The organism is Terrilactibacillus laevilacticus, assembly GCF_006517395.1.
GTDB lineage: Bacteria > Bacillota > Bacilli > Bacillales > Sporolactobacillaceae > Terrilactibacillus > Terrilactibacillus laevilacticus.
Map to the genome: position 1 here is coordinate 1 of NZ_VDCY01000003.1, position 57,671 is coordinate 57,671.

Annotated in this window: 55 protein-coding genes and 6 tRNA genes (1 of these 61 running past the window's edge); 10 read left to right on the top strand and 51 right to left on the bottom strand. The window is 36.5% G+C overall.

Translation table 11 applies throughout. The features are described from left to right. Positions 1-218: 218 nt before the first annotated feature. Positions 219-1,085: a hypothetical protein gene (locus FG390_RS04880; RefSeq protein WP_141189930.1), complete on the top strand. Its 867-nt coding sequence runs from the start codon at positions 219-221 to the stop codon at positions 1,083-1,085. A 284-nt stretch (positions 1,086-1,369) separates the two neighbouring features. On the opposite strand, the gene FG390_RS04885 is transcribed toward FG390_RS04880, so the two are convergent. Next, positions 1,370-1,951, bottom strand: coding sequence for a 5-formyltetrahydrofolate cyclo-ligase (locus FG390_RS04885; protein WP_141189931.1), 582 nt, complete (start codon positions 1,949-1,951; stop codon positions 1,370-1,372). A gap of 168 nt (positions 1,952-2,119) precedes the next feature. Continuing rightward, positions 2,120-2,269 (bottom strand): 50S ribosomal protein L33, encoded by a 150-nt coding sequence (rpmG, locus tag FG390_RS04890; RefSeq protein WP_141189932.1) that lies wholly within the window; start codon positions 2,267-2,269, stop codon positions 2,120-2,122. Between the two features lie 329 nt (positions 2,270-2,598). On the opposite strand from rpmG, the gene FG390_RS04895 reads away from it, so the two are divergent. Further along, positions 2,599-2,796: a hypothetical protein gene (locus tag FG390_RS04895; protein ID WP_141189933.1), complete on the top strand. Its 198-nt coding sequence runs from the start codon at positions 2,599-2,601 to the stop codon at positions 2,794-2,796. 16 nt (positions 2,797-2,812) lie between these two features. Then, the gene (locus FG390_RS04900; RefSeq protein ID WP_141189934.1) at positions 2,813-3,325 is read left to right on the top strand and encodes an endolytic transglycosylase MltG; all 513 of its coding nucleotides are present in this window, start codon (positions 2,813-2,815) and stop codon (positions 3,323-3,325) included. A gap of 270 nt (positions 3,326-3,595) precedes the next feature. Here FG390_RS04900 and FG390_RS04905 read toward each other — a convergent pair whose 3' ends face one another. The 10 genes from FG390_RS04905 to FG390_RS04950 form a co-directional block, all read right to left on the bottom strand. Beyond that, a complete protein-coding gene (locus tag FG390_RS04905; RefSeq protein ID WP_141189935.1) occupies positions 3,596-5,638 on the bottom strand; it encodes a penicillin-binding transpeptidase domain-containing protein in 2,043 nt (680 codons plus the stop codon). Between the two features lie 251 nt (positions 5,639-5,889). Further along, positions 5,890-7,152: an MFS transporter gene (locus FG390_RS04910; protein ID WP_141189936.1), complete on the bottom strand. Its 1,263-nt coding sequence runs from the start codon at positions 7,150-7,152 to the stop codon at positions 5,890-5,892. 142 nt (positions 7,153-7,294) lie between these two features. After that, positions 7,295-7,918 (bottom strand): superoxide dismutase, encoded by a 624-nt coding sequence (locus FG390_RS04915; RefSeq protein WP_141189937.1) that lies wholly within the window; start codon positions 7,916-7,918, stop codon positions 7,295-7,297. A gap of 164 nt (positions 7,919-8,082) precedes the next feature. Beyond that, positions 8,083-8,159, bottom strand: a tRNA-Met gene (locus tag FG390_RS04920). 346 nt (positions 8,160-8,505) lie between these two features. Continuing rightward, positions 8,506-8,598 (bottom strand) — tRNA-Ser (locus FG390_RS04925). Between the two features lie 19 nt (positions 8,599-8,617). Continuing rightward, positions 8,618-8,694 (bottom strand) — tRNA-Ile (locus tag FG390_RS04930). A 1-nt stretch (position 8,695) separates the two neighbouring features. Further along, positions 8,696-8,771: transfer RNA gene (locus tag FG390_RS04935), tRNA-His, on the bottom strand. Between the two features lie 20 nt (positions 8,772-8,791). Then, positions 8,792-8,868 (bottom strand) — tRNA-Met (locus FG390_RS04940). A gap of 4 nt (positions 8,869-8,872) precedes the next feature. Next, positions 8,873-8,947 (bottom strand) — tRNA-Asn (locus FG390_RS04945). A gap of 479 nt (positions 8,948-9,426) precedes the next feature. Further along, positions 9,427-10,053, bottom strand: coding sequence for an NfeD family protein (locus tag FG390_RS04950; protein ID WP_141189938.1), 627 nt, complete (start codon positions 10,051-10,053; stop codon positions 9,427-9,429). Positions 10,054-10,403: 350 nt separating this feature from the next. Here FG390_RS04950 and yqfZ point away from each other — a divergent pair, with 350 nt between their 5' ends. Both yqfZ and ispG read left to right on the top strand, forming a co-directional pair. Beyond that, positions 10,404-10,736, top strand: a complete 333-nt coding sequence (gene yqfZ / locus FG390_RS04955; protein ID WP_141189939.1) for a protein YqfZ — start codon at positions 10,404-10,406, stop codon at positions 10,734-10,736. Between the two features lie 101 nt (positions 10,737-10,837). Further along, positions 10,838-11,959 carry a flavodoxin-dependent (E)-4-hydroxy-3-methylbut-2-enyl-diphosphate synthase gene (ispG, locus tag FG390_RS04960; protein WP_141189940.1) on the top strand — a complete coding sequence of 374 codons (1,122 nt, stop codon included), beginning with the start codon at positions 10,838-10,840 and terminating at the stop codon, positions 11,957-11,959. Between the two features lie 54 nt (positions 11,960-12,013). Here the strand turns inward: ispG and FG390_RS04965 are convergent, their stop codons facing one another. The 3 genes from FG390_RS04965 to FG390_RS04975 form a co-directional block, all read right to left on the bottom strand. Further along, on the bottom strand, positions 12,014-12,598 hold the full coding sequence (locus FG390_RS04965; RefSeq protein WP_141189941.1) for a nitroreductase family protein: 585 nt from the start codon (positions 12,596-12,598) through the stop codon (positions 12,014-12,016). A 145-nt stretch (positions 12,599-12,743) separates the two neighbouring features. Further along, positions 12,744-13,058, bottom strand: a complete 315-nt coding sequence (locus tag FG390_RS04970) for a hypothetical protein (RefSeq protein ID WP_141189942.1) — start codon at positions 13,056-13,058, stop codon at positions 12,744-12,746. A gap of 221 nt (positions 13,059-13,279) precedes the next feature. Continuing rightward, entirely contained in the window at positions 13,280-14,623 is a 1,344-nt protein-coding gene (locus tag FG390_RS04975) for a two-component system sensor histidine kinase NtrB (RefSeq protein WP_141189943.1), read from the bottom strand. Between the two features lie 324 nt (positions 14,624-14,947). Between FG390_RS04975 and FG390_RS04980 the strand changes: the two genes are divergently transcribed. After that, complete coding sequence (locus FG390_RS04980; RefSeq protein ID WP_141189944.1) at positions 14,948-15,211, top strand: DUF2624 domain-containing protein; 264 nt, start codon at positions 14,948-14,950, stop codon at positions 15,209-15,211. 95 nt (positions 15,212-15,306) lie between these two features. Here the strand turns inward: FG390_RS04980 and FG390_RS04985 are convergent, their stop codons facing one another. Further along, complete coding sequence (locus FG390_RS04985; RefSeq protein ID WP_141189945.1) at positions 15,307-16,200, bottom strand: deoxyribonuclease IV; 894 nt, start codon at positions 16,198-16,200, stop codon at positions 15,307-15,309. Positions 16,201-16,660: 460 nt separating this feature from the next. Between FG390_RS04985 and vrrA the strand changes: the two genes are divergently transcribed. Both vrrA and FG390_RS04995 read left to right on the top strand, forming a co-directional pair. Beyond that, positions 16,661-17,239: a VrrA/YqfQ family protein gene (vrrA, locus tag FG390_RS04990; protein WP_246092777.1), complete on the top strand. Its 579-nt coding sequence runs from the start codon at positions 16,661-16,663 to the stop codon at positions 17,237-17,239. Positions 17,240-17,335: 96 nt separating this feature from the next. Then, positions 17,336-18,325 carry a 4-hydroxy-3-methylbut-2-enyl diphosphate reductase gene (locus FG390_RS04995; protein WP_141189946.1) on the top strand — a complete coding sequence of 330 codons (990 nt, stop codon included), beginning with the start codon at positions 17,336-17,338 and terminating at the stop codon, positions 18,323-18,325. Positions 18,326-18,566: 241 nt separating this feature from the next. Here the strand turns inward: FG390_RS04995 and FG390_RS05000 are convergent, their stop codons facing one another. The 20 genes from FG390_RS05000 to rpsU all read right to left on the bottom strand — a co-directional run bounded on the left by FG390_RS05000 (position 18,567) and on the right by rpsU (position 37,090). Then, the gene (locus FG390_RS05000; RefSeq protein ID WP_141189947.1) at positions 18,567-19,688 is read right to left on the bottom strand and encodes a Nif3-like dinuclear metal center hexameric protein; all 1,122 of its coding nucleotides are present in this window, start codon (positions 19,686-19,688) and stop codon (positions 18,567-18,569) included. Then, positions 19,685-20,386, bottom strand: coding sequence for a tRNA (adenine(22)-N(1))-methyltransferase (locus FG390_RS05005; RefSeq protein WP_141189948.1), 702 nt, complete (start codon positions 20,384-20,386; stop codon positions 19,685-19,687). The genes FG390_RS05000 and FG390_RS05005 overlap by 4 nt, the downstream gene beginning before the upstream one ends. 363 nt (positions 20,387-20,749) lie before the next feature. Further along, positions 20,750-21,862: an RNA polymerase sigma factor RpoD gene (rpoD, locus tag FG390_RS05010; RefSeq protein ID WP_141189949.1), complete on the bottom strand. Its 1,113-nt coding sequence runs from the start codon at positions 21,860-21,862 to the stop codon at positions 20,750-20,752. 42 nt (positions 21,863-21,904) lie between these two features. After that, complete coding sequence (dnaG, locus tag FG390_RS05015; RefSeq protein ID WP_141189950.1) at positions 21,905-23,719, bottom strand: DNA primase; 1,815 nt, start codon at positions 23,717-23,719, stop codon at positions 21,905-21,907. 37 nt (positions 23,720-23,756) lie between these two features. Then, positions 23,757-24,197, bottom strand: a complete 441-nt coding sequence (locus FG390_RS05020) for a YaiI/YqxD family protein (protein ID WP_141189951.1) — start codon at positions 24,195-24,197, stop codon at positions 23,757-23,759. Positions 24,198-24,540: 343 nt separating this feature from the next. Continuing rightward, on the bottom strand, positions 24,541-25,281 hold the full coding sequence (gene recO / locus FG390_RS05025; protein ID WP_141190206.1) for a DNA repair protein RecO: 741 nt from the start codon (positions 25,279-25,281) through the stop codon (positions 24,541-24,543). Positions 25,282-25,331: 50 nt separating this feature from the next. Beyond that, a complete protein-coding gene (locus FG390_RS05030; RefSeq protein WP_141189952.1) occupies positions 25,332-25,472 on the bottom strand; it encodes a YqzL family protein in 141 nt (46 codons plus the stop codon). A gap of 310 nt (positions 25,473-25,782) precedes the next feature. After that, a complete protein-coding gene (gene era / locus FG390_RS05035; protein WP_141189953.1) occupies positions 25,783-26,688 on the bottom strand; it encodes a GTPase Era in 906 nt (301 codons plus the stop codon). Beyond that, complete coding sequence (locus tag FG390_RS05040; protein WP_141189954.1) at positions 26,689-27,084, bottom strand: cytidine deaminase; 396 nt, start codon at positions 27,082-27,084, stop codon at positions 26,689-26,691. It lies immediately after the preceding gene. A 12-nt stretch (positions 27,085-27,096) separates the two neighbouring features. Next, positions 27,097-27,465 carry a diacylglycerol kinase family protein gene (locus FG390_RS05045; protein ID WP_141189955.1) on the bottom strand — a complete coding sequence of 123 codons (369 nt, stop codon included), beginning with the start codon at positions 27,463-27,465 and terminating at the stop codon, positions 27,097-27,099. Positions 27,466-27,468: 3 nt separating this feature from the next. Continuing rightward, positions 27,469-27,948 (bottom strand): rRNA maturation RNase YbeY, encoded by a 480-nt coding sequence (gene ybeY / locus FG390_RS05050; protein WP_141189956.1) that lies wholly within the window; start codon positions 27,946-27,948, stop codon positions 27,469-27,471. After that, positions 27,945-30,068, bottom strand: coding sequence for an HD family phosphohydrolase (locus FG390_RS05055; protein ID WP_141189957.1), 2,124 nt, complete (start codon positions 30,066-30,068; stop codon positions 27,945-27,947). Before FG390_RS05055 ends, ybeY begins: the two co-directional genes overlap by 4 nt. Positions 30,069-30,100: 32 nt before the next feature. After that, a complete protein-coding gene (locus FG390_RS05060) occupies positions 30,101-31,057 on the bottom strand; it encodes a PhoH family protein (protein ID WP_141189958.1) in 957 nt (318 codons plus the stop codon). Between the two features lie 159 nt (positions 31,058-31,216). Further along, complete coding sequence (yqfD, locus tag FG390_RS05065; RefSeq protein ID WP_181406381.1) at positions 31,217-32,455, bottom strand: sporulation protein YqfD; 1,239 nt, start codon at positions 32,453-32,455, stop codon at positions 31,217-31,219. Positions 32,456-32,474: 19 nt separating this feature from the next. After that, entirely contained in the window at positions 32,475-32,756 is a 282-nt protein-coding gene (gene yqfC, locus FG390_RS05070; protein ID WP_141189960.1) for a sporulation protein YqfC, read from the bottom strand. 426 nt (positions 32,757-33,182) lie between these two features. Continuing rightward, complete coding sequence (gene murB / locus FG390_RS05075) at positions 33,183-34,097, bottom strand: UDP-N-acetylmuramate dehydrogenase (RefSeq protein ID WP_141189961.1); 915 nt, start codon at positions 34,095-34,097, stop codon at positions 33,183-33,185. Positions 34,098-34,470: 373 nt separating this feature from the next. Further along, entirely contained in the window at positions 34,471-34,968 is a 498-nt protein-coding gene (locus tag FG390_RS05080) for a hypothetical protein (protein ID WP_141189962.1), read from the bottom strand. Positions 34,969-35,192: 224 nt separating this feature from the next. After that, positions 35,193-36,185 carry a flotillin-like protein FloA gene (gene floA, locus FG390_RS05085; protein ID WP_141189963.1) on the bottom strand — a complete coding sequence of 331 codons (993 nt, stop codon included), beginning with the start codon at positions 36,183-36,185 and terminating at the stop codon, positions 35,193-35,195. Positions 36,186-36,457: 272 nt separating this feature from the next. Beyond that, entirely contained in the window at positions 36,458-36,898 is a 441-nt protein-coding gene (locus tag FG390_RS05090) for a GatB/YqeY domain-containing protein (RefSeq protein WP_141189964.1), read from the bottom strand. A gap of 15 nt (positions 36,899-36,913) precedes the next feature. Beyond that, a complete protein-coding gene (rpsU, locus tag FG390_RS05095; protein WP_132742901.1) occupies positions 36,914-37,090 on the bottom strand; it encodes a 30S ribosomal protein S21 in 177 nt (58 codons plus the stop codon). A gap of 433 nt (positions 37,091-37,523) precedes the next feature. Here rpsU and FG390_RS05100 point away from each other — a divergent pair, with 433 nt between their 5' ends. After that, positions 37,524-38,501, top strand: coding sequence for a Na/Pi symporter (locus FG390_RS05100; protein WP_246092775.1), 978 nt, complete (start codon positions 37,524-37,526; stop codon positions 38,499-38,501). 93 nt (positions 38,502-38,594) lie between these two features. On the opposite strand, the gene deoC is transcribed toward FG390_RS05100, so the two are convergent. The 12 genes from deoC to gpr form a co-directional block, all read right to left on the bottom strand. After that, positions 38,595-39,239 carry a deoxyribose-phosphate aldolase gene (deoC, locus tag FG390_RS05105; RefSeq protein WP_141189965.1) on the bottom strand — a complete coding sequence of 215 codons (645 nt, stop codon included), beginning with the start codon at positions 39,237-39,239 and terminating at the stop codon, positions 38,595-38,597. Positions 39,240-39,369: 130 nt separating this feature from the next. Continuing rightward, complete coding sequence (mtaB, locus tag FG390_RS05110) at positions 39,370-40,731, bottom strand: tRNA (N(6)-L-threonylcarbamoyladenosine(37)-C(2))-methylthiotransferase MtaB (RefSeq protein ID WP_141189966.1); 1,362 nt, start codon at positions 40,729-40,731, stop codon at positions 39,370-39,372. Next, the gene (locus FG390_RS05115) at positions 40,732-41,502 is read right to left on the bottom strand and encodes a 16S rRNA (uracil(1498)-N(3))-methyltransferase (protein WP_141189967.1); all 771 of its coding nucleotides are present in this window, start codon (positions 41,500-41,502) and stop codon (positions 40,732-40,734) included. It lies immediately after the preceding gene. After that, positions 41,502-42,446 (bottom strand): 50S ribosomal protein L11 methyltransferase, encoded by a 945-nt coding sequence (prmA, locus tag FG390_RS05120; RefSeq protein WP_141189968.1) that lies wholly within the window; start codon positions 42,444-42,446, stop codon positions 41,502-41,504. Before prmA ends, FG390_RS05115 begins: the two co-directional genes overlap by 1 nt. Before the next feature lie 15 nt (positions 42,447-42,461). After that, positions 42,462-43,589: a molecular chaperone DnaJ gene (gene dnaJ, locus FG390_RS05125; RefSeq protein WP_141189969.1), complete on the bottom strand. Its 1,128-nt coding sequence runs from the start codon at positions 43,587-43,589 to the stop codon at positions 42,462-42,464. Between the two features lie 155 nt (positions 43,590-43,744). Next, the gene (gene dnaK, locus FG390_RS05130) at positions 43,745-45,580 is read right to left on the bottom strand and encodes a molecular chaperone DnaK (RefSeq protein WP_141189970.1); all 1,836 of its coding nucleotides are present in this window, start codon (positions 45,578-45,580) and stop codon (positions 43,745-43,747) included. Positions 45,581-45,941: 361 nt separating this feature from the next. After that, positions 45,942-46,535, bottom strand: a complete 594-nt coding sequence (gene grpE, locus FG390_RS05135; protein WP_141189971.1) for a nucleotide exchange factor GrpE — start codon at positions 46,533-46,535, stop codon at positions 45,942-45,944. A gap of 53 nt (positions 46,536-46,588) precedes the next feature. Continuing rightward, on the bottom strand, positions 46,589-47,611 hold the full coding sequence (gene hrcA / locus FG390_RS05140; protein WP_141189972.1) for a heat-inducible transcriptional repressor HrcA: 1,023 nt from the start codon (positions 47,609-47,611) through the stop codon (positions 46,589-46,591). An 86-nt stretch (positions 47,612-47,697) separates the two neighbouring features. Then, entirely contained in the window at positions 47,698-48,822 is a 1,125-nt protein-coding gene (hemW, locus tag FG390_RS05145) for a radical SAM family heme chaperone HemW (RefSeq protein WP_141190208.1), read from the bottom strand. Between the two features lie 131 nt (positions 48,823-48,953). Continuing rightward, positions 48,954-50,774 (bottom strand): translation elongation factor 4, encoded by a 1,821-nt coding sequence (lepA, locus tag FG390_RS05150; protein WP_141189973.1) that lies wholly within the window; start codon positions 50,772-50,774, stop codon positions 48,954-48,956. A 429-nt stretch (positions 50,775-51,203) separates the two neighbouring features. After that, positions 51,204-51,548, bottom strand: coding sequence for a DUF3679 domain-containing protein (locus tag FG390_RS05155; RefSeq protein ID WP_141189974.1), 345 nt, complete (start codon positions 51,546-51,548; stop codon positions 51,204-51,206). A 223-nt stretch (positions 51,549-51,771) separates the two neighbouring features. Next, positions 51,772-52,869 (bottom strand): GPR endopeptidase, encoded by a 1,098-nt coding sequence (gpr, locus tag FG390_RS05160; RefSeq protein WP_141189975.1) that lies wholly within the window; start codon positions 52,867-52,869, stop codon positions 51,772-51,774. Between the two features lie 224 nt (positions 52,870-53,093). Between gpr and rpsT the strand changes: the two genes are divergently transcribed. Further along, positions 53,094-53,360: a 30S ribosomal protein S20 gene (gene rpsT, locus FG390_RS05165; protein WP_141189976.1), complete on the top strand. Its 267-nt coding sequence runs from the start codon at positions 53,094-53,096 to the stop codon at positions 53,358-53,360. 161 nt (positions 53,361-53,521) lie between these two features. Here rpsT and holA read toward each other — a convergent pair whose 3' ends face one another. The 3 genes from holA to FG390_RS05180 all read right to left on the bottom strand — a co-directional run. Continuing rightward, entirely contained in the window at positions 53,522-54,547 is a 1,026-nt protein-coding gene (holA, locus tag FG390_RS05170; protein WP_141189977.1) for a DNA polymerase III subunit delta, read from the bottom strand. Between the two features lie 307 nt (positions 54,548-54,854). Further along, positions 54,855-57,161 (bottom strand): DNA internalization-related competence protein ComEC/Rec2, encoded by a 2,307-nt coding sequence (locus FG390_RS05175; protein ID WP_141189978.1) that lies wholly within the window; start codon positions 57,159-57,161, stop codon positions 54,855-54,857. 5 nt (positions 57,162-57,166) lie between these two features. Continuing rightward, positions 57,167-57,671: the 3' portion of a ComE operon protein 2 gene (locus tag FG390_RS05180; protein WP_141189979.1), read on the bottom strand. Its footprint extends 71 nt past the window's final position; the window shows 505 of its 576 coding nt (coding positions 72-576); its start codon lies beyond the right edge, outside the window — the gene reads right to left on this strand; it ends in the stop codon at positions 57,167-57,169.

The following is a 57,671-nucleotide window of genomic DNA, read 5'->3' on the forward strand; positions in this document are numbered from 1 at the left end:
GGACCGGAATGTAGGTTTTTGCTACATGAGGACCGGAAAAACAAGCGGGCGACCGAGATTCGTAGCTTATCATTTGGTGACTTTTTGAACAACCTCTATTAACCATATAAATTATAAAGAAAACCTTGCCAATTAGGAAGGTCTTAAAGAGAATTTGTACATATTATTTTTAAAAACGTCATAAAGTTGTAAAGGAAAAAGTTTGTCTGGAGGTAGACATGATGACTAAAAAAAAAATTATGTATATCATTATATTCATTTTGTCTATTTCAATTGCCGTAACCTTATATTTAATCCATAATTCTTCTAAAAATATGCGGACGATTATGTACTTTCCAATGGATAGAACAATCCTTTACAAACGAGTAGAAACTTCACTCACGATTGAAACAGTCAAGGATAAAAACCAATTGCAACTCCTCAGTCGATCACAAACAAACAAACCTGTTTCATTTAGACAAGACATTAGTTTACTATATCGCAATGACCATTTAATTAACGTACTCAATCGATATGAGCAAAATGTAAGTTCAATTAAGCAAATCGCTTATGATCCCCTTATCCAAGGAAAATATGTAGCCATTAGTTTTCATCATTCTGAAAACCGTCAAAACCAAGTCATATTAGGAAGGGACCTCCTATCTCATGACGATTTATCACTGATGCCTTTAAACAACTATTTTATTTCTTTTCGCAAACCTGAAACGCCATCTGAGAAAGTATTCCTGGATGCCTTAAATACAAGTCTCAATCGAGAGCGTCTAAAAATGATTACGAAAGCAGAAGATGAATATAAGATTAATCCATCTTCTTATTATATCATTCCACTATCAGAGCTTGTTAAATATCAATCTGTACCCTTACCAGGACTTACTAAAGAAAAAACATATAAAGTGATAAGTCAATTATGGGAAGGACTTTATAAAAATGTATTTAATGGAATAAAAATCAGTGAGCACCACATTGAAAAATCAACTGGTAGTCGTATGCCTATTGTTTTACTTAGTAAACAATCGACTCATCTATATATCCTCTTGGAAACAGCAAAAAAACAACTGGTTATTTTAAAACAACAAATTCATTAGCGAATAAGAATTGAAGTTAATTTATGATTGGCTTTTTCCAAAAATACAACGATATTTTGTAAAAGCCACCGTTTCATCATGTCATAAATTGGTTTTTTTACTATTAATTTCGCTCCGATTAAAGCGATGATCAATGAAGTTAGATTGTTTTTTTTATATTGAAATAACCAATTAATCAATAATAAAAACAGTAATTGTGATATCATTTTTCTCATTTTGAACACTCTTTTCTAGGATTAATTAACCTTAGTGTGTCCATGAAATAGCGATCTATGCTTATTTATCTAACTGGTTGTCTTCATGATTTGATCGGGTGTTATGAGCCAGTTAACCGGAATATCATGTTCCTCTATCGGCACTTGATCTATTTTTTGTTCATCCAATAGCAAAGAGATCTTTTCACCATGATAATGTTTCAAATAACGGTCATAATATCCTCCGCCAAATCCGATTCGATAACCTGACGGTGAATAAGCGACGCCGGGAACGATCATTATATCAATTTCATCTGTTTGTACTTGTGTGACTTCAGATAGTTTAGGCTCGTATAAGTTAAAATAGGACAACTCTAATTGTTCATAATCATCGAGAAAGTAAAATCTCATTTCTTTTTCCTCTGGATAACATTTTGGCACTGCTATCCTTTTTCCTAGTTGCCAAGCTTTATCGATAATCGGTCTTGTCATGATTTCTCTACCTCTAGATAGTGTAATTCCGATGGTTTCTGATTTTTGCCAAAGATCAAAAGTCAATACGTGTTCATATATTTGCTTGTTTTTTTGTATAAAATCCTCATGATCCATGTTCTGTAATTTATGTAATACTTCTTCTCGTATTTGTTTCTTTATTTGTTTAATATTTGTCAATATAGAGGTCACCAGCCTTACTTATAATCATTATATCAAGTTCTTCTCATGGTAAAGGTGCAAATACGTCTAAAGCCCACACTTATACTATATACCTTAATTTTTATGCTTTCTTAAAGTGAAAAAAGACCGTATATCAATAGATATTTACGGTCCTTTTAAGTGTAATTATTTTGTTTCACGATGTAACGTATGTTTTCTTAAACGTGGGCAATATTTCTTAAGTTCAATACGTTCAGGATTCGTACGTTTATTTTTTGTCGTAATATAATTACGATCGCCTGTTTCAGTACATTCAAGGATGACTTGTACACGCATCGTTTATCCCTCCATTACTTTCAATTCAATTATCCATGCATAAAAATACTTTTATATAATATCAGAAAAGATGAAGTAATTCAAGTCTATATACATCATAGCATGAAATTATTTGATATACTAGATTAATAGAAAAGCCTGTCTTCTTAATTATTATATTTGCTACTAGCCGAAAACCTTGCCACCTCTAAAAAAACATGGCAAATGATTTCTGATGGAATTTTACAAATTTCTTTCATTTTCGTCGAAACTCTTTCTCGGTTCCATGTGGTATGGTATAAATAGACTTGGGTTAAACAAATAACTCAGAGAGAGTTAGGAGGAAAAATATGATTTACATCATCTTAATTCTTGTCATTGTTGGTTTGATTGTCCTTGGCCTCTCCTATTTTAAAGAAGATAGTATTAAAGAATTGGAGACCCAAATTGAAGGAAATTCAATTACTATGATGCAAGAATTATATAAAGTAAAAAAGAAACTTCGTATCCTTGAAGAGGAAGTTCTGATTAGCAACAAAGATAAGTAAGAAAGGTGAACTTTAGATGACTAAGAATGGAATGCGTGGTTTCTCTGCTGGTATATTGATTGCTTGTGCTGTTTTTTCCTTTTTTTACTATTTTATCTTTGGCGATCATGAAGTTACGCCAAAGACAAATGAAACAACAAATGGTAAGGTAACGGAAGAAGCGGTAGCAAATTATTTAACTAAAAATAATCAAATTGCCGTTAGTCAAGAAGACTATGCTAAATGGCAAAAAGATCTTCAATCTAAGAATCAAGAGAAAACACAAAGTAATAACAATGACAATAGTAAAGATAATCCTCCCAAGAAGGAAGTTAATAAATTAACTCTCAACATTACTTCTGGTATGGTCCCAGGTGAAATTGCCGAGAAATTACACGATGCAAAAATAATTAAAAGTACTGAAGAATTTAATAAGTATTTCCACACAAACAATCGTGAGAATTATATTCAACTCGGTAAGTTTAATGTTAATAGCGACATGTCAATACCTAAAATCGCACAAGTTATTACGAAAAATCGTGTGAAATAATAAAGTACAATCAGTGGGGATTTTTCGACGCACAGGATGTGCTAGTGCAGGCATTGCGACAGGACGCCTGGTTTTTAGCCTGCGTCACCCCCCCACAAATTGTTAGCCTGAACCAATCGAGCTTTACTGGCCGTTATTCCCCACCTATAAATGCTCGTTTAGGTGGGGGCTTAATGCCTGTTAATGCGGTTAATAAAATGACTGATAAAGGAGTCTTCTCCGAATCAGTCATTTTTTTTTGCATAAAAAAAAGAGACAAAATATGTCTCTTTACTTATTTGTATAATGATAAATGTCATCATAGGCTTGATATATTTTTAATGCAATAGCCGAGTTAGGATGTCCTGAGTAAACATTCGGTACGACAACGGCAACAGCGACTTCTGGATTATTATACGGTGCATAGGATGCTAGCGTTAAATTCTCAAGGCCAGTATTGGTATTTACTTGGGCAGTACCCGTTTTAGCTGCGATCTTATATTTAGCATTTGAACCAAGTCCAAGCATACTTGCTGTTCCGCCAGGTTGAGTAACTAAATAAAAACCATGTTGAACCGTATCGAATTGATCTTTTGTATTTGGAATCGTATTTAATACCTTCGTTTTATAAGAATAAATGGTATTTCCTAATTTGCTTCCATCTTGTGATGGTTCATGAACACTTTGCAAGAAATGTGGAGCTACCCGGTACCCTCCATTCGCGATTGTTGATACATATTGACCTAATTGAAGTGGAGTATACGTATCAAATTGTCCAATTGAAAAATACATAATAACCCCAGAGTTATCCGGCATTCCACCTGAATACCCTGTAGCTTCCTGAGACTGTGGTATATCGATACCTGTTCTTGTACCTAATCCAAATTCACTATAGCCTTGCCTCAAATCCTCAACGGCTTTACGGAACCTTGGTTCTGTTACAGCTGGTACTCTAGCTGAATATTGTCCACCAGCAGGCGTTATCCGAAATCCAGCCATGTTACCTGCAATGGTACCCATAAAGACGTTAGACGATTTCATTAGAGCATGTTCTGCATCGATAGTACCAATGCTAGTTGTCCATGATCTAAATGGATTTGTCCCCTTTATTTTTATAGGCATATCGTAGATACTTGATGGTACAGCGTTATGCTGGTATCCGGTTAATACAGTAGCACCCTTTACTGCTGATCCCATTTGGAATTGTGAGCCTACCGTTCCACTAGACGCATCGACAATTTTCCCACTTCCATCTCTTTTGGCACCACCAAGAGCAAGGATCGCCCCTGTTTTTGGATTCATAACAACAGCGTAAGCTTCATTTCTTGCCCCGTCTTTTCCGAGCTGATTACGAACAATACTGTTGACTTTTTTCTGCAGATCCATATTGATCGTTAATTGTAAATCATCACCCCGTGATCCTTCTTCGCGCTTAGGGGCACCTACGAGTTTGTTATTTTTCATCGGGAATGTGAGGGTTGTTGGGAGTCCCCTCAAATAGCTTTCATATTGACTTTCGAGATAACTCACACCAACTTTATCATTTCGATTATAACCTTTAGCCTCAAAGCCATCTATTTTTTCTTCTGGAATATCTTTGACCTGTCCAAGATAGAAAGCATAACCGTTTGGATAGGTTCTTGTTGAATCCACCGTTGTTTCAATCGTTCCATCGAATTCGTCTAAGTGTTCACCAATCGTTGCCATTTGTTTTTCAGTCAATCCTTTGGCAACGATATGAGGCGTTAATTCTTGAGCTTGATCTAATTCGTGTTTTATAGCAAGTACTTTCATTTCTTCTGGTTTAATCGATTTCACATCATCTACAGTGACCCGTTTGGCCATTAAATTATAAGCAATCGCTTGTTTTTTTGGATCGGTACTATCACTATACTGTTTTATTTCCGAAGGTTTAAGATACTTTTTATACGCGGTATCAAGCTTCTTAAAACGCGTAAGTAAATAATAATCGGCTTTATCACGAAAAGTGACTCTTTTTTCATCTACAAAAATGATCTTAGAGAGCTTCTTCGCTATCGATAAGATCTGATCTGATTGCATATTTGGCTTTCTTATAAAAGCAATGGCAAGTTCTGCTTTATTCCCTACTAATACTTTTCCTGTGGAATCCGTTATTATGCCTCTCGGTGATGCAAGCTGTGTTGTTTGTTTCTTTTTGGCATTAGCGGCTTTGGCATAATCCTCTCCATCAATGACTTGAACAACTCCAAGGCGTAAAACTAATACCGAAAAAGCTAAAAAAACGGCTAAAAATAAAGCATTTAAACGAAAAGGGATTGAATTTCGTTTCTTTTTCTTTATATCTTTATTCATGCAAATATCCTCCAATATCATTACAACTCTTACACTATTCGTTTAAAATTAGACTAATAAGACGTGTATAATTAAGATCAATGACCATTTTTCTTTAAATCACGAGATGCTCAAAAGAAAAGAGACACCAAACGTCACAATGATTGGTGTCTTTGAACTTCATATATTCTATTTTAATGGGGTATTAAGTATCTGTAAACCTTAGAATGACAAATATCTTTATTTTTAATAAAAAATGGAGGACATTTAGATTAATTCACTTTCCCTTTTTGAGGATTGGGCATAGACACTGACTTCATAGAGGTAATTGGGATCGGTATTTTTCTAACAAAAAAATAAATTCCCACATAACCCAATGCTGCTAGTAATATAATCACGCGCGTAATAAACATCGAGGAACCGAATATCTTCATACAAATAAGAAATACGGTGATTGAACAAATTCGACCGGAATTATAAAATAATTCCTTAACGACAATATATTCAATTCGATAATCTCCCGCTTTCCAGCCTTTCCCAATCACATCATAAGTCATTGAAAGAAAAGGAACAAGTAAGAGTGGATAAGCAGAAGATGCAAATACGGCATATATCATTAAATTACGGAAGTTAAGATTAAATACAATAAGCAAAATGCCCATATACATTAATAGACTTCCTATTAAAATCATTCTCTTGCGATATTTCGGTTTCAACACTTTTGTAGCCAAAAAATAACCAACCGACATAATCGAGGATTCAACTAGTCCAAATGTACCTAAGGCAAATTCACTGTTTGTTGTTGAATAAATCCAGATAACAACAATAAACAGATAGACACCATCACGTAGGCCTTGTGAAACGGAGGCTCTTAAAACGGCTCTCCAGTACTTATTATTCTTTCGCTCATTTAGAATCGTACGAAAAGCAAGTACCCCGCTCGCTGGCCTTTTTTTCAAGAAAAAGCTTACAAAAATAGCCAATCCAAATAACAGCAGTGAAATCGCAAAGACAATTTTATAACCTATGGAATCTGACATTTTAGATATTATCCATCCAGCTGAAAACGGACAAATGATGCCGGAAAAAGAGGACAACAAGCCAGAATATCCATTAAAAAAATCTCGTGTGCTTGGATTTGTTACTTCAAACGTTAATACATTAAAAGCAAGCCAAAAGAAACCGAACCCCATACCAATGATCGATCCTAATAGGAGGGTCATTGAGCTCGCCTTTGAACCTAGTAATAAAACAGTGATAAAAAAACACCCGAGCGAAATAATTCCTAAACGAAGGACAATAATCCGATCAACCTTCTTTGCAAGTTGTCCACCAACTAAAAACATCAAAGGCTGGAAAATAACAATCATCAAATTATACAAACCGATATTAATAAAACTTTTCGATTGTTTCCACATATAAATATTCACAAATGTATTCGATAGAGAAATACTTAAAAAATACAGACCTACAATTACAAGGAGTAATAAGAGATCTCTTGGCACTTGATTACTGCCATGCTGTCGTTTCTTCATGCTAATAAGACCTCCAGTAACTTTTGCATTCTATGCTCTATTGTGTCTAAAACAGAGTGAGATATGCAAATTAAAATGAGTTTGGGGTCTTTAATCCATTAAAAAAGCCCACATAAATGTGAGCTTTTTTCGTCATTATTGATTATTTTGATTGTTTAGCCTTTAGATAGCGGTTGTTAACCTCGTCCCAATTAATAACATTAAAAAAGGCATTAATGTATTCTGGGCGTTTGTTTTGATATTTAAGGTAGTAAGCATGTTCCCAAACATCGAGTCCTAGAACAGGTGTTTTACCAATAGATAATGGTGTGTCTTGATTTGGTGTGCTTACAACTTCTAACGCGCCATTGCTTACAACAAGCCATGCCCAACCCGAGCCAAAACGACCTGCAGCTGCTTTTGAAAACAAATCTTTAAAGGACTCAAAGTCGCCAAAAGTTTCGCTTATCGCTTCAGCGATTGGACCTGTTGGGTTACCTCCACCATTTTTTGATAAAATTTTCCAGAAGAAAGTATGGTTTGAATGACCGCCTCCATTATTTCTCACTGCTGTACGAATTTTATCAGGTACAACATCTAAATTACTGACTAGTTCATCAACCGTTTTGCTAGAAAGGTCTTCATAACCACCTTCAAGAGCGGCATTCAGGTTATTAACGTATGTAGCATGGTGCTTATCGTGATGAATACGCATCGTTTCTTCATCGATATATGGCTCTAGGGCATCATAAGCATAAGGTAGTTCTGGTAACGTATATTTTGCCATTTTAAATCTCCTCCAATATATGTTAGACTATTTTTTGAACTTTTGTCCATATTGTTACAATAACAAATTCAAATCGAGATATCAAATCATAGCTATTAGGAAGGAATAATTCTTATATAAAATAAAAAAAAGCCCTTAAATTGGCTTCGGTTTTTTATAATAGTTGGTTGCGGGGGCAGGATTTGAACCTACGACCTTCGGGTTATGAGCCCGACGAGCTACCAGACTGCTCCACCCCGCGATAGTATAAAGTATTTAATTAATAAATCTGTTTGATGTTTAATGACTGTCACTACGGCTTTGCCTTCGTGACAACTCGTAGCTTATTCGAGGATGTGATGCTCGTTGCTCCACCCCGCGATAGTAATAATATTTAATTCTAGATCTACTAAATGTTTTTACTTTTAAAAACGTTGTCCCTACCACTTCGTGCTTACGGGACAGCTCGTAGCTTATTCGAAGATGTGATGCTCGTTGCTCCACCCTGCACTCTATGATAAGCAGTAATATAAAAACTTTTTTAAATAAAAACACGGTTACAACTACATTATAACCATTTCATTCTCATTGTATTCATTTTAATATTATGGAGGAGGAAGAGGGATTCGAACCCCCGCGAGCGGTTAAGCCCCTGTCGGTTTTCAAGACCGATCCCTTCAGCCAAACTTGGGTATTCCTCCAGATAAATATAAAATAACATGGTGGACCCTGTAGGACTCGAACCTACGACCGGACGGTTATGAGCCGTCTGCTCTAACCAACTGAGCTAAGGGTCCATGGGGCGACTGATGGGAATCGAACCCATGTATGCCGGAACCACAATCCGGTGCGTTAACCCCTTCGCCACAATCGCCAAGGTCATTTTATATAATATGGTAGCGGCGGAGGGGATCGAACCCCCGACCTCACGGGTATGAACCGTACGCTCTAGCCAGCTGAGCTACACCGCCATATTGGCTCCACAGGTAGGATTCGAACCTACGACCGATCGGTTAACAGCCGATTGCTCTACCACTGAGCTACTGTGGAATAATTCAACGACATTGATTATTGTAACATATGTATTTCTTAGTGTCAACAACTTTTTTAACTTTGCTATAAGTTGTTGTCTTAACTGTTGTCTTAACGACAGGAATAAATATATCATGAATATTGAACTTTGACAATACCTTTTTTAAATTTTTTTTAGATAACTTAGCCTTTTTGCCACTTCCTCTACTATTATAATAAAGAACTTGTCCCCTCGCTACCTTTTTTTATATTACATCTCCAAAATCCCTAAAGAAAACTTGCCGATTAGCCAGCCTAAAAGGCGTAGACAGATGCCCAAGCCCTCTCATACTTTATACCTTGAATTTTTTATCCCTTAAAGTGTAAAGAAAACTTGCCGATTGGCCAGCCTAAAAGGCGTAGACAGATGCCCAAGCCCTCTCATACTTTATACCTTGAATTTTTATTTAAAGTGTAAAAAGCTGAAACGGAAATTAATCCTACGTTTCAGCCTTTCTTTATATTTTTTCAATTAATATCTTTGTTCCATCTACACTAATCACTTTAATCTTTGATTCAGATTCAATCCATACACCATTTGTGACGGCACTGTATAATTGACCCTCTATTTTAATTGTGCCGACCGGTCGAAACGAAGTCGTAGCAATGCCTTCTTTCCCTACTAAAAATTGATAAGATTCATTAATGGAATTATACCCTTTTTCAGTTGACAATTGATCTTTAAGCAATAGTTTAGACCAATATATTCTTCTTGGCATATATTTCAGAAAGAAAAATGAACAACTGACACCAATAATAAAAGCAATGGATACCAATGTGCCGTAAAAGAAAGTAGGGGCTGGAAGAGCACAGCTAATGATCATTAAAAGCAAACCTAGTGCAGCTACTGATCCATTCACAAGGAGTTTTCCATCTATAATAATTAATATGAGGCCAACAATTAATAAGCCCACAACATATGTTGAAGTTTGATTCGTTAGATGATAAGCAAAGTAATAAACAAATAAAAGACAACCTATGATGCCAAAAAGACCCTTTGCCCTGACAAGAAATTCACCAAATAGAAAAAGTGCAGCAAGAAATATAACAATAAAACCTAATTCTGGGGATATAAGTGCCTCCAAACTTCTCCTCTCCTTCCTTCTATATTATTTTACGTCCAACCAATCATAAAGTTCCCTTTTCTTATCTCATGAAAAAAATTAGTCCCAATAATCTAATGTCCTATTTTGAACCGTCATAGTGATTTATTAATACCTTAAGAATTTTATGAAATAGCCGAGAACACTCGTGACTTTAGTCATGAGAGGTTCAGAGACTGACACGCATTATTTTATTGTTATATTTTCATGTTAAATAGGAATATTTAATACTAACCAAGCATATCTATGACTATAACCTTATTATTTATAACTGAAATAAATCAGATGATCGGTAAAAAAATCAAAAAATATGTAAGATGGGCGGGAGTTCTGTGAAACAATTAACTTTTATTGGATTTATCATCCTTTTAATATGGACAAGCTATACTGACTTAACATCCGGTACATTATCTACGCCAACATCGACTGCAGAAGCTCAGTCACAACAATCTTCTGCAAATGAATCCGTCAAAGAACAAAAACTGATATACAAAACCGTCCAAGTATCGCCTGGTGATACATTGTTATCGATTTCAGAGAATTTAAATCCTACGACGATACCCTCTATTGAAAGGGTCATTCAAGATTTCAAGAAGTTAAACCCTGATGTTTCGCCTACAAAATTAAAACCAGGCCAGCAATATAATTTTCCAATCTACAAGTAAGCTCAAAAACAGTAAACTTGCAAACACAAAACGCTTCTTGGTAAACTCATGTTATAATAACAAAGTTATAACATTTATTTAATAAAAGGAGCGTCGGGTAAATGCCAGAAATAACCCATCGAACACGCACTCGAAAAGTCAAAGTTGGTAATCTCACGATTGGAGGTTCTAACGAGTTAATTATACAAAGTATGACAACAACGAAAACACACGATGTAGAAGCCACTGTTGCGGAAATTCACCGATTGGAAGAAGCCGGTTGTCAGATGGTACGTGTTGCTTGCCCTGATAATCGAGCAGCCGAAGCTATCCCAGAAATTAAAAAACGCATCAACATTCCCCTTGTTGTTGATATACATTTTAATTACAAATTGGCTCTTAAAGCGATCGAAGGTGGAGCCGATAAAATAAGGATTAACCCTGGTAATATTGGAAAACGCGAAAACGTTGAAGCTGTCGTGAATGCGGCAAAAGCGAAAGGGATACCGATACGAATTGGTGTGAATGCCGGATCACTGGAAAAACATATTCTCGATAAATATGGCTATCCTACGGCTGATGGAATGCTAGAAAGCGCCCTACACCATATCAAAATTCTTGAAGACCTTGATTTTCATGACATTATCGTCTCTATGAAAGCCTCTGATATCAATCTTGCTATTGAAGCCTATGAAAAGGCGGCACGCGCTTTTGATTATCCCTTGCATTTGGGAATCACAGAGTCAGGAACTAAATTCTCAGGTTCAATAAAAAGTGCTGCAGGCTTAGGTGTCTTATTACATGAAGGTATAGGAAACACACTTCGTATCTCTTTATCAACAGATCCAGTAGACGAAGTTAAAGTTTGTCGTGAACTTCTGAAATCTTTCGGTCTTGCATCTAATGCGGCAACACTCATATCATGTCCAACATGTGGACGAATTCAAATTAATTTAATTAAAATTGCCAATGAAGTTGAAGAATATATTTCAACCATTAAAGTGCCGATTAAAGTAGCTGTATTGGGTTGTGCTGTTAATGGACCTGGTGAAGCCAGAGAAGCAGATATAGGCATAGCTGGTGGAAATGGTGAAGGGTTATTGTTTAGGCACGGTGAGATCATTCGTAAAGTACCTGAAGATGTTATGGTCGAAGAATTGAAAGTAGAAATAGATAAAATTGCACAAGAATATGCAGAGAAAAAAGCTGATGATAAATCAGAAAAAGAAAAAGTTAATCAATAATTTATTGAAACAAAAAGCAGCTTATCAAAGAATAGGCTGCTTTTATTATATTTATTATTCCGTTATCCATTTTGCAATTTCATCAATTGATTTTCGATCTGGTTGTGATTTTTTCATATCATCAAGAGGATAACCAACATATAAGTATCCAAGTACTTGACCTGGTTTTTCCACATCAAAAGCCTGATTCATCATATCCGTATAGGCTGGATCACCTGAACGCCATACAGCACCAAGACCTAATGCGTGAGTTGTAAGTAACATGTTTTGTACAGCACACGCAGTAGCTTCTATTTCTTCAATTTCTTTCACTTTTTCCTTACCGCTTGGTTCCACATGAATAACAATCACAACAGGAGCGCGAAGTGCCTTGGACACACCTTTCTCATAAGCACTTGTTTTAACTTCTTCTGTCGCATTCTCAGGTAAATTTGATATATTTATTTTACCGTATACATCACCTAATTTATTTCGTCCATTCCCTGTTAAAACCGTAAATCTCCAAGGCTCGGTTTTAAAATGATTAGGAGCCCATCTTGCTGAATCTAGAATCTGTTCAATGTGTTCTTTTGATGGAATAACATCTTGTTTTACCTTACCAATTGATCGACGTGTTTTTATCGCTTCAAAAATATCCATTTCTTCCTCACCCTTCTTAAATCAAATAACTATCATTTTAAGTGTATCAAAATTCACAAAATCGTCAAATTAGTTGGTTTTCGAGTAACATTTTTTAAACAGAATCAAAAAGGCATCTCGTCTAAACGACGAAATGCCTTTTTTGTTAAAACAGAGGTGCAAAGAAACGTACTGTAATGGCAATTAGACCAATGACAATGGCCCAAACACCAAGTGTTTTTGCTCCATCACGATAAGCAACAAAGCCGACGATAACACCAGCAGCTCCCATAATTACAGGTAAAAAGAATAGTGCGATTAAGGATAGAATTATCCCAAACCATCCCATACCTCGACCCTTGGAGGACTGCTCTTCAGGTGCATGAACTAATTGTTTACGATCGATCGCTGATTCTGAAGCAATTTCTTCGTTATACTTATCCTTGTGACCTTGAGCTTTTTTCTTTGATTTATGATCCAATGTTGACCCCTCACTTTCTTTTTAGGATCAAAATTAGTTTGCGCGTTATGTTGTTTTTCATTTATGCAAATAATTCCATGCGTCTAGATTCTAAGAACCATGTGGATTTCTAATAATTTTTTTAACAAAGGTTATGTTAAATATCAATGGTGATTTTGACCATTTGACATCTCTTTATGCGAATAAATCAAAAATAGTGTTTCTGGGTCAAAAAAAAAAGCCTAAACAAAAGGAAGTTTAATGACAATCTCTGTTCCTTCCCCCAAATTGCTATTGATGTTAAATGTGCCATGGTGATCTTTAATAATTTTTTTACACATAGGAAGTCCAATACCCGTTCCATTAGCTTTTGTTGTAAAGAATGGTTTTCCTAATTGGTCTAAGACGGATGGTTCCATTCCAGGTCCATTATCAGAGATGATCAGTGTATAGGCATTTTCACTTGTTTTTCCTTCGACAATAAAGGTTTTATTTTCTTGTTCCTCTTCAAAAGCCTCTACTGAGTTTCTTAAAATATTTAATAAAACTTGCTTAATCATGGATTCTTCTAAATTAATTTCTCTTGTGGATGGTTCAATGTCACATTTCAACAAAATATTTCTAAGTAAGCATTCGGAATGGATTAAGGGCATAACAGATTTAATTATGTTTTGTGGAATAGACCCTTTTTTCTTCGTTGATTTACGTGATAAAGATAAAAAATCGTCTAATATGGTATTCATTCGATCAATTTCGGATAGGATGGTTCGATAATATTTATCCATACTATTCGTTAGAGTTGATAACTGAATAAAACCACGTATAACAGATAATGGATTACGAAGTTCGTGTGCAAATCCAGCCGCTAACTGAGAAACCGATTCCATCTGTTGCTTATACTGAATAAGCTTTTCAAACTCATCCGTTTTTTCAATTTCATTAAAGGTAAAACTAATTTGATTGACTTCTTGATGATAAATGCCATATATGTGATATAATTTATCTTCCAAATAATGATATCGTTCAATATTGTTTTTATTGAGTCTCATGATAAGTGCCATATTTCGTATGACTTCTTCAAATGGATGCTTACATTTGTTTTCTTTCTCGTAAGTTTTAACAATGTGAATGAATTGATCACTCCTGAAGAGGACTTGGTTATCGTGATCGATAAAAATAAACATGAATTGTAACTTATTAAAAATGGTTTTCATGATATCAGGAAATGTGTACCGTGTCATTTCTGCCGTCTTCTCAATATAACCACTGATAAGAATGTGATTATGCATATCAAGTATTCCCCGATAACGGACCTTGTGAATTTCTCCCTTTATACGCTGCCTAAAAACCCTTTCAACCACTTTGTGTGTTCCAGATATTTCTTTTATAAATGAATATAATGATTTTTGATCATATTCTAACACGTGATCGAATAATATATCACCATATTCTTCTATAAGTAGGTGACCGTAATAATTGCAGTCAATAATTTTTCCATTTAATAAAATGCAATAACGAATTTCCTCCGAAAGTTGTTTCTCAAATAAATCACTTGATAACGTTCCAACTAGTGTATCAGAGCTCAAAATGATCGATCCCCCCTGTTAAGGTTGATTGAGACAAGTGTTATTTTAAAGTGAATAAAAATTCACACAATTTTATTTTTGTTACAGACTTGGCTAAATATTTGAAATAAGGATTCTATTTACCGCTTTTTCTTTTCTTTCCTTTAATAATTTAATTATACAGAATTAGAATAGGATTATGTAGTTAAATTTTCACAATTTTTATTGACAAACCTTGATTTTAATTTGTCAATTTGTTCCGATATAGATCGATTTTTTGTTTATGATATTTTTGCTATTGCATCATATGTTAGAAGTGAAGAAAAATGGATAGGAGTGAATCTCATGAATGCATTTATTCAGCAGATGATTAATCAAAAGATTAATTCAGTAACGCCTGAAGAATTACTTCGTTATGGTGCCCAATATGGTTTTCAAATTAATCCTCAACAAGCAAAAGAAATTGTCTCTCACTTCAATGGTAAACATATTAATATTTTTAATGATAGTGAACGTAATAAGGTGATTAATGCCCTCTCAAAAACAATTGATCCAAATCTCGTTGCAGAAGTTAACAAGTTATTTTTAAACTTTATAAAAGGAAACTAAATAGTCTTCATAAAGAATTGAATGTTTGTTCAGCCGATAAAGTGTGAAAAACACGAGAAAAAATGAGACAAACTCGTGTTTTTTACTTTCTTTGATTATTGATTTAATATATCTTCTAAAAGATTTTCATTAAATGACTGATTTCTAAGCATTTCAATTTCAAATTTATAAGGTGGTTTTTTATTCTTTTTATCTGTACCTACATAAGGTGTCTCAAGAATCTTCGGAAGTTTCTCAAATGCTGGATGATGCACAACATAATTTAAAGCCTGGAAGCCTATGTGACCATATCCAATATTATCATGGCGATCTTTTCTAGCACCACAAGGATTTTTACTATCGTTAACATGAACAACCTTAATACGATCTAAGCCAACAATCCGATCAAATTCATCAAGAACACCGTCAAAGTCATTGACAATATCGTAACCAGCGTCATGTGTATGGCATGTATCGAAACATACGGATAACTTATCATTATGAACTACACCATCAATTATTTTAGCAAGTTGCTCAAAACGATAACCACATTCAGATCCCTTACCTGCCATCGTTTCTAATGCAATATTGACCGAATCATCTTTCACAAGGACCTCATTCAATCCTTCAATAATTTTAGCTATCCCTTTATCTTCCCCTTCACCAACGTGTGATCCAGGGTGTAACACAATTTGTTTAGCTCCGATAGCCTGTGTACGATCGATTTCTTTCCTTAAAAAGTTAACACCAATTTCGAAAGTCTCTGGTTTAACGGTATTGGCAATATTAATAATATAGGGAGCATGTACAACAATATCTTCAATATGATGCTCCTCCATATGTTTTCTTCCTGCTTCAATATTTAATTTTTCTATCGCTTTGCGTCTAGTATTCTGTGGTGCCCCTGTATAAATCATAAATGTTGTAGCCCCATACTTTACAGATTCTTGACTAGCACCTAATAGCATTTTATCTCCGCTCATGGATACATGAGACCCAATTTTCAACATGTATATCATCCTTTCAAAGGTTGTTCAAAAAGTCACCAAATGATAAGCTGCGAATCTCGACGCCCGCTTGTTTTTCCGGTCCTCATGTAATGGATATAAGAGGATCTCTAGCTAAAACCGCTCACAATGGCGCCAGAAGCTACCACAACGCGAGGAATGCTGGTCCAAAGAAAACTGACGCCGCTCTTAGCCTTCCGACGCCCAAGACGGGCAAGTAACTGGCGTTTCTTGCAGAATGCCAGCGTACTTAGCCAGTAACCCTTTTCATTTGTCACCTTTTTGAACACGCACTTTCATTCTTTTTTATCTTAACATATTTCATTAATATCAATAACAGATTCAGCTCGTTTTTATATAAACAATCGCTTACACTTTCACTATTGATCATGCATACACTAAGAAGAGGCTATATTAGGCATAGACTTTACAGTTTGTATGTAAATGAAAGGAGTGTTAATATTTGTTTCCCTTCAAACAGGCATTAAATCAAGGGCCCGTCCAAATGCCGACCATGCCATTTACTGGAGGCGTTCCGCCAAGTCTTGGATCTCAGTTGGGTCAATTTGGTCGTCTTGGACAAATGACCCAAGCAGCACCAGAATTTTTATCCCAAGCTGGCCAAATAGCTGGCGCGGCTCAATCTGCTTCCAACGGTTTAAATTTAATGGGGATGTTTACCAATGTACAAAAAGCCATCAATACGGCACAGACGGTCATACCCATGGTTCAAAAATTTGGACCTCTTGTAAAAAATGCACCTGCCCTATTTAAGATGATGAAATCATTTAAAGAATTTAGTGAAGCTGATACAGGAGAAAATGATAAGAAGGAAATAGATAAACAATCTGCTAACGAATCGGATCATGGAGAGATGGATCATACGGAACCTGATAAGCCAAATCATGATCACTCTATGTCTAAAGAACAGCAGAGTGATATGCCTTCATCGAAGGAGAAGAAAAATCGAAAGAACCATCAAGTTAAAAAAAATGAGGATTCCTTAAATATTCGTCCTTCGGTTCCTAAACTATACGTCTAATCATCCTTATTGTCATTGAAACTCGCCTCCTTTATAATGGTTAATGTATGATCCTTTATTCCATAAGGAAAACACGCTTCATGAGGAGGCTTATTTTTGGAAGTTATAAAAATTTCACCACGGGGATATTGTTATGGCGTTGTAGACGCTATGGTTATTGCAAGAAAAGCGGCCATGAATCAAGAATTACCAAGGCCAATTTATATATTAGGGATGATCGTTCACAACCATCATGTGACAGAAGCATTTAAAGAAGAGGGTATTATTACTCTTGACGGCAAGAAAAGAATTGATCTATTAAATGAAATAGATAAGGGAACCGTTATTTTTACAGCTCATGGGGTTTCACCTGAGGTCAGAAAAATAGCTAAAGTAAAAGGTTTAAAAACGATTGATGCGACCTGCCCTGATGTTACGAAAACTCACGATTTAATAACAGAAAAGAAAAAAGAAGGCTATCATTTTATTTATATAGGTAAAAAAGGACACCCAGAGCCAGAAGGGGCGATTGGTGTCGCACCTGAAGTTGTTCATCTTGTTGAAACACACGAAGACGTTGAACGTCTTAATATTAAAGCAGATAAGATCATCATAACCAATCAAACAACGATGAGTCAGTGGGATGTTCGAGAAATCATGAATCATGTGATTGAAAAATATCCACAAGCAGAAATTCACAATGAAATTTGTTTGGCCACCCAAACTCGACAAGAAGCTGTTGCAGAACAAGCTAAAGAAGCTGATCTATTACTCGTCGTTGGCGATAAGCGTAGCAATAATTCAAATCGATTAGCCCAAGTTTCGATCGAAATTGCAGGTACCCCTGCGCATCGCATTGCCGATCTATCAGAACTCGAGCTCGATTGGCTGAAAGGAATTAATAAAGTCGCCGTAACAGCCGGGGCTTCTACCCCTACTCAATTAACAAAAGATGTTATTTTATTTTTAGATCAGTACGACCCAAACAATCCGGATACATGGGTATTACGAAAAAAAGCTTCTGAGGGAAAAAGTATTCTTCCAAAGGTGAAAATATCCGACAGTCGCTCGAAACATCGACGAGATAAAAAAATGACAAAATCATGATCATTCCTAGTTAAACAACTAGTAAAACGGTTTGAATTTTAATAAGGATCATGCATATATGATATATGCATGATCCTTATTTAATAGTTCATACATCATGACTTAATGAAATCAAAACGAGTCTCATTCATCGTTTTGATTACACCATCCAAGTCGCATATTCTCTTTTTCAAGCGCTTTTACCTTATTTCATGCGCGGAATATGAGAAAACCATACAAACCTACACCAGGCATTATTTTCTTACATATAGGTAAAGGGGTTTGTATGACTTTCAGAAACAATAACCTCTGTTTGATAATTTTCTTTTTTGATAACATTTTTTAGAAATTCACAAACATACTTCTTCATAACCTTCTCTATATAATGCCCCGCGTCAATAACGGTCAATCCATGTAGGAGAGCGTCATGTGCCGTATGATAATAAATATCACCAGAAATTAGAACATCGGCCCCTTTATACTTAGCATAAGGGATGAGACTATTACCATCACCGCCGGATATCGCCACTTTACTGACCTGTTTCTTTAGATCTCCAATAACGCGAATTCCGTCCATTTCATAAAGGTGCTTCACATGAACGGCAAGCTCCTCTAACGACATGGTATTCTTTAATTTTCCAATTCTCCCCAATCCATAAGCCTGGCCTTTATTTTCAAGTGGGTAAATATCATAAGCGACCTCTTCATATGGATGTGAGCGCTCGATCGTTCTTACAACCTTGTTTAACAAAGATTTAGGCACAATCGTTTCTATTTTAACTTCTATTACCTCTTCAAGCATCCCCGATTGACCTATAAACGGATGGGTTGCTTCTCCTGGTAAAAACGTACCAATTCCTTGGCTTGAAAAAGTACAAGATGAATAATTTCCAATATGCCCAGCACCCGCTCCTGTCATGGCTTCCCGTACAATGTGCGCATGTGATTCTGGAACATAGACAGACAGTTTATATAATGATTCGTGGGTTGTCGGTTTCAAAATATCGATATCTTGTAATTCAAGCTCTTGAGAGAGCATATCATTTACCCCACCGGGAGCGATGTCTAAATTCGTATGGGCAACATAAACGGCAATATGATTCTGAATACAGGCGGAGACAATTTTCCCCTGACCTTCATCTGGATGAATGGTCTTCAAAGGGCGATAAATCACGGGATGATGCGCGATGATTAGATCAACTTTCCGATCAATCGCTTCTTGTACTACATTTTCAAGAACATCAAGCGTAATCATGACTTTCTTAACTTTTTTATTTAATGTTCCTATTTGTAATCCGATTTTATCATTTTCAAAAGCCAGTTTTTTTGGTACCCATTCTTCTAGTAATTGGATAAGACGTTGTCCGTGAATCCTGTCCGTCATTTTAGCTGCCTCCTTATTTGGTTCTCTCTTTCACAAAATAGTTCGATTTTATTTAAAATGTTTTCGGTTTGTGTTGTTTCCTTTAAGGATTCTATAATCTTCCTCATTTTATCTGCTTCATGAGCCCATTTTTTTATAAATACGTCATTTTTTTCTTTTATCAAATAAGGACCCATTAAACGTTCAATATCTGATAAATTCTGATGAATCTCCTTACTTTTCTCTGCGACAATAATTTCATAAATATGCTGATCTTCCTCTAATATAGATTCATCTATAATTGACCAATCATTGGTGTCTAACCATGTTCTTACTCGATCAGAAGCGACATTTGGCTGTAAAATAAGCCTTTCTTTTGTTGATAATTGACTTTTTCCATTTTCAAGAATTTGCTTTATGAGTTCACCACCCATACCAGCAATAATGATGCAATCAACCTCTCCTTTACTAATAACTGAAAGACCGTTTCCTAGTCGACATTGAACGAGAGTTGATAATTGACATTCTTCGACTGTATGTACAGCAGATAAATAGGGTCCTTCATTTACTTCACCTGCAATGGCTTCATTAATCAAGCCATTTTGTAGAGCGTAGCAGGGTAGATAAGCATGATCAGATCCAATATCAGCTATTTTACTATTTCTGGGGATATACGAAGCCACTTTTTTTAAGCGTTTAGAAAGGTTTATGTTTTGCATTTTATTCTCCATTTTTAATAGTCTTTGTACTAAATATTAATTAAAAGAAAATTTTCAAAGTTCGATAAAAATACCGTTTGCATCTTACAGTAAAAATCAGTAAAATGAATGTAAGGCAATAGCGTTTTGTATGTATCATAAAATACGAATACGACAGTAAAGAAAATTTGCCGATTGGCCAGCCTATTAGACGCAGACAGTGGCATGAGCCCGAACTTACACTTTATACCTTAAATTTTTATACTTTCTTAACAGCGCCGGTCTTAGCCTTCTTTCTTCTAATTTGTCACCTTTTTGAATACGCACTTAAAGTGTTAAAAAGAAAAGCCTACTCTCTGAAAAGAAAGTAAGCTATGACATCAATTAATCTAAGAAGTCTTTAAGTTGTTTACTTCTACTTGGATGACGGAGTTTTCTTAGTGCTTTGGCTTCAATTTGTCTAATACGTTCTCTTGTTACACCGAAAACTTTGCCTACTTCTTCTAGGGTTCGCGTTCTTCCATCGTCCAAGCCAAAGCGAAGTCTAAGGACATTTTCTTCTCTATCTGTCAATGTATCAAGAACATCTTCCAATTGTTCTTTTAATAACTCATAAGCGGCTGCATCTGAAGGGGCTTGTGCATCCTGGTCTTCGATGAAATCCCCAAGATGTGAATCATCCTCTTCACCAATTGGTGTTTCTAATGAGACGGGCTCTTGAGCAATTTTTAAAATTTCTCTAACTTTTTCAGGTGGTAGGTCCATTTCTTTCCCAATTTCTTCTGGAGTTGGTTCACGACCCAAGTCTTGAAGTTGTTGTCTTTGAACACGAATCAATTTATTAATGGTTTCTACCATGTGTACTGGAATTCGAATGGTTCTCGCTTGGTCAGCAATAGCACGGGTTATGGCCTGCCGTATCCACCATGTTGCATAAGTACTAAATTTGAAGCCTTTTCGGTAATCAAATTTCTCAACAGCTTTAATTAATCCCATGTTACCTTCTTGTATGAGATCTAAAAATAACATGCCTCTTCCCACGTATCTTTTAGCGATACTTACGACAAGACGAAGGTTGGCTTCTGCGAGTCTCTTTTTAGCCTCGACATCGCCTTTTTCAATCCGTTCTGCGAGTTCAATTTCTTCGGTTGCTGATAGTAAATCCACACGACCAATTTCCTTTAAATACATACGTACAGGATCATTAATTTTTACTCCTGGCGGGACGCTTAAATCGTTCAAATCAAATTCTTCTTCTTTTGTATTATTATTATCGGACTCTGCATGATCCTGAATATCTTCCGTTACATCGACGCCTTGTTCCGACAGAAATTCGTAAAATTCATCCATCTGCTCTGAGTCCTGATCAAATGGCGCTAACTTATTAGCGATCTCCCGATAGGCCAAGGTACCTCTTTTTTTACCAACTTCAAGAAGTTGTTCTTTTGCTTGGTCAACGGTTAACTCGTGGTCTACCTTGCTTGGTTTCCCAGCCATTTGACCCCCTCCTTCCAATACTCATAGTTCTCACCATCTTAGTTATCTTCTATTCAGCTGATTTTTAATAGTTATCATTTCAGCTAATAGGTTGGTAGCACCTTCAAAATCATTATTCTGTTCAGCTTTTTTTCTTTCAGCCTCAAGCCGTTCAACCTCTGTTATCTTATTATATTTTTGAATCTGATTCATATAATCATCAATTTCTAGGTCTGATACTTCTTCATTTACATCCATCATAGCAATGTCACTTGCTTTTTGCTGAAGCTCGGTATCTTTTAAATATTGTATGAATGCACCCACGTCTGGTGGATTCCCACCTAAATAATAAGCATAAAGGTGTGCGGCTATGGCTTGATGCAGAGGAACATGAAATGATCCACCGATTACTTCCTGCACCTTTTCTGATATTTCATCATTTCTCATCATATGTGCGAGTAATCTCCGTTCTGCCATTTCATGTGCCGGATAAAGTGTTGTTAGTTTGTTAAAGATGACTGGTGGCCTTTTTGGATGATTTTGATTTTGAGTTTGATTTTTCTTTTGCCTTTGACGATAAATTTGATACTGCTGATGTTTTAATGCGTCAAGGGAAATTGAAAATTCATCCGAAAGCATTCTTAAATAATGATCTCGTTCGACTGCCTTAGTAAGAGTCGCAATTTCCTTTATCACTTCTTCTACATAACGCATGCGATCTCCTTCATCATTAAGATCTCTTCCTCTTCTAAAATAATTCATTTTAAAAGACATGACCGTTTGACTTGCCCCTATTACATCTGAACTAAACTTTTCGCCACCAAATTTTGTCATGTAGTCATCGGGGTCTAATCCATTCGGTACTTTTGCTATTTTTATTATATGTTGTTCTTTGCCTAATATAGCAGCCGCACGAAAGCTTGCTTCTATTCCAGCATCATCTGAGTCATAGCAGATAATAATTGTCTCAGCATGACGGGTGAGTAATGAGGCTTGTGTTTCAGTCAATGATGTACCCATTGAAGCCACACAATTTGTTACCCCACATTGATGGGCTTTAATCACATCAAGATAGCCTTCAAACAAGATGACTTGATTGGTTCTTTTAATTTCTTGACGAGCTAAATGAAAACCAAACAGAAGATTCCCTTTATGGAAAATTTCTGATTCAGGCGTATTAATATATTTTGGTTTCTCATCAGTTAACACACGACCAGCAAATGAAACCACTTTGCCTCGATGGTTAGCAATAGGAAACATAATCCGGTTGCGAAATCGATCAAAATATTTATGATCAAACTGTCTCTTTGATAAAATTCCAACCTTTTCCATGAGAGCTAGATCAATTTTTCTTCTTTGCAAAAAATGGGTTAAAGTATCCCATGAATCGACTGCATACCCAATGTTAAACTTTTGGATAATCTCTTTCGTAAAACCTCTGTTTAATAAATAAGTCAAACCAAGATTTCCGAACTTTTCATTTTTAATAAGATAATGATAAAATTGACTTATCAAATCAAAAGCAAAATACAGTGATTCACGATCATTTTTATCCCTTTTTGTCTGACCTACTTGATTGGAAACTGTTTCACCTAGATCAATATTAGCTTTTTCAGCAAGAAATTGAACGGTTTCTATAAAAGACATACCTTCTATTTCCATAATGAACGTGAAGACATTGCCACCCATTCCACATCCAAAACAGTGAAAGATTTGTTTATCAGGTGAAACCGAAAAAGATGGTGTTTGTTCACTATGAAAAGGACAACAAGCAAAATAGTTTCTGCCTTGTTTCTTTAATTGAACATAATCCATGACAACCTCAACAATATCCAAAGATTGCCGGATTTGATCAATCGTTTCTTCTTTAACTCTCAATTGGCTATGCACCACCAATATATTACTAATTTATATCCTAAAGATTGCATTGACATAACAATTTTCTGAGCATAGAAGAAAAATTTTCATGATCTCCCACCGTGAAGGCCTTTGGACCCTTAATTTTTTGCTTTGACGCTAGAGCCTTATAAGATAAATATCGGCGATTTAAAATAGCCGGCATGTCCTTATCATTTAAGTTTTTTCCTTTCGGTGTTAAAACAAAAATGCCTTTAGGTGTTAATAAGCTGGCTAATCCCATATCCTGAGTCACAACGACATCCCCTTGCCTTGCATGGTTGATGATGTATAAATCAGCAGCTTCACGATCTGGATCAACAAATACCCAAGTTGCTTGTCGCTTATTACTATAATGTGTATATGAAGCGACAAATATAGGCACAATTTTAAATTCACTAGCTATGTTAAGAATATCTTGTTTAACCGGACACGCATCAGCATCAATATAGAGATTAATTTTTTTCCACCATACTTTCTTATTCTATACCTATATCCAAAATTCCTTCTTTAAGATTCATGTTTAAATTTTTCGATTTTTGTCGAAAAGAGGTGCAGGATTCAATCACAAATTGGATAATGCTAAGAAGAACTGACCATTTTCTACAACTTGGTATTATAAATTATATTTTCTTAAAAACGCAAGGAAAAAGCATCGTATTTGACGATGCTTTCAATTCTTTATTATTAACCGATCAAAATGGAACTATACATATAAGGGCCCTGCTTAGTTACAAAGTCCATTTTATATTTAACTATTAGATTTCATTATAGCTCTAAAATTTAAATAATGCAACCCCTATTTATTTAATCTGGTGCATTTGATCCAGAAACTTTTTTGACTTCAAATTCAACCCGGAGTGTTGATCAAAATAAGTATTTAATATGAGATTGATTTGATCAATGGTTGTTCTCTTTAAATTGATAGATCCAACTTGATCAATGGTTATTTTTTTAAATAAATAAAGGAGGCGGCTCGTTGCGGGTGTCATTGGAATCGCATATTCATCGACCATCTGACAATCGTGACATAGGTATCCTCCGCCGCTAATTGAAAACGAGAACGGACCAACTGTATTTCCACAATGAATACATCGATCCATTGTCGCGTCTATTCCAGCGATAGATAACATTTTCACATTAAAAATAGCCGTTAAAACTTCTTCATTTAGTCCTTTTTCGATATATAATAACGTCTGAATTAATAAATGGTACAAAGAAGGATAAGGTCTTTGTTCTTCCGTTAGTTTATCGACAATTTCAGCAAGATAAGAAGCGTATGCCAATTTAAAAATATCATTTTTGATATGGCGCAAAGGATCAAGTGTTTCAGCTTGATAGAGCGTACCCAAGTTTTTCCCTTTTGAAAATAAAAATTGACCATAAAACAGATGTTGAGTAACGGAGGCTAATCGACTCTTAGGTTTTTTTGCCCCTCTAGCCATTAGCCCCAGTTTTCCAAATTCTTTTGTATAAATTGTTATTATTTTATTTGTTTCACCATAATCAACCACACGTAGTATAATGCCTTCTGCTTTCTCCATCAAGGTGCGATACACCACACAATTCATTTTCTACGTATTTTTTGTATGATTTAGTTCATAACATCGTCAGTTGTCATTTCATCTTTATCTAATACATCTTGACTATTTTGAGAATCCTCAATTTCTTTAAGTAAAAGATAGGTATCAATGTTCCCTGTCATACAAAAAACCTTCCAAGTTAAGTCTAACATATTTACAACCACCTTTCACATGTTTAAGCTTAGGGTTCACAAAAATGAGAAAAACATGTTAAGGAAAAATTGCTAATAAAGTTCGTACATAAATAAAGAAATGTTGGATTAGAAACCGATCGACCAGTCTATAACGCAGACAGTGGCCTAGAATGTGTCACTACGGCTTCGCCTTCGCGACAACTCGATGCTTAATCAAAGAAGATGATGCTTGTTGCACTTATACTTAATCATTAAATTTTATTACCTTCTTAAAGTGTAAAGAAATACCCCACTCTTAAAGTGGGGTTGCAAGATTTATTCTTCATGGTTATTCTTCTTCCTCAAACAAACCAAAGTCTCTCAAGCTGCCTTCTTTATCCCGCCAATTTTTTTGCACTTTGACCCAAAGTTCCAAATAAACTTTTGAGCCCAATAACGATTCTATATCCTTCCGAGCCCGTGTTCCAATGTCTTTTAACATGCTCCCTTGTTTTCCGATGATGATTCCTTTTTGAGAAGATCTCTCAACAACGATAGCTGCCTGTACTTCGATACGATTTCTCTGATCATCACGCTCTATTCTTTCAATAACCACTGCAATGGAATGAGGGACTTCTTCCCTCGTCAAATGGAGAATTTTTTCTCGTATTAATTCTGAAATAATAAACCGTTCTGGATGGTCCGTTACTTGGTCTTCTGGATAATACTTTGGGCCCTCATCAAGATACTTCGTGATTTGCTCTAATAAAGTATTCACATTCATCCCTTGTAAGGCTGATAATGGTACAATTTCATCAAAATTATAATGACTTCTATACGTATCAATGAGAGGAAGAAGCTGGTCGGGATGTACACGATCGATTTTATTGATCAGTAAAAAAACGGGTGTTTTCGATCTTTCAAGAAGATCAATAATGTACTGATCTCCCCGACCATAACCTTTTTCAGCATCAACCATAAAAGCCACAAGATCGACCTCGTTCAAAGTTTGAACGGCCGTTTTGGTCATATACTCTCCTAGTTTATGCTTTGGCTTATGTATTCCTGGTGTATCAATAAAGATAACTTGTTCACTTTCAGATGTATATACACCTTGAATGCGATTTCGTGTTGTTTGGGCTTTATCGCTCATAATGGCTATTTTTTGTCCAAGTATTTGATTTAATAATGTTGATTTCCCGACGTTAGGTCTTCCAATAAGAGCAACAAATCCAGATTTAAAAGGTTCAGTCATTTAGTTTAAATCCTCCGATAGAAACGCTCCCGGTAGCAATTCAGCGATTGAGGTCACTTGAATATCACCTGAAGCATTAGATAAAATAATTCGCATATCTTTTGGGCATAGTTCCGCTATCACTTGACGGCAGGCCCCGCATGGAGGAACAGGTCGATCCGTGTTCGCTATGACTGCTAGAGTAGCGTAATCTTTTGCGCCTTCTGAAAATGCTTTAAAAAGAGTTGTCCGCTCTGCACAATTACACAATGAGTAGGCTGCATTTTCAATATTAAATCCTGTAAAGACTTTCCCATCTTTCGTTAATAAAGCTGCACCTACCGGAAAATGTGAATAAGGAACGTAAGCATTTTCCATTGCATTCTTCGCGTATTTAACAAGTTCTTTGTCTTCCATCGTAAACCCTCCCTAAGATAGTGTGTCATAAAGAATCATCATGTATATAATCGCAGAAATAATCGAAAAAAACCAAACGGCTCCTGCAGCCATATCCTTTGCTGCTTTTGCAAGTGGATGCCACTCTTCTGTCACAAGATCAACCGTTTGTTCGATGGCAGTATTCATTAATTCTAAACTGATGACTCCACCAATCAAAATGAAAACAATCATGAAATGGGTTAGTGAGATATGTACAAGACAGGAGATGATAATGACTAGTATAGCCATTAGTAAATCAATTTTCAAATTACGTTCTGTTTTAAAAGATTTCACGATTCCTTGTGTTGCTGCACGCACACTAGCACCAAAATGTTTGTTTTTATACTTGTGCTGACTCATATGTCACTCTCTTTTTAAACCAAACGAGGAGAGAATCTCCTCTTGCAGTGTAAACATTTTCTTTGCATCAGACTCTGTCATGTGGTCATATCCGAGTAAATGGAGAAGGCCATGAATGACAAGAAAACCCAATTCTCGATCAAAGGAATGATCATAAGATTGAGCTTGCTCGCGGGCTTTTGGAATCGATACAATAATATCACCAAGTACTCTTGGAGCCTCCAAATCAGGATCGATAATGCTGACTTCATCGTCATCCAATTCTTCTAAAGCAAAGGAAATGACGTCTGTTGGTTGATCCTTGTCACGATATTCAGCATTTATAGCCTGAATACGATCATTGTCCACAAAGGTTAAAGATAATTCACAGTCACCCTCTATCTCCAGAGTTTCCTTTGCATGCTCCAATAATTCAGAAATTAGTTTTTCTTGATCAGGTCTTAATTCACCAGTCTCATCATACATATCAATTGTTAACGTCATTTTGCTTGTGCCTTCTTTCCTATTTGTTCATCTGGATACTCAATTCTTGAGTGGAATACCCCATTCATCGTTTCAGTAATCGACTTCTTCGCTAATTTAAGTTCGTGAAGGGTTAAATCACATTCATCAAATTGACCATCCTCTAAACGATCGTTAAAAATACTCTGAACGAGATTGTTGATTTTCATAGGAGTTGGTTTTTTCATTGAGCGAACAGCTGCTTCAATACTGTCAGCTAATTCAACAATCGCTGCTTCTTTTGTCTGAACTTTTGGACCAGGATACCTAAAATCCGCCTCTTGAACATCCTGTCCGCTTTCTTTAGCTTTAAAATAAAAATACTTTAATAATGAGGTTCCATGATGCTGTTCTGCAATATCAATGATTTCCTTAGGCATTTTATGCGCTCTTAAAATGTCTGCACCATCATAAGGATGAGATATGATGACCGCACGACTTAATTGTGGCGATAGATTATCATGTGGATTAACGCCATCTAATTGATTCTCTACAAAAAAACGCGGTCTTTTCGTTTTCCCAATATCATGATAATAGGCGGCTACTCTTGCCAAAAGTCCATTTGCTCCAATAACCTCACATGCGCGTTCAGCTAGGTTGGCCACCATTACGCTGTGATGATACGTTCCCGGTGCTTCTAATAAAATTTTTCGTAACAAGGGATGATTCGGGTTCGATAATTCGATTAATTTAATTGTCGATAACATACCAAAACCCGTTTCAAGGACCGGGATTAACCCCAAAGTTAAAATAGTTGTTAAAAATCCTGATAAATAAGCAAATATTAAATTGAGAAAGATGTCCCCGAGGCGAAATGTATTATTTTGTATAAGCATTAGCATAATGACAGTAAGCATATTTGTTAAAGAAATGAACATACCAGTCTGCAGTATCTTCGGTTTTGTCTCATTTCCTCGAATAATCGATGCCCCTGCCAATGCAGATATAAGAACATATAGACCCATTTGCGGGTCAAATATGCCGGTTTTTGATACAGAACCAAATGTAATACTTGCAACCATACCAAAAATAATACTCGTAACAATCGCTAATCTCTCAGTAAGGAACATTCGAATAAGCAGGGTTCCAAGGGCGCTTGGAAGTATATAAGCTAAGCCAGGGATATTGGTCAATCGTAAGAATGTGGCTAATTTTATTAACATAACCATACACGATAAGATAATGCCATACATCAATAATTTTTTGTATAGATCATTTCCGTCTTTCTTTTTTAACTGGTTAAATTCAAAAGATAAAATGACAATAATAAAAGAAACAAAGATAAACAAACCAATAAATGGCAATATGTTAAAACGATCCTTAAGAAGACCGACAACTTTTAATTCTCTTAATATGTCACGAGTAATTAACTCACCCTTTTTTACAATTACTTCACCTTGATGAATTTGGACGGGTTCAATTGAATTTGCTGCATCCTGTTTGCTTCGTTTAGTTGCAACAGCATCAAAGACATAGTTAGGTACAATGCCGTAATGAAGAAGTTCAATCAGAGCTCCTCTTAAACTATCACCGATCATAGAAACAGGAAGGGAGGATACAGCACGATTTTGAACTCGTTCTAAATCACTCCACTTCACTTTATTATTTAACGCTTCATAAATAAGATTATTTGTGATGTCTTGAGCCGTCATCAAATCCTTATCTTTAGCATTTAATAGGACTTGAATTGTTTTATCAGACAAGGCTCTACTGGCATCACTCGACAACTTAGACCGAACAGCCTTGACGGCTTCATCTTTGTCAATGTTTTTATCCGATTTAACATCCGAAATAACATCATATATATCGCCCACTTTTTCAACTTGAATAAGTGAGGTCTCCTCGGTATAAGTGTATTTTGATGGAGTAGAATTACTTGCTTCTTCTTTTAATTGATTTGTCGCTTGGAGATCAATGGCTTCTACTGGTGATTGGATATCTTCTGTAGCTGTGTCATGTAAGCGAACATTTAAGTTTTTTGGTAGAAAACTTCCAATCATACATATATAGAGAACCATAGCAAGAACCAGGTATATGACCCAATTGGTATAATTATTAACTATCGTTTTTCGTATCGTTTGCAACGTTTTTATTGGGCTCATGATTTTCCCCCCAAATATTTCTTGCTTTCGACTTAATCCCCATATGCCTCAATTATACGCTGAACTAATGGATGACGAACAACATCCATACGACGTAACTCCACAAATGAGATGCCCGCAAGACTATGAAGCATTTCTTGCGCTGTTTTTAATCCTGATTTTTTCCCTTTAGGTAGATCCACTTGAGTAATATCACCAGTAATAATCATTTTCGAACCAAAACCCAAACGAGTTAAAAACATTTTCATTTGTTCTGAAGTTGTATTCTGTGCTTCATCTAAAATAACGTAGGCATCTTCTAGCGTGCGTCCGCGCATATACGCTAGTGGAGCAATTTCGATTGTTCCTCTTTCAATTAGACGCAAAGTATGTTCAGCTCCTAAAACATCATGTAAAGCATCGTATAGAGGTCTTAGATATGGATCGACCTTTTCTTTTAAATCCCCCGGTAAAAATCCTAGACTTTCTCCCGCCTCCACAGCAGGCCTTGTCAGAACAATACGTTTAATTTTTCCTTCCTTAAGTGCCGTCACTGCCATGACAACAGCAAGATACGTTTTTCCTGTTCCTGCTGGTCCAATAGCAAAAACCATATCGTTTTTTTTCATTTCATGAACATACCGGCGTTGACCGAGTGTTTTAACACGAATCGGTTTTCCTTTTGCATTGACTGTTATTTCCATCTCATAAAGATCTTCAAGTTCAACAAGCATTCCTTCACTTGCAAGTTTCAATGCATAAACAACATCACGCTCGGTTACTTGGATACCACGACGTATTAAACCGAGCAGTGCTGTTAATATACTTTCAACTGTTTGATACGTTTCTTCACTTCCTGAAACGTTCACTGCTCCACCTCTTGTTACAATGGAAATGTCAAGCGTTTTTTCAATTATTTTCAAATTGGCATCTCCTGGTCCAAATAGTGCAAGAGTTTCATTCGCATTATCAAATTCTAAATCAATGGTATATAAATGGCGTTCTGGCAAATGTCTCAGTCTCCTTAGTATCAGCGTGATGTTTTTTTTAGTTTACCATACGATATCACAATATTTCCATTTTCTTTTTGAATATCCATTAGGTTATCTAGATTAATGATAACAAGAACCTTTCATTTATGGAAGCGTGATCAAGATCAATTTTCTGATTTACTGCTGATTTTGCTTTTCTTTTTTCGCCTTTTTCTTCAACTTAACTCTCTCTTTTTTAGAATTAAAGGTTTTTGGTACAGCAATATTTTCATAAACGACAAAACGATGCCGTAAATATAAGATTCCCTTTTCCACTTTTTTAGATTCGATCGTACTTTTAACAATTTCTGATTTAGACGGTAATTTTGATTTTAATCGTCTTTGAGCCGCTTTCTCTCCCTCATCTAAAGCTTGTTGCGGAGAAAGAACTCGATTCGACTGATGAACTTGTCGATGCGTTTCCTTTACATAAGATAGAGGTAAATCCCAAAATAGAAAATGAATCTGTTTTTCAACAGAATCTTTCTTTTCATGCTTATAGGAGCTATTAAAAAACCCCCAAATTAAACATTTCCACTTATTCATTTTTAAATAGTGTTTTGTATATTCTTGTCCTGAAAAGGTTTCATACGTTGTATTTAACGGAACTTTCGTTGTTGTTTGATACCAAGTTTCTCCAAAGACTTGTCCTTTAGATGAAATAAACTTAGGATCATTTTCATTTCCTATGATACCTGATACAAGAAGTTGGCCTTTTTTTACGAATTGATCATCTTGAACCATTGGTTGTCCTTTTTCGACAAATAGTCGATGGATGATGGCCTTTTTAGCCGCAACAAGATTCCTCGGTCCGGTCTCTTTCTGTTTTTTGGGTAATTTTTTTTGTACGACATCGATATGATAGGTTGTTCCATCCTTTGAAACACCGATCCAAGTGACTTTTGGTAATTTCGCTGATAAATTCGTCTCAATAACCTCTGTAGAAGGAACAACAAAATTGATTGCACCAACTTTTAAATGTTGTTGTTTTAACAACTGTCTTATTTTTGTTTCTAAACGCGGATCGGCACCTTTGACATCAATACGCCATACCACATTCGAAAGAAAAGTAATGATAAGAATGGCACACATTAGACCGATAATGATACCCGTGCGATTAAGGAGACGTCTCATAAAGAAAGGGAAACCCTTCTTATCTATAAAACGAATCTTACAGTCTGTTTGTTTCAATAACGGCTTTATTTTAGATATATCTTTAATATAAAGTGAACAAACAATGGTGGTTTTATTACGTCTTTTAATGTCCCAAATAGCAATGTTCCGCTTCACACATAGATTTATAAATGGTTCTGTAAGCTGACCGTGAATGGAAGCTTTCACATGTCCGTAGATTGCATTATTCCAATTGTTTTTCATCCCACTCAGCCTCCAATTTTTATTCATCTATAAATAGTACATTTTTAATTACGCCCTCTAACAAAATTTCTTCAGGTAAAATATTTTTCAAAACAAAGCCGCTTCCTTTAACAAGAAGTTGTCCTTGTTTCATGGCTAATCGTAACTCTTCATTTGAGAAGGATAAAACCCCTTTATGGTTTTCAATATAAATATGTAATTGTCCAATAATCGTAATTCTGGGTAAGTCCATCACTACATCAACTGGCATTTCCGAATGATTGACAAACCACTTTTTAACATTATGCTGCCATTTCCGCAATGTCGCTCACCTACCTCTTTACACTCTATGACTTAAAAATCATCCCTAGCACTGATAATTTTAATCAGATTTAGGAAGCTTAAAGAGGTTGTTCAAAAAGTCACCAAATGATAAGCTACGAATCTCGGCGCCCTCTTGTTTTTCGGTTCTCATGTAGCAAAAGCCTACATTCCGGTCCTCAAAACAGCGCCGTCTTGATCTTCTTGCTTCTAATTCGCCACCTTTTTGAACACGCACTTAAAAGTGATGACGAAACATTTTATTTGATCAGTTGTTTTTACACGAGAGATAAAAGTAAACCTATCATTGGTGGATTGGTTTCCATCCCTCCCTATCGCTTATTCTTATTCCCCTTTAAAAAAGTGCAAAAAAACACAGACAAAATGCATGCCTGTGTTAAATCAATTAATTAATTTGTGATCATGTCTAATCTTCACCAATGACCTTTACTTCCGTTTCTAATTCAACATTAAATTTTTCTTTTACCGTTTGCTTTACAAGTTGAATTAAATTTAGATAATCTGTTGCTGTTCCATGGTTCACGTTAACCATAAATCCAGCATGCTTTGTAGAGACTTGCACCCCGCCAACTTGTGTCCCTTGAAGACCACTATCTTGGATAAGCTTCCCTGCAAAATGTCCAGGTGGGCGTTTGAATACACTTCCACATGAAGGATACTCAAGCGGCTGTTTTGATTCTCTTAAATAAGTTAATTCATCCATCTTTTCTTTGATTTTTCTTTCATTACCTGATTTAAGTAAGAATTCGGCTTCAAGGACAAGATAGTTTTGTTTGGCAATAGCGCTACTTCGATAACCAAGGTCCAACTGATCCTTGTTTAATCTCAGAGTTTTACCCTCACTAGTGACAACAAGAGCACTTAATAAAACATCTGCCGTCTCACCGCCATAAGCTCCTGCATTCATATAAAGGGCCCCGCCCACGGATCCTGGAATCCCACAAGCAAATTCAAGACCGGTAAGATGCTTTGATAAAGCAAATCGCGAAACATCAATAATGGCTGCCCCACTCTGAGCCATGATTCGGTTGTCGATACATCGAATTTCTGTCATTTTAGTTAGATTCATGACGATGCCTCGTATCCCGCCATCTTTAATAATTAGGTTTGATCCATTACCTAGAATAGTTAAAGGAATGCTCTCTTTATACGAAAAAGAAACAATTTTTTGAACCTCTTCATAGGAAGTCGGAAAAATGAGAATATCAGCTTTTCCACCTGTCTTTGTATACGTATAATCCCCTAGATGAGCCTCTTTTTTGATGTTATGTTTATCTTTAATCATTGAAATTAACTCTTCATATCGTTTATTTATATCCATAATTAACCCTCTGCCTTGATGTATTCATTTTAAGTGTATGTTTATTACTTCGTTCATATCAATCTTTTTTTGTTTCAAAATCCCCTTCAAATTATATAGCATTATGGTCCATTCGTCATTATGGAAAAATATTTCACATCTTAAAAAATGATTGAAGAGACCTTGGTATCCATTTTACAATCATAAAGAAAACTTGGAGTGGCCAGCCTATAAGGCGCTAGAACAAAGGCCTAGAATATGTCACTACGGCTTCGCCTTCGCGACAACTCGATGCTTCATCGAAGAAGATGATGCTAGTTGCTATTTATACTAAAATTTTCATCTTTCTTAAGGCGCCAAAAAACCAGGAGCATCATTATCTCCTGGTTTTCAATTAAAATTTTCTTAAGGCCTTATGAGGACGATAGGCGCGCGGTTTTGCAATACATTCTGCCAAAATAAAAGATTCCGCAAATTTCTTTTGATCCACAACAAATGGTCGATCTGATTGTCCCCCTCGACTTTGTTTAACAGATTGATCTTTTAATGAACTCATAGCTCTCTCGCTAAGATTTTTCTGTTTCATTTTTTCATATTGTTCTAATAAAGCCTGCCCGGAAGCACGCTTCTCCATGACTACGGTCGTCACGGGTTGCTCTCGCTTAGGCACTGTATCGGAATTAATCGTCGTTACGGGTTGTTCACCGGCATCTCTTCTCGTATGACTTTCATCTGTAGAATCATAACGTTGTCTTTGCCGATTTTGTCTTTCTCTTATTCGTTTCTGCTTTTCCATACGCTGACGTTGCTCTTTATTTTGTTTCTCGACTGATCTTGCCACATAACCCACAAGCGAGATAACAGCAAATATAATAAACATCGCAATTTCCATTCAATCACCTTCTTCACATAATGACGTTGGTTCATCTAGAATAGGTGGTTAACCGCTTAACTGAAAGTAATGACCTCCTACAAAAAGGGATTATGCAATACCTGAAATTGCATAAATAGGTGGAGAATATGTCTTTAAAAGTTCGAATGAATCAATGAACTAACAGTGGTTTGAAAAATAACCACTGATTGTGAGTTTCACATGGTTCATTCAATGAGAACATTTTATTCATTTTTTTCATCGGAACTTTCTAAATTGGCTTTACCAACTGAATTTCTCATATCTGTATCGGCTTTAATATTATTATAGTTCATATAATCTAAGACACCCATTTTTCCTTCTCTGAGTGCCTGTGCCATGGCAATCGGCACTTCAGCTTCGGACTCAACTACTTTTGCCCTCATTTCTTCAACCTTTGCTCGCATTTCTTGTTCCCTAGCTACCGCCATAGCTCTTCTTTCCTCCGCCTTTGCCTGCGCTATATTTTTATCAGCCTCGGCTTGCTCTGTTTGAAGATTGGCACCAATGTTATCACCAATATCAACGTCGGCTATATCGATAGAAAGGATTTCAAAGGCTGTACCTGCATCGAGACCCTTTTTTAGGACCGTTTGTGAAATGAGTTCTGGATTTTCTAAAACCACTTTATGGTCCTCCGATGAACCTATGGTTGAAACGATTCCTTCACCAACACGAGCCACAATGGTATTTTCTCCAGCACCACCAACAAGCCTATCGATATTAGCCCTAACGGTGATCCTAGCCTTTGCCTTTACCTCTATCCCATTCATAGCAACTCCAGCTATATAAGGCGATTCAATGACCTTTGGATTTACACTCATTTGAACAGCTTCTAATACATCACGTCCAGCTAAATCAATCGCAGCTGCCCTTTCAAACGTTAATTCAATATTTGCCCTGTGGGCAGCAATAAGGGCATTAACCACACGATCTACATTCCCTCCAGCTAGGTAATGGCTTTCAAGTTGATTTGTATTTAAATTAAGACCTGCTTTAACAGCTTTTATCAATGGGTTAATGACACGTCTCGGAACAACCCGTCGCAGTCTCATCCCTATCAGTGTAAAGATCCCAATTCTTACGCCAGATGAAAGTGCTGATATCCAAAGTGTTACCGGTACAAATGTAAATAAAATCGCTAAGATGATAATAATGATAGCCGCTACAATTAATATGCCTATTGCACTTGCGTCCATGATATTCCCTCCTCGTAATTATCTGTCGAGAGTGCTAAGTTCTTCCTTCTTCTATACGTCAATAACTTTGAAAAGGTTTCAAGGTAAAAAGGGTAATCAATCGATTGATACCTTAATATGTAAAATATGCAGGTTATGTATTTTATTAGAAAATATTAAATTAATACTTTTAAGATCATGAAATACCTGGGGTGATGTGAGATGCGTGACGTAATATGATGAAAAAATGAGCCTTGTATTCAAGGCTCATTTTACACGAAGCAATTCTATTATTATAATCTACTCTGAACAAGGCTACTGACTAGTTTACCGTCTGCTTTACCTTTGACTTTAGGCATAAGAGCACTCATGACTTTACCCATATCGGATTTAGACACAGCACCTACTTCAGAAATGGTTTCATCTATGATTGACTGAAGATCGTCTTTCGACAATTGTTCAGGCATATATAAATTAACAACCTCAATTTCCTTCTGTACACCTTCAATTAAGTCTTGGCGGCCTGCATTTTCAAACTCTTGGAGGGAGTCTTTCCTCTGTTTGAGTTCACGGGATAGCACTGTCAATACATCGTCATCCGAAAGTTCTTTACCGTGTTTGATCGACTCATTAGTGATAGAAGTCTTGATCATACGAATAACAGAAAGCTTGACTTTGTCACGATCCCTCATCGCTTGCTTTAAATCCTGGTTCAGACGATCCAAAAGGCTCATCGGAACACCCCTTTTTTAGAACTTACGTTTTTTACGTGCCGCTTCAGATTTTTTCTTGCGACGCACGCTTGGTTTTTCATAATGTTTACGTTTCTTAACTTCAGCTAATGTACCTGATTTAGAAACTGAACGTTTAAAACGTCTTAGAGCGTCTTCGATTGATTCATTTTTGCGTACTTTTGTTTCGACCATCTATGTTTCCCTCCCTCCAAAACGCAACAGCTTTAAGAGAGACATAATAATATGTCTTTTGTCATTATATATGATTCCGCATCTTTTGTAAACTAAATGGTTATTCAATTCCGAGTCTACTCAAAATTTGATTCAAAAAAATCTATCATTCTTAGTTTTTAATCTAAATTAACAATTTCAGAGGACCTAAAAGCCTAAAAGAACCTCATTTACTAGAAAAATGAATAAGCCCTCTATTTTATTATGAGATAAGTTCACCTTACTTTAAAAAGCAGGCGCTTGAATGATTACTCTTAGTTCATTTTAACTCAGTGAATCAACCCATTTTCTAAGAGGATGTAGTTAGTTTTTAATAATCTTTATTAAATCTATTAAATTGTCATGTTTTGCTTCTTCACTTAATAGAATAAAACAAACCGAATGAGTACAAGTCATGGAGATATTCTATTCTAAGGAATTAGAGGTGACGTTTTTGACCTTCATTATCCTAACTTTTTTAGCTTACCTTTGCATCTTTTTATTTGGAATGACAATGATGAAAGTAGGTTTTCGCCATTTAGCGGGAAAATTCATTGAAGAAATTATAGAGAAATTAACGAAGCAGCCGATTAACGGATTAATTATTGGAGCCATTGCAACCATGATGTTACAAAGTAGTTCAGCTGTGACAGTTATTGCTATCGGTTTAACGACTTCTGGATTACTTCGATTCCCAAATACAGTAGGGATTATTTTAGGCGCGAATATTGGGACAACAGCAACAATTGAAATTGCTTCATTCCACGTAGGATATATTCAATATATCTTTCTTGTCTTAGGCTTACTCTTAATGGTCCATCCAATAAAGAAATGTTTTGCCATTGGGGCATGTTTATTTGGCATCGGATGTCTATTCACTTCAATGCACGGCTTTAACCAGATGGCTGAACCTCTTTTTAAATTATCTTCTGTTCAGCATATCTTAATGTTATCAGATCAAAACTACGTCATTGCCATCTTAACAGGAACACTTCTTTCCGCTGTATTACAATCTAGTTCCGCTACGACATTAATTACCATGGCCTTTCTTAATCATGGTGCCTTATCGATAGGATCGGCTATTGCTGTTACATTTGGGGCTAATATAGGAACGTGTGTCACGGCATATATCGCTAGTCTAGGCAATCCTTGGGAAGCAAAATGGACGGCTTATACACATTTTCTTTTTAATGTGCTTGGTGTGATTCTATTTTATCCCTTTATTGATTTACTTGCTGATATCACGATGAAATTAAGTCATTCAACCGAATTTCAACTTGCTCATAGCGGTGTTTTGTTTAATTTAATTACAGCCCTCCTCGCACTACCTTTTGCTAATGTCTATGGTAGATGGGTCGAAAACAAACAGAAACCGAAGCACGTCATCGAATAATCGTTGCCTCATCTTATCGTTATGCCAATCGCTTAATCTAACCTCAAAAACAAAGATCTGAGTCCATCCACTCAGATCTTTGTTTTATCCTCATCACTTAACAATATGAACACTACTACTTGCGCCAATTCGAGAAGCTCCAGCAGATACCATTGCTTCGGCCGTTTCTTTATCTCGAATTCCACCTGAAGCTTTGACACCTTTTGATTCTCCAACAACTTCGCGCATTAATCGAACATCTTCAATCGTTGCTCCACCGCTAGAAAACCCCGTTGATGTTTTGACAAAGTCTGCCCCTGCATCCATAGCAAGTTTGCTTGCTCTTTTTATTTCTTCCTTCGTTAATAGACACGTCTCTAAAATAACTTTGACAAGAGCTTTATCATTAGCTGCTTGAACAACTGCTTGAATGTCCTTTTTTACAAGGTCATCTTGTCCATCTTTCATAGCGCCAATGTTTATGACCATATCTACCTCAGTTGCTCCATCTTCAATCGCACAAGTTGTTTCGAATGCTTTGACTTTTGAGATAGAAGCACCTAAAGGGAATCCAATAACCGTACAAACTTTTACATCTGTTTCTTTAAGTAATGACGAAGCTTTACTTACCCAAACTGGGTTAACGCAAACTGATGCAAAGTGATGTTCCTTCGCTTCGTGACATAACTTTTGAATTTGATCTGATGTCGTTTCTGGTTTGAGTGCCGTATGGTCAATAAGATGGGCTAAATTTGTCATGTTACTCCCTCTTCTCATGGAATTTTTTTATAAAGGCGCAAGACAGAGGCCTAAGCCCGCACTTATACTTATATTTTCTTAAAGTGCATAGATAAGGGAATCTCCGAGAGATTCCCCTTTTATACTTCATTTACCTCTGAGCTATTGCTTTTGCTTCTTCAAGTGGTTCATCATCCATGACTCGAACAAATTGTCCTTGATTGTATGGATAACCCGCTTGAGTAATTTTAACTCTAACTAATTTCCCCTCTAATTCAGGTGAAGCCGGGAATTTTACTTTTAAGTAATTGTCCGTGTAACCGACATATTCACCAGTATTCGAGTCCTTATTAAACGGCTCTTCAGGGATAACCTCTAATACTTCGTTCTCATATCTAGAAGCATATTCTTTAGAAAGCTGATTCGATAATGAAATGAGACGTGTAACACGGGCATGTTTAATTTCATCAGGAACTTGGTTTTCCATTCTAGCCGCAGGTGTTCCTGTACGTTTTGAATATGGAAAAACATGTAGTTCGGAAAATCTAAGGTCGCGAATAAAGGCATACGTTTCCTCGAATTCTTCATCGGTCTCACCAGGAAATCCAACAATGACATCTGATGTTAAAGCAAAATCAGGTAGTGCTTTCCGCAAACGTTCAATTTTTTCCGCAAAAAAGGCCGTTGTATATTTTCTTCTCATTCGTTTCAAAATAGAATCAGATCCAGATTGCAATGGAATATGAAGATGTCTTGCAATCACTTTGGACTTATCGATGACTTCGATCACTTCATCCGTAATTTGACTTGCTTCAATAGAAGAGATACGGATGCGTTTGAGTCCTTTTACTTTGGCTTCTAAATCACGAAGAAGTGCTGCAAAATTATAATCTTTCATATCTTCGCCATATCCCGCTGTGTGAATACCCGTTAAAACAATCTCTTTATAGCCAGCATCAACGAGTTTTTGAGCTTGTTCAATGACAGATTCTGGTTTACGAGATCTTAATAAACCTCTGGCCCACGGAATAATACAAAATGTACAAAAATTGTTACATCCCTCTTGAATTTTCAGAGATGCACGTGTTCGATCTGTGAAAGAGGGAACTTCAAGCTCTTCATAGACTCTAGCTTTCATAATGTCACTAACACCATTAATAGGTTCTCTTTCCATTTGATACTGTTCGATGTATCCGATCATTTTCTCTCTGTCTTGTGTGCCGACGACGATATCAACACCAGGTATGGCCATAACCTCAGCTGGTGATGTTTGTGCATAACAACCTGTTACACAAATAACGGCCGTTGGGTTTTTTCGTATAGCGCGCCTGATCACTTGTCTACTTTTTTTATCACCAGTATTTGTTACTGTGCATGTATTAATAACGTAGACATCTGCAGTCGATTCAAAATCTTTTCTTTCATAACCATTCTTTTCAAAAAGCTGCCAAATTGCTTCAGTTTCATAGTGATTAACTTTACAACCTAAAGTATGGAATGCAACAGATGGCATTTATTTGTTCACCTCATATAATAATTCAAAATGATAAGAAACACACGATAAGAAATAAATAGGTGCTGTCTCAGTTCTTAATATTCGTTTACCTAAACCACAGCAAATAAAACCTGCCTGTTTGAACTGCTGAACTTCGGCGTTAGACAACCCGCCTTCAGGACCAATCACGATTAATAACTTGTCCTCATCACTAGGCGACATTGACTTTAACAAGGTTGGCAAACCTTGTTGCTCGCCTAACTTAGCCGTTTCTTCATAAGCAATGAGTTTGTTAGAGAATTTTTGACCATAGGAAATCAATTCTTTTAAATCCATTGGCTCACATATATGTGGCACGATATCCCGATGAGACTGTTCAGCTGCTTCTTTTGCGATTTTTTCAAATCGTGTTTTCTTTTTATCCCATTTGGATGATGTCCATTTGGCAATCGAGCGCTCAGCTGAAAAAGGAACAAACGCATATGCCCCACATTCTGTTCCCTTTTGTACGATTGTATCAAATTTATCACCCTTTGGAATACCTTGTGCAATGGTGATTCGAACAGGTAATTCAGCATTGTTACTCTTTTTCTCAACGAGTTTTAGAATAACATTTTGCCCCTCAAATGATTCTACCATACAATTGAATACATGACCTTTTCTATCTGCACATTGGCATAAATCACCAATTTCCATACGCATCACTTTTTGCATATGTCTGGCATCTTCACCCATTACAGTAACATGTGTCTCTGTAAATTGTTCAGTCGGGATGAAATATTGTTGCATTAGTCTTCACCTTTTTTGGCAATCATAGCGACCCAATCTTCTTGCTCGATGACTTCAATGAGTGTAAAGCCAACTTTTTCTAAACATTGTCTAACTTCGAGTTCTTTTTGCTTAATAATTCCTGATGAAATGAGAATGCCACCATCTGTTAACTTATCATAGGCATCTTTGGCTAAACGTATAACAATCTCAGCCAAAAGATTAGCAACGATAATATCATATTGTCTATCTATTCCATCTGCTAAATTATTTTGTTTTACCGATACCTTGTCTTGGACATGATTTAATTTAACATTAATTTTAGCTGATTTAACCGCCACTTCATCCAGATCAACGGCAAGAACAGACTCTGCACCAAGTTTTGCCGCCGCGATTGACAGTACACCAGTCCCCGTACCAACATCCAAGACATGATCGGAATCCTTCATGTGCTTCTCTAAGGCTTGAATACAAAGAACCGTCGTCGGATGAGTTCCCGTGCCAAAGGCCATACCAGGGTCTAATTCTATAATCTTCTCCCCTTCAAATTGTGGCTGGTACTCTTCCCATGTTGGTGTTACCGTAATGTGATCAGTTAACCTCACAGGTTTGTAATATTTTTTCCAAGCTGTTGCCCACTCTTCTTCATTCACTTCACTGATCGTGATTGTGTTGTCACCTAGATCAATATCATAGACAAACAAGTTGTTAATCGATTGTTTTATTTCCTCAACCGTTTCCCCTAAAAAGCTGTTGACAGGCAGATAGGCCTTTATATTAACGCCTTCTTCAGGATAATCGGACGGATTAAGATCATACACCTCTGAAAACTCTTGCGGCCAATCTTTTACTAAATCAAGCGGATCTTCAATCACCACTCCGCTTGATCCAGCTTCATGAAGGATATTAGTAATGGCTTCAACAGCTTCCTGTGTTGTATGAATGCAAATTTCTGACCACTTCATGACATCCCCCATATTCTATTCTGCTTTAAATGCACGTTTTACTTTTGAAAAGAAAGTATCGTTGTTTGCATCGTCTAATGGTTTTCCACTTAAATCAGCTAACTTTTTATAAAGGTCTCGTTCTTCATCAGAAAGGTTTTTAGGTGTGACAACTTTTACTGTCACATGTTGATCCCCTTGACCATACCCTCTAACATTCTTAATTCCTTTCCCTTTTAATCTAAAATGCGTGCCGGTTTGTGTTCCAGCAGGAATTTTCAGTTTGACCTTTCCACGAAGTGTAGGAACTTCAATTTCATCCCCAAGTGTCACTTGTGCGAAGTTAAGTGGAATCTCGCAATGAATGTCGTCCCCGTCCCGCTCAAAGAATTTATGTGCTTTTACGCGGAATACAACATATAAGTCCCCTGCAGGGCCGCCATTAACCCCTGGCTCTCCCTGACCTGATAGACGAATTTGTTGACCATCATCAATACCTTCTGGGATCGTTACATGTATTTTACGTCTTTTTTTCACTTTACCCGTGCCGCCGCATGTATGACATTTATTTTTGATGATTTTACCTGTTCCATGACAATAGTTACATACTCTTCGATTTACAACTCGGCCAAATGGTGTGGTTTGTTCAACATTTAATTGCCCTGAACCATGACAGTGAGAACATGTTTCTGGTTTTGTACCTGGTTTGGCTCCAGAACCGTGACATGTTTTACACTCTTCTTCTTTTGGCACTTCGATATCCGTTTCTTTACCAAAAGCTGCTTCTTCAAATTCAAGAGTCATGGTATATTGAAGATCTGAACCTTGCTGAGGTGCGTTTGGATCGCGCGTTCGACCTCCTCCACCACCGAAAAACATATCGAAAATATCACCAAATCCACCAAAGTCTGAGCCGCCAAAGCCTTGACCACCAAAGCCTTGATTTGGATCCGTATGTCCAAATTGATCATAATGGGCTTTTTTCTGTGGATTACTTAATGTTTCATAGGCTTCTTTGACTTCCTTAAATTTTTCTGGTGCATCTTTATCTTTATTTACGTCTGGATGGTATTTTCGAGCTAGTTTTCGATAAGCTTTTTTTATCTCATCTTTTCCAGCGTTTTTATCTACGCCAAGAACGTCATAATAATCCCGTTTACTCATCAAATCACTCCCGAAATAGCTTTCACATAAATTAAATCATAACATCAATGACTTCATTTAAGCAAGAAAAAGCCAAAGCCAAGAATATCTGCCTGACTTTGACTTTTCCCATCGTTCTACATCTTCTTTTTGACTTAAGAGACCTTTTTAATTGCTTATTTACCCTCTTTATCGTCCTTTACTTCTTCATATTCAGCGTCAACAACGTCATCTGCTTTGTTTGTTGCCGCATCGCCCTGACCTTGTGCAGCCTGAGCGTCTTTTGCTGCTTGTTCATATAATTTTACAGAAAGTTGTTGAACAACTTCTTGGAGTTCATCTTTTGCTGATTTAATCGCTTCGATGTCAGAAGCTTCAAGGGCTTTTTTCAATTTATCTTTTGCTTCTTCTGCTTTTGCTTTTTCAGATTCGTTAACTTTATCGCCGAGATCTTTGATTGTTTTTTCTGTAGTGAAGATAAGTTGATCAGCTTCATTACGAAGATCCACTTCTTCGCGACGTGCTTTATCTGCTTCTGCGTTCTCTTCAGCATCTTTAACCATTTTTTCAATTTCTTCATCACTTAAACCTGAAGAAGATTTAATGGTAATGGATTGTTCTTTGTTTGTGCCTTTATCGACAGCTTTAACATTCACGATACCGTTAGCATCAATTTCAAATGATACTTCGATTTGTGGAATGCCGCGTGGAGCTGGTGGAATATCCGTAAGTTGGAAGCGACCCAACGTTTTATTATCTGCTGCCATTTCACGTTCACCTTGGAGGACGTGGATATCTACAGCCGTTTGATTATCTGCCGCTGTTGAGAAAATTTGAGATTTACTTGTCGGAATCGTCGTATTACGATCAATCAATCGTGTGAACACGCCACCCATTGTTTCAATACCAAGAGAAAGCGGTGTTACATCTAGAAGAACGACGTCTTTTACATCACCAGCAAGCACTCCGCCTTGGATAGCAGCACCAAGAGCAACAACTTCATCAGGGTTTACGCCTTTATGTGGTTCTTTACCAGTTAAGTTTTTAATCGCTTCTTGTACGGCTGGAATACGAGTTGATCCACCAACGAGGATAACTTTATCGATTTCACTTGAAGTAAGATCTGCATCAGATAAAGCTTGACGAACAGGACCCATCGTTCTTTCCACAAGATCACTTGTTAATTCATCAAATTTAGCACGTGTTAAAGTGACTTCAAGGTGTTTTGGACCCGTTGCGTCAGCTGAAATAAATGGCAACGAAATTTGTGTTTGTGTCACACCAGAGAGATCTTTTTTCGCTTTTTCAGCAGCATCTTTCAAACGTTGAAGAGCCATTTTATCATTTGAAAGATCTAATCCATTTTCTTTTTTGAATTCTTGAACAAGATAATCGATGATAGCTTGGTCAAAGTCATCTCCACCTAAATGGTTATCTCCAGCTGTAGATTTAACTTCAAAGATGCCATCGCCAAGTTCGAGTACTGATACGTCAAATGTACCACCACCAAGGTCAAAAACAAGGATTGTTTGATCTTCACCTTTTTCTAGTCCATAAGCAAGAGCGGCAGCAGTAGGTTCGTTGATAATACGAAGAACATCAAGACCCGCAATCTTACCTGCGTCTTTCGTAGCTTGCCTTTGAGCATCGTTAAAGTAAGCTGGTACAGTGATAACCGCTTGATCTACAGTGTCGCCAAGATAAGCTTCTGCGTCAGCTTTTAATTTTTGTAAGATTATAGCTGAAATTTCTTGAGGCGTGTATTTTTTGCCTTCAACCTCAACTTTGTAATCGGTACCCATGTGTCTTTTGATTGAAATGATAGTATTAGGATTGGTTACCGCTTGACGTTTTGCTACCTCACCGACTTGGCGTTCACCGTTTTTAAACGCAACGACAGACGGAGTCGTACGATTTCCTTCTGGATTTGGAATGACGGTAGATTCGCCGCCTTCCATAACTGCTACACATGAATTTGTGGTTCCTAAGTCAATACCAATAATTTTTCCCATGATAAGTTTTCCTCCTATATCCTTATTCTGATCATCTATGAACTGCCGAAATCCTATGATACTGCTTACTTCATTTTTATAAAATACCGTATCTTCGAGTATTCTTAAGTACAGTGCCAAATATGTAGTAGGGCTGGCACCGCGATAGGACTTTGCGTCATAGCCATTAGTCGTTAAACTTTAATACCCTATAAGAGGTTGTTCAAAAAGTCACCAAATGATAAGCTACGAATCTCGGCGCCCGCTTTTTTTCCGGTCCTCATGTAGTAAATACCTACATTCTGGTCCTCAAAACAGCGCCGCCTTGATCTTCTTGCTTCTAATTTGTCACCCTTTTGAACACGCTCTATAAAATATAAAATTAAGAACTTACCTTAACCATTGCAGGTCGAACAACTCGACCATTCAACGTATAACCTGCTTGGAGTACTTCAACAATAATATTTGACTCGTGTTCGCTGCTTTCTACTTGCATCACAGCTTGGTGTAAGTTGGGATCAAACGGTTGATTTGCCGCTTCAATCTCTTCAACACCTTCTTTTTTTAATGCTTCTTGAAGTTGGCGTAAAACCATTTCCATGCCTTGCTTAAGGTTTTCTGCGTCGGCTGATTCGACCTTTACAGATAAGGCACGTTGGAAATTATCAATAACCGGTAATACCTCTGTAACGAGATCTTGTGAACGAAATTTCCTAGCTTGTATTTTTTCTTCATTTGATCGACGTTTGAAGTTTTCAAAGTCAGCCTGAGCTCTCAAGAATCGACTATTTAACTCTTCTTTCTCTTTGGCTAAGTTTTCTATCTGTACTTGTTGTTCAGCTAATTTTGCTTGGAGAGTCTCTGCATCTTCTTCAACAATTTCTACTGGCTCCTCTTCGGCAGCGTTAGTTTCCTCATTTGTTACTTCTTCAATGATTTCTTCTTTGATGTCTTCTGCATTATTTTGGTTAGCCATGTGTTCACCTCCTATAAGGATACAGACAAATTCTAGTTTTGAAATTAACAGACCTAATAATTTGAATTCAAATTATTAGTTAAGCTCTTTGAAATAATATCGAGCAACGTAACCACTCTTGGATAAGCCATACGTTTCGGTCCAATGACGGCTACTGTACCAACGTGCTCAGAATCAACTGAATAGGTCGTCGTAATAACACTGCAATCTTCAATAGCTACGAGTTTATTTTCTTTACCAATCTTAATTTGAATACCCGATTTGGGCGATCTTAATAATCCATGGATGATGTCTTTTTTCTCTAGAACGTTGAGAAGTGGGATCACTTTATTAATATCACGAAATTCGGGTTGCGATAAAATATTATTTTTTCCACCATAATAAATTTGATCTGGTACATTTAATGTCAGCGCATGTTCAATTTCTACCATCATGCGTTCATAATGTTGGATGTGTTCATTTAATACAACATGAATTTCTTGTTGCAGACGAACTTTCAACTGATACAACGGTACTCCAATTAAGCGTTCATTTAAAATGTTAACCATTCGTTCGATTTCTGATCCATTAACCTCATCTGGAAGTACGACAGCACGATTTTCAACATGTCCAGTATCGGTGACAATGATTAACACCGCACGATTATCCGATAGACGAATCATTTGGATATGCTTTAACTTCGTATCAAGGAGTTCCGGACCAAGAACAATAGCCGTACAGCTAGTAAAATCTGATAAAATTTGAGCTGTCGTTTCAATCAATTTCTCAGCTTCATAATATCGTTCAGTATAGGCTTTCCTAATATTTCTCATTTCATCATCGGAAAGTAGAATGGGCGATAAAAGATGATCGACATAGAAACGGTAACCTTTCTCAGACGGAATCCGCCCAGAAGATAAATGGGTCTTTTCTAGAAATCCCATCTCCTCCAGATCAGCTAATTCATTACGTATCGTAGCTGGACTTAAATGGATATCGCCACGCTTAGAAATCGATCTGGAACCAATTGGTTCAGCAGAGAGTATATAGTCATCAACAAGAACTTGCAACAAAAACAACTGACGTTCTGTTAACATCTTTATCACCCCTGTTAGCACTCCTAGTTAACGAGTGCTAATTCTACAATAAAATTTATCAATTATTGAACCGTTTGTCAAACGGTTTAACCTAATAAAAATGAACTAAATACATCATTACCTAAAAATAGCCCTTCATGGGTCAAAGCCAATCTATCTTCATCTTCATAAAGAAGGCCTTTTTGCTTCAAATCCTTAATCGTTCTATTATAAAGACTATTCAATGGACGACCAAATTTTTCATAAAAGTGCCGTTTATTAACACCTTGTTTCATTCTTAAACCAAGAAACATTTCTTCTTCAATGGCTTCAGTAATGGATACTTGATGCGTCGCTGTACACGCATGACCGCGATTATTTACGCGTTGTATATATTTATTGATAGGTCCGCTATTTACCACCCGCTGACCATAAATATATCCATGAGAACCTGCACCAAATCCATAATAGGGTTCATTCTGCCAATATAGAGAGTTATGCCTACTTTCAAATCCTGGTTTTGCGAAGTTGCTAATTTCATAATGATTAAAGCCTTTTTCTTCAAGCGTTCGTATCAATGTTTCAAACATTTTAGCTTCCAACTCTTGGCCAGGCAACGTTAACTTCCCTTTTTTCATTCGGTTAAAAAAAATGGTCTTAGGTTCAATTTGAAGAGAATAAATCGAAATGTGTTCCGTTTGTAATTTAAGAGCTTCCTGAATCGACGCTATAAGCATATCCTCAGTTTGATTGGGTAAACCAAACATGAGGTCAATCGAAATGTTTTCAAATCCAGCCTTTTTTGCCTCTCCAACTGCTTTTGCAGCGTCATCAGGATGATGTAACCGTCCTATACTTTCTAGTATCTCATCCTGAAAGGTTTGAACACCAATACTTAATCTTGTGACTCCGCTTTCTTTCATCAAATATAGTTTTTCCGGTGTTATGTTCTCAGGGTTTGCTTCGATTGTATATTCTATAATACTTTCATTTAACAAGTATTTTTTCACTATATTTAACAAGCGATTAAATTGTTGAGTATCTAATGCTGTCGGAGTCCCGCCACCGATATAAATTGTTTTAAGATTTGGGTGACTCCCAGACTGGGCTATTTCCTTTTCAAGAGCATCTAAATAATCATCGACGGGCTGATTTTTTATAAAAACTTTATTAAAATCGCAATAATAACAAATGTGTTCACAAAATGGTATATGAATATAAGCGCCTTTAATCATGCAAACTCCTTCTCTATAAGCCACGCTATTACAAAACATAACTGGCTCTCCACTCTATTAAAGATACCCGGCGGTAACATTCACCGTCGGGATCTTTTTGATCGTCTATATCATTTCTAATATACCAATTAATCCTCATTAATACGAAGAACGGCCATAAAGGCTTCTTGAGGAACCTCAACTCGACCAACTGTTTTCATTCTTTTTTTACCTTCTTTTTGCTTTTCAAGCAACTTTCTTTTCCTTGAAATGTCGCCACCATAACATTTTGCAAGGACATTTTTTCTTAAAGCTTTAATAGTAGATCTCGCTATTATTTTTTGTCCAATAGCCGCTTGGATCGGAACCTCAAATTGTTGTCTTGGGATAAGCTCTTTCAATTTTTCAACAATCGCTTTTCCTCGCTCATAAGCAAAATCTTGGTGAACAATAAGCGATAAAGCATCGATTTTTTCACCGTTTAACAAGATATCCATTTTAACTAATTTTGATGGTCTGTTACCTAAAAATTCGTAATCGAGCGAAGCATACCCCTTTGTGCTTGACTTCAATTGGTCGAAGAAATCATATACGATTTCTGACAATGGCAAATGATAAATGATGTTAACCCGATTTTCACTTAAATAAACCATATCAATAAAGTCACCACGTTTTCCTTGGCAGAGCTCCATTACTTGTCCTACATAGTCATTAGGAGTCATGATCGTGGCTTTAACATAAGGTTCTTCAATTGATTCTATCTCTTTTTTTTCTGGCATTTTTGAAGGATTGTCGACGCGAAGAGACTCTCCATCTACCGTTTCAATTTGATAAATAACACTCGGCGCTGTGGTGATTAAATCGATGTTAAATTCACGCTCAATACGTTCTTGAATGATTTCCATGTGCAGTAAGCCAAGAAAACCACATCTAAACCCAAATCCTAGCGCTTCAGACGTTTCTGGCTCATATTGAAGGGCTGAGTCGTTTAATTCTAACCGCTCCAATGCCTCACGTAAATCATTATATTTGCTAGAATCGATAGGATATAACCCACAGTACACCATCGGGTTCATTTTTCGATATCCAGGTAGCTGTTCTGCTGCTGGTTTTATTGCATTTGTAATTGTGTCACCAACATGAACGTCTTTTACATTTTTGATTGACGCAGTTAGAAAACCTACATCACCTACTGAAAGTTCATCTTTCATCACTATTTTCGGAGTCGATACGCCAAGTTCTATAACTTCAAAGGTTTTATTTGTGGCCATCATCTTAATTTTATCTCCGACCCTAACGGTTCCTTCAACAATGCGAATATAAGCAACAACACCGCGATACGGATCATACATTGAATCAAAAATAAGGGCCTTTAAAGGCGCGTTTGGGTCCCCTTGGGGAGATGGAACCTTTTCAACAATTTGTTCCAATATATCATTAATGCCAATCCCTGCTTTTGCCGATGCTAAGACACTGTCTGATGCATCAAGACCAATAACATCCTCGATTTCTTGTCTCACTCGTTCAGGTTCAGCATTTGGTAAGTCAATCTTATTTATAACTGGAATAATTTCCAAATCATTTTCAAGAGCGAGATATACATTGGCTAGCGTCTGCGCTTCAATACCTTGTGCAGCGTCAACAATCAGAAGAGCGCCTTCACAGGCAGCTAAACTTCGAGACACTTCATATGTAAAATCGACATGACCCGGTGTATCAATCAAATGAAAAATATACGTTTCTCCATCTTTAGCTTTATAATTCAATTGAACAGCATTTAATTTTATCGTAATACCACGTTCTCTTTCAAGATCCATTGCATCCAGCATTTGTGCTTTCATTTCCCTTTTTGTTAGGGCACTTGTCGTTTCTAAAATGCGATCAGCCAAGGTAGATTTCCCATGATCAATATGCGCAATAATTGAAAAGTTTCTAATTCTAGATTGGCGGTTATTTGTATTCTCTGACATCTATATCACTCCTACTGGTATGCAAAACACAATACATAGTCGATTATATCAAGGGTCATGATTCGTTTCAATATATTGAGCTATCTAAAGTCAATTGTAAATTAAGAAAACTTCCTACAAATGCAAAAAATTATCTCACCGTTTTTTTTCCACATTTAAGGCTAGTAAGGACCCCCACTACAGGGTAATGAGTGTAAACGAGCATTCCTAGGTGGGATAACTGCCCGTAAAAGCCCAATTGGTTCAGGTTTACAATTAGTGGGGGATGACGCAGGCTAAAAACGCGACGTCCTGTCGCAACGCCTGCACCAGCACATCCTGCGTGTCGAAAAACCCACACTGATTGATGTTTATCGTTTTATATGAGCATGCTTTTCTGCTTTACAATAACAAATTCGAAATGAAAAAGCTCCCTTTTCATTTGGGAGCTTACAAAAATAGCTGTGAAATTAAGTTAACCGTACTGCTTGCCACGTTCATTCCTTTCTTTGCAACAGTTGAAATGCTATTTGAAAGATGATCACTTATAGGGTTTGATTCGCTTTTTCCTTTTTTCTCCAATTGTTTCATTCGTTCTAGGGCTGACTCACCATTTACATTGTGAGTCGATGTTGGTAGAGACGTTGGAATCGTTAGGCTTATTGCACGCTGATTTTCGGGTACTTTTATTTCTTTCATTTTGCCGGTCCCATGATTGACCGTTATCATACCATAGACGACACAAAATCCGAGGGTCATCACAACGAGCATTAATTTTATACCAAAATGTTTCATAAGCGTCTCCTCTTTGTTCTATTTTATACTTTTTGTGCGTGTTCAAAAAGGTAGCAAATTAGAGTCAAGAAACCCAAGAGCGGCGCAGTTCCTTAGAACCGGTATTCCACAATTTTAGTTGAAGCCGGAAAAACAAGAGGGCGCAAGATTCGTAGCTTATCACTTGATGTTGTCCCACTGATGGAAGTTTCACTTTATCTATATCTATGCATAAAACTGAAATTTAATGCGTATAATGGCCCATATTTTCTTGATTTACATCCGTATGCAAGGACGTATTTAATCCGCCAGCAATAATATTAGCCATATCTTCTATAAAATCATCCACTTCTTTTGGTGTAACCATAAGATTATGTCCAGTTGGGCCAAGAACTTCTCGAATGAGTTGTACTTTTTCCTCATCTGGTAATGTCCCAACCACACCTAAAAAAGAGGCTCGGTGTTCTTCACTAGGTAAATCTTCTTCTGCATATTTCCTTTTTTCTCCAAAATTAAGCCAAGATGGTGTTAAAGCCTTTGATGGTTTTTGGTTTTTCATTTCATGTCCAAGATGTTTCAAAATTAAATCAAGCGTGTCACTTGTAATCGTTACCGCATCGACAACGGTTGGAATTCCAATGGCTATGACTGGAATTCCCAATGTATCTTTGTTTAATTCCTTACGATTATTTCCGACTCCTGAACCTGGGTGAATACCTGCATCAGATATTTGAATCGTTGTATTCACACGTTCTATGGATCTTGATGCTAAAGAATCAATGGCTATCACAAAATCCGGTTTAGACTTTTCAATAATCCCTAAAATAATGTCGCTTGTTTCAATCCCTGTAATACCCATAACTCCAGGTGATATCGCACTTACAGAACGAAACCCTTCTTTTACATTTTGTGGCTGCAAATCAAATAAGTGTTTTGTTATGAGTATGTTTTCGACCGTACTCGGACCGAGTGCATCTGGTGTTACGTTCCAGTTTCCTAACCCAACGATAAGGCAACTCATTTCTTTGGTAACTTTAATATCTTTTAAAAATTGAGCAAACTCTTTGGCAAATGTTTTTTCCACTTTTTCTTGAAATTCGGTATCTTGATTCCGTAAATCCTGTGCTTCCAATGTAAGATATCGGCCAGGTTTTTTACCCAATGTTTTTGAAGCATCTGAATCAATGGTCATATGTGTGATTCGAATGCCTTCAATTTCATTCTCTTTGATAGTCAATCCATGGATAGGATGCGCGGGTTCTTGTTCAGTGACCATTTCACGGGCTTCAACTGCTAAATCCGTTCTTACTTTATATTGGCTTAAATCGAGTTTATCAGGCATAACCATTCCCCTTTCGAGTAAAACGTGCTATATTTATAACGATCATGATTAATAAAAATAAAACTTTAATAAAAAAATAAGACAGTAAGAATTAAGGTTAAAACAATCAATCTTAAACTATTATCATCATTGCCTTTTTTAACTTTTTTCATTCATATTGCAAAACCCCTATGTGTTTGGTACAATACTCATTGTCAATTAATGTGCCTCAAGGAGGTGAAAGTATGCCTAATATTAAATCCGCAATCAAACGTGTGAAAAAAAGCGATGCTAATCGTCAACATAATATCATGTTCAAATCTGCCATGCGTACATCAATTAAAAACTTTAACGCTTCTATAGATGCTAAAGATGTTGAAGCTGCTAAAGAAGCTTATCTCGTAGCAACAAAAAAAATTGATAAAGCAGCAACAAAAGGTTTGATTCATAAAAATAAAGCATCCCGTGAAATATCACGTTTAACAAAAAAATTAAACGAATTAACGGCTTAATATGCGTATTTGTTTTCTTAATACAAAAAAGAGGCTTTCCTTTAAATGGAAACCTCTTTTTTGTACTCTAAGAAAGTATTAAGGGTTAAAGTATACGTACGGGCTCAGGCCTCTGTTCTAGCGCCTTGCAGGCTGGCCAATCGGCAAGTTTTCTTTATATGTTAAGCGCCTTTTGACGTGCTATGAATAAACAATTCAAGGGCTAGGCGTTTATCCATACCCCCTGTTTTCATTTGATAATCCGTTTCTGTACATTTCGTGAGTACATATTCAAGCCTTTTTAAATCAAAATGCTTCGCTTGTTGACTGGCAAGTTTTACGCTATAGGGATGAATTCCAATTTTCGAAGCGATATTTTGTTGTGTATAACCATCTTTTTGATAAACTCCTACTTGATAGACGATCCTTATTTGTCTTGTTATTAAAGCGAGAAGCTTGATAGGATCTTCTTTTTGTTTGATTAAGTCGGATAATAATTGAAGGGCTTCCCTTCTTTTATTTGCAAGGACTTGATCCACAAGAAGAAAAACGTTATTTTCCAAAGACCTGGATGCAAGGGACAAAACCACTCGTTGGTCAATCGCCTGATCTGTTCCGTAGCAATAAAAAGCACATTTCTTCACTTCATTTGCAAGCGCCATTAAGTTAGGGCCGATAAAAGCCATCAATTGATCATGTCCTTCTTTTGTATACCTAACACCTAACTCAGATGCTACCGATGACAATAAATCATAAATGAATCGATCCCCAAGTTGGGATAACTCAACGATTTGACCCTTTTTTTCAATCATTTTAACGATTTTTTTTCGTTTATCAAGTTTTTCATGAAATAAAGGAATAATCATAACTGTATCAGTTGATGGGTGTTCAAGGTAAGTTTCAAATCGCTTAAGATCATGCTCTACCTTTACTTTTGGTTTTGAACCTGTTAAGAAATAGGCATTCTCCAAAATGACGACTCGTTTTTCACCAAAAAAAGGGAGAGTTTCGGCATCTTCAATTCCAACTTCTACTGAAGTCTCTAACATATCATAACTAGATAAATTGACTTCCATTTCTTCTTCAGATAAAGCTTCTTTTACAATTGTTTTTTTCATATGTTGTATAAGATACTCTTGGCTACCAAATAATAAGTAAATTGGAGCAAGAGGCTTTTGTATGGATAAATCCTTTTTTGTCACAGGCACTTACATTCACTCCCCCTCTTACCAATTCACTTTATCGTAAATTGTCTTAGTGTACAAGGGGCTTTTACTTTAGTTTAGTGAAAAGGATAAAGAGGTTAGCCAGATAAAGGCTAACCCCAACTTTCATCTATGTTAAACGACATCCTCATGTATCCCGGGTCAAATATGCGGTGTCGGAAATGGGTTTGTACTCATTATCATAACCTAAAGATAATAAAGTATTGATAGATAAAGCAGGTTCCACCGTTTAAAATATTGGCAATGCATGAAATAATTAAGATTACATCTTTTGTGTATATCTGGCTAGTTATTGCTGAACAGCAAAGTCAACACGAGTAATTTGATCATTTTTAAAAGACCATCGTATAGCACCAAGCTGATCTGTCCTCATTATCTTTACATGTAAGCTACTCAGTCTCTGTAGAACTTCTTGATTAGGATGTCCATAGCGATTGTTTTTCCCAACTGAAATCATCGCATATTTTGGTTTTATAACATTCAAAAATTGTTCTGAAGTTGAAGATCGGCTTCCATGATGACCGACTTTTAATACATCAATCGAAAGTCTAGGGTAGTTTTTGGTAAGTTGATTCTCCCCTTCTTCTTCAAGATCACCTGTAAATAGCCAATTCAGTCCACCAAGATTTGTTTGAAGTACAATCGAATTGTTATTTGAATCCTGATTTGTTGCAGGCGATAAGACGTGAAACGCATACGTACTAAAGTTAATGGTATCTCCTTTTTGGACTTTTTGTATCTTTGTTCCTTGACGATACGCTTGTTTTAACATTTTAATATCTGCAGTTGATGGATTAAACCATGGACTGATAATTAGTTTTCGAATCGGTATTTGTCCGATAAGATCTTTCACTCCCCCGATATGGTCATAGTCAGAGTGAGTCAATATCAACATATCAATTTGATGTATTCCACTAGCGCGCAATTCATGTAAAACAACATCTCGCCCTACTTTAAATGGATCTTTTTTCTTTTTCCAAGCTTCTGTTTTATAAGGCACAATTCCACCCGTATCGATTAAGATCGTTCCTCTGTGATGTGGGAGTTGAATTAAAACACTATCGCCTTGTCCGACATCTAGAAAAACAACTTGTCCTTGAGAAGACCACGTTCCGCTTAAAACAACCATTGTATACATGAAAATGAACGGGATCAAAAGTAAATACTCTCCTCTTTTCAAACGATGTTCCCATAAACATAAACAAACATAGATCAATAAGACCATACAAAAAAGCATAACAGGTGTTAATGAACCATACGTCAAAACAAAATGGGGATGATAATAAAAATAGAGTAAAATTCGATGAGGATATTTTAACAAAGAAGACATAAACTGAGATAAAACGAAGGATAAAGGAGAATATATATAGCTAACAGTATAAGTCATAATAGACAACGGTAAAATAATGTTGGTCATTAATGGAACGAAGAGCATATTCATGAAGAAACTTATAAAAGAAAATTGATAAAACGATGGAATAAGAATGGAAAATGTGGCTAGTTCACAAATAACGGATAACCAAAGTAATTGTTCAAGATAGGAGAAGGCTTTTTTGTGAATGGTATGAGCTGATAACAATATAGCAGAAGTAGCTAGAAATGACAGTTGAAATCCCATTTGAAATAAGAACTCCGGATCATAAAAGACCATCACTAAAAATACAATACTAATAAGATCTATCGAAGTTAAATGAACTTTTTTTATTAGTGTATAACCCAAAACGAACATACCGGTCAAGCCGGCACGAATAACAGAAGCCTCTGCCCCTGTTAAAATGACATAGATGGGGATGAAAAGTAACAAGAGAAACAGAACATGTTCTCGAATCATGCCGAGTCGTAAACAAATGAAGTTCACCATGGCTAATAACAGGACAACATGAAGACCGGAAACAGCTAAAATATGGACAATACCAAGGGTTTGGTAGGCTTTCTGGAGTTCTACGGGCATATGAGACTGATCTCCAAAAATGAGGGCTGACATTAAACCATCTATTGGCTCAGGAAACGTGTTTTGAATCCTATAAATTTGCTTTTCTCTCCACTGCATAATCCGTTCTACGGGCGTTAAAGAAGATGGAAGCGGATGAGGGGGCTTTTCTGCTGTTAATATCCAATAAATATGTTCATGATTGAGATATTGCCGATAATTGAAAGAATGAAAATTAGTTGGAGAATTTGGCTTTTCAAGCTGTCCTATGATTCGATAGGAATTCCCTGCATGGAGGTTTTTTTGAAGGATTCGTTTCTCACTATTTGATAATAGTGTGTACCGAACAACAACCACCTCATCTTCTGTCTTATATTGAAAACTGACGACATTCCCATCAAACCCTGGAATAGATATAATTTTACCTTGAAATAAAGTATTCTTTGGAGAAAGCTTTGTTTCTTGTTGCGTTACCCATAGCATGTTCATACCAAAAACAGCACCTACTACAAGACACCATATAAACAGGCTGTGTGTTGATCTCATGAAAATATATCCAAAGTAGACAATAAGAATGATTAGTGGTATCCAGGGATGATTCCCATAGAACACCCACATGACAAGGCATGAGACAAAAACGAGATGATGACACTTGCCATATAGCATTTTAGTTAAACCCCAATTAAAAATAATTTACGCAATTGATCATACATACGGTTAATCTCATCAGTATCCACTCCTCGTTCCTCAAGTTGGCCAAACAAATGATCTATAAACGTCTTCTGCTCGTCATTAAAGTCTTTTTTAATATTAAAAAAGTCATTAAAAGGAACTTTTTGAACCTCAACATGTGCTTCTTCAAAGAGCTGAATGGCGTAAGGGTGATTCTTATAGTCCGTCGCATAGTGAACTTTCTTTATTCCACTTTGAATAATGGCCTTACAACAATGCAAGCACGGGAAATGCGTCACGTAGATTTCTGCATTATCTGTCGGGACACCAAACTTTGAACATTGCAAAATGGCATTCATTTCAGCATGTATCGTTCTGATACAATGTCCGTCAACGACATAGCATCCATCATCAATGCAATGTGTACCTCCCGAAATAGAGCCATTATAACCGCCAGCTATGATACGTTTATCTCTAACTATGGTAGCCCCAACAGCAAGTCTA

Bases quoted from the DNA above. Each gene is read 5' to 3' on its own strand.
- FG390_RS04880 (WP_141189930.1), top strand. From the start codon at position 219: ATGATGACTAAAAAAAAAATTATGTATATCATTATATTCATTTTGTCT.
- FG390_RS05115 (WP_141189967.1), bottom strand. From the start codon at position 41,502: ATGCAACAATATTTCATCCCGACTGAACAATTTACAGAGACACATGTT.
- ispG (WP_141189940.1), top strand. From the start codon at position 10,838: ATGCCAGAAATAACCCATCGAACACGCACTCGAAAAGTCAAAGTTGGT.
- murB (WP_141189961.1), bottom strand. From the start codon at position 34,097: ATGGATATAAATAAACGATATGAAGAGTTAATTTCAATGATTAAAGAT.
- FG390_RS05175 (WP_141189978.1), bottom strand. From the start codon at position 57,161: ATGCTATATGGCAAGTGTCATCATCTCGTTTTTGTCTCATGCCTTGTC.
- FG390_RS05000 (WP_141189947.1), bottom strand. From the start codon at position 19,688: ATGACGGACAGGATTCACGGACAACGTCTTATCCAATTACTAGAAGAA.
- rpmG (WP_141189932.1), bottom strand. From the start codon at position 2,269: ATGCGTGTACAAGTCATCCTTGAATGTACTGAAACAGGCGATCGTAAT.
- FG390_RS04900 (WP_141189934.1), top strand. From the start codon at position 2,813: ATGACTAAGAATGGAATGCGTGGTTTCTCTGCTGGTATATTGATTGCT.
- lepA (WP_141189973.1), bottom strand. From the start codon at position 50,774: ATGTCAGAGAATACAAATAACCGCCAATCTAGAATTAGAAACTTTTCA.
- FG390_RS05100 (WP_246092775.1), top strand. From the start codon at position 37,524: ATGGAGATATTCTATTCTAAGGAATTAGAGGTGACGTTTTTGACCTTC.
- recO (WP_141190206.1), bottom strand. From the start codon at position 25,281: ATGGAGAAAGCAGAAGGCATTATACTACGTGTGGTTGATTATGGTGAA.
- FG390_RS05045 (WP_141189955.1), bottom strand. From the start codon at position 27,465: ATGAGTCAGCACAAGTATAAAAACAAACATTTTGGTGCTAGTGTGCGT.
- FG390_RS05155 (WP_141189974.1), bottom strand. From the start codon at position 51,548: ATGAAACATTTTGGTATAAAATTAATGCTCGTTGTGATGACCCTCGGA.
- dnaK (WP_141189970.1), bottom strand. From the start codon at position 45,580: ATGGGAAAAATTATTGGTATTGACTTAGGAACCACAAATTCATGTGTA.
- floA (WP_141189963.1), bottom strand. From the start codon at position 36,185: ATGGACGCAAGTGCAATAGGCATATTAATTGTAGCGGCTATCATTATT.
- era (WP_141189953.1), bottom strand. From the start codon at position 26,688: ATGACTGAACCTTTTAAATCTGGATTTGTTGCTCTTATTGGAAGACCT.
- FG390_RS05030 (WP_141189952.1), bottom strand. From the start codon at position 25,472: ATGTTAGACTTAACTTGGAAGGTTTTTTGTATGACAGGGAACATTGAT.
- grpE (WP_141189971.1), bottom strand. From the start codon at position 46,535: ATGGCTAACCAAAATAATGCAGAAGACATCAAAGAAGAAATCATTGAA.
- ybeY (WP_141189956.1), bottom strand. From the start codon at position 27,948: ATGACGTTAACAATTGATATGTATGATGAGACTGGTGAATTAAGACCT.
- FG390_RS05005 (WP_141189948.1), bottom strand. From the start codon at position 20,386: ATGCAAAACATAAACCTTTCTAAACGCTTAAAAAAAGTGGCTTCGTAT.
- prmA (WP_141189968.1), bottom strand. From the start codon at position 42,446: ATGAAGTGGTCAGAAATTTGCATTCATACAACACAGGAAGCTGTTGAA.
- dnaJ (WP_141189969.1), bottom strand. From the start codon at position 43,589: ATGAGTAAACGGGATTATTATGACGTTCTTGGCGTAGATAAAAACGCT.
- FG390_RS04980 (WP_141189944.1), top strand. From the start codon at position 14,948: ATGAATGCATTTATTCAGCAGATGATTAATCAAAAGATTAATTCAGTA.
- hrcA (WP_141189972.1), bottom strand. From the start codon at position 47,611: ATGTTAACAGAACGTCAGTTGTTTTTGTTGCAAGTTCTTGTTGATGAC.
- FG390_RS04915 (WP_141189937.1), bottom strand. From the start codon at position 7,918: ATGGCAAAATATACGTTACCAGAACTACCTTATGCTTATGATGCCCTA.
- rpoD (WP_141189949.1), bottom strand. From the start codon at position 21,862: ATGGCTGGGAAACCAAGCAAGGTAGACCACGAGTTAACCGTTGACCAA.
- rpsU (WP_132742901.1), bottom strand. From the start codon at position 37,090: ATGGTCGAAACAAAAGTACGCAAAAATGAATCAATCGAAGACGCTCTA.
- rpsT (WP_141189976.1), top strand. From the start codon at position 53,094: ATGCCTAATATTAAATCCGCAATCAAACGTGTGAAAAAAAGCGATGCT.
- mtaB (WP_141189966.1), bottom strand. From the start codon at position 40,731: ATGCCATCTGTTGCATTCCATACTTTAGGTTGTAAAGTTAATCACTAT.
- FG390_RS05080 (WP_141189962.1), bottom strand. From the start codon at position 34,968: ATGGAAATTGCGATGTTTATTATATTTGCTGTTATCTCGCTTGTGGGT.
- deoC (WP_141189965.1), bottom strand. From the start codon at position 39,239: ATGACAAATTTAGCCCATCTTATTGACCATACGGCACTCAAACCAGAA.
- yqfD (WP_181406381.1), bottom strand. From the start codon at position 32,455: ATGAAAAACAATTGGAATAATGCAATCTACGGACATGTGAAAGCTTCC.
- FG390_RS04910 (WP_141189936.1), bottom strand. From the start codon at position 7,152: ATGAAGAAACGACAGCATGGCAGTAATCAAGTGCCAAGAGATCTCTTA.
- FG390_RS05090 (WP_141189964.1), bottom strand. From the start codon at position 36,898: ATGAGCCTTTTGGATCGTCTGAACCAGGATTTAAAGCAAGCGATGAGG.
- FG390_RS05055 (WP_141189957.1), bottom strand. From the start codon at position 30,068: ATGAGCCCAATAAAAACGTTGCAAACGATACGAAAAACGATAGTTAAT.
- FG390_RS04905 (WP_141189935.1), bottom strand. From the start codon at position 5,638: ATGAATAAAGATATAAAGAAAAAGAAACGAAATTCAATCCCTTTTCGT.
- FG390_RS04895 (WP_141189933.1), top strand. From the start codon at position 2,599: ATGATTTACATCATCTTAATTCTTGTCATTGTTGGTTTGATTGTCCTT.
- FG390_RS04965 (WP_141189941.1), bottom strand. From the start codon at position 12,598: ATGGATATTTTTGAAGCGATAAAAACACGTCGATCAATTGGTAAGGTA.
- FG390_RS04985 (WP_141189945.1), bottom strand. From the start codon at position 16,200: ATGTTGAAAATTGGGTCTCATGTATCCATGAGCGGAGATAAAATGCTA.
- FG390_RS05040 (WP_141189954.1), bottom strand. From the start codon at position 27,084: ATGGAAGACAAAGAACTTGTTAAATACGCGAAGAATGCAATGGAAAAT.
- gpr (WP_141189975.1), bottom strand. From the start codon at position 52,869: ATGCCTGATAAACTCGATTTAAGCCAATATAAAGTAAGAACGGATTTA.